The organism is Psychrobacter sp. UBA6739 (assembly GCF_002453835.1).
Lineage (GTDB): Bacteria > Pseudomonadota > Gammaproteobacteria > Pseudomonadales > Moraxellaceae > Psychrobacter > Psychrobacter immobilis_A.
This window is the reverse complement of sequence record NZ_DKHR01000003.1, coordinates 201,074-251,321: the sequence shown is the minus strand read 5'-3', so window position 1 is coordinate 251,321 and position 50,248 is coordinate 201,074. Positions and strand designations below refer to the sequence as shown.

Annotated in this window: 37 protein-coding genes, 1 other RNA gene and 1 pseudogene; 26 read left to right on the top strand and 13 right to left on the bottom strand. The window is 43.1% G+C overall.

Translation table 11 applies throughout. The features are described from left to right. Positions 1-817: hypothetical protein (locus tag B2575_RS01340; protein WP_296239890.1), on the top strand; the 817-nt coding region annotated here is incomplete at its 5' end. Positions 818-894: 77 nt separating this feature from the next. Here the strand turns inward: B2575_RS01340 and ssrA are convergent. Both ssrA and B2575_RS01330 read right to left on the bottom strand, forming a co-directional pair. Continuing rightward, positions 895-1,272, bottom strand: a transfer-messenger RNA (tmRNA) gene (ssrA, locus tag B2575_RS01335). A gap of 85 nt (positions 1,273-1,357) precedes the next feature. Beyond that, positions 1,358-2,029, bottom strand: coding sequence for an alpha/beta hydrolase (locus B2575_RS01330; RefSeq protein ID WP_296239888.1), 672 nt, complete (start codon positions 2,027-2,029; stop codon positions 1,358-1,360). 361 nt (positions 2,030-2,390) lie between these two features. On the opposite strand from B2575_RS01330, the gene B2575_RS01325 reads away from it, so the two are divergent. The 3 genes from B2575_RS01325 to B2575_RS01315 all read left to right on the top strand — a co-directional run bounded on the left by B2575_RS01325 (position 2,391) and on the right by B2575_RS01315 (position 5,362). Then, on the top strand, positions 2,391-3,185 hold the full coding sequence (locus B2575_RS01325; RefSeq protein WP_270894505.1) for a response regulator: 795 nt from the start codon (positions 2,391-2,393) through the stop codon (positions 3,183-3,185). A gap of 69 nt (positions 3,186-3,254) precedes the next feature. Continuing rightward, positions 3,255-5,045: a two-component system sensor histidine kinase CreC gene (gene creC, locus B2575_RS01320; RefSeq protein WP_296239886.1), complete on the top strand. Its 1,791-nt coding sequence runs from the start codon at positions 3,255-3,257 to the stop codon at positions 5,043-5,045. Positions 5,046-5,161: 116 nt separating this feature from the next. Next, positions 5,162-5,362, top strand: a complete 201-nt coding sequence (locus B2575_RS01315) for a hypothetical protein (RefSeq protein ID WP_270894507.1) — start codon at positions 5,162-5,164, stop codon at positions 5,360-5,362. A 138-nt stretch (positions 5,363-5,500) separates the two neighbouring features. Here B2575_RS01315 and aroC read toward each other — a convergent pair whose 3' ends face one another. Then, the gene (gene aroC, locus B2575_RS01310) at positions 5,501-6,604 is read right to left on the bottom strand and encodes a chorismate synthase (protein ID WP_296239882.1); all 1,104 of its coding nucleotides are present in this window, start codon (positions 6,602-6,604) and stop codon (positions 5,501-5,503) included. Positions 6,605-6,708: 104 nt separating this feature from the next. Continuing rightward, complete coding sequence (prmB, locus tag B2575_RS01305) at positions 6,709-7,875, bottom strand: 50S ribosomal protein L3 N(5)-glutamine methyltransferase (RefSeq protein WP_296239880.1); 1,167 nt, start codon at positions 7,873-7,875, stop codon at positions 6,709-6,711. A gap of 290 nt (positions 7,876-8,165) precedes the next feature. Here prmB and B2575_RS01300 point away from each other — a divergent pair, with 290 nt between their 5' ends. Further along, complete coding sequence (locus B2575_RS01300; RefSeq protein ID WP_296239878.1) at positions 8,166-9,605, top strand: L,D-transpeptidase family protein; 1,440 nt, start codon at positions 8,166-8,168, stop codon at positions 9,603-9,605. A gap of 288 nt (positions 9,606-9,893) precedes the next feature. Here B2575_RS01300 and B2575_RS01295 read toward each other — a convergent pair whose 3' ends face one another. Continuing rightward, positions 9,894-10,106 (bottom strand): hypothetical protein, encoded by a 213-nt coding sequence (locus B2575_RS01295; protein WP_087814154.1) that lies wholly within the window; start codon positions 10,104-10,106, stop codon positions 9,894-9,896. 290 nt (positions 10,107-10,396) lie between these two features. Here B2575_RS01295 and B2575_RS01290 point away from each other — a divergent pair, with 290 nt between their 5' ends. The 6 genes and pseudogenes from B2575_RS01290 to B2575_RS01265 all read left to right on the top strand — a co-directional run bounded on the left by B2575_RS01290 (position 10,397) and on the right by B2575_RS01265 (position 19,373). Next, complete coding sequence (locus B2575_RS01290) at positions 10,397-12,157, top strand: DUF389 domain-containing protein (protein WP_296239875.1); 1,761 nt, start codon at positions 10,397-10,399, stop codon at positions 12,155-12,157. 580 nt (positions 12,158-12,737) lie between these two features. Next, the gene (locus B2575_RS01285; protein ID WP_296239873.1) at positions 12,738-13,832 is read left to right on the top strand and encodes a hypothetical protein; all 1,095 of its coding nucleotides are present in this window, start codon (positions 12,738-12,740) and stop codon (positions 13,830-13,832) included. Between the two features lie 221 nt (positions 13,833-14,053). Continuing rightward, the gene (gene alaS / locus B2575_RS01280; RefSeq protein ID WP_296239871.1) at positions 14,054-16,726 is read left to right on the top strand and encodes an alanine--tRNA ligase; all 2,673 of its coding nucleotides are present in this window, start codon (positions 14,054-14,056) and stop codon (positions 16,724-16,726) included. 325 nt (positions 16,727-17,051) lie between these two features. Then, on the top strand, positions 17,052-18,338 hold the full coding sequence (locus B2575_RS01275) for an aspartate kinase (protein WP_055124395.1): 1,287 nt from the start codon (positions 17,052-17,054) through the stop codon (positions 18,336-18,338). Positions 18,339-18,707: 369 nt separating this feature from the next. Beyond that, positions 18,708-18,875 (top strand): annotated as a pseudogene (csrA, locus tag B2575_RS01270) (carbon storage regulator CsrA); the annotation flags it as partial. Between the two features lie 123 nt (positions 18,876-18,998). Further along, positions 18,999-19,373, top strand: a complete 375-nt coding sequence (locus tag B2575_RS01265; protein WP_045445094.1) for a HopJ type III effector protein — start codon at positions 18,999-19,001, stop codon at positions 19,371-19,373. An 86-nt stretch (positions 19,374-19,459) separates the two neighbouring features. Here B2575_RS01265 and B2575_RS01260 read toward each other — a convergent pair whose 3' ends face one another. Beyond that, a complete protein-coding gene (locus tag B2575_RS01260; RefSeq protein WP_045451872.1) occupies positions 19,460-19,771 on the bottom strand; it encodes a YeaC family protein in 312 nt (103 codons plus the stop codon). A 67-nt stretch (positions 19,772-19,838) separates the two neighbouring features. Then, entirely contained in the window at positions 19,839-20,843 is a 1,005-nt protein-coding gene (locus tag B2575_RS01255; protein ID WP_296239868.1) for an NAD(+) kinase, read from the bottom strand. A 299-nt stretch (positions 20,844-21,142) separates the two neighbouring features. Between B2575_RS01255 and B2575_RS01250 the strand changes: the two genes are divergently transcribed. Then, positions 21,143-21,865 (top strand): Bax inhibitor-1/YccA family protein, encoded by a 723-nt coding sequence (locus tag B2575_RS01250; protein WP_045445091.1) that lies wholly within the window; start codon positions 21,143-21,145, stop codon positions 21,863-21,865. Between the two features lie 207 nt (positions 21,866-22,072). Here the strand turns inward: B2575_RS01250 and B2575_RS01245 are convergent, their stop codons facing one another. Continuing rightward, positions 22,073-24,865 carry a heavy metal translocating P-type ATPase gene (locus B2575_RS01245; RefSeq protein WP_296239865.1) on the bottom strand — a complete coding sequence of 931 codons (2,793 nt, stop codon included), beginning with the start codon at positions 24,863-24,865 and terminating at the stop codon, positions 22,073-22,075. A gap of 469 nt (positions 24,866-25,334) precedes the next feature. Here B2575_RS01245 and mrcB point away from each other — a divergent pair, with 469 nt between their 5' ends. From mrcB to purH, 6 genes are all read left to right on the top strand, one after another. Next, the gene (gene mrcB, locus B2575_RS01240) at positions 25,335-27,812 is read left to right on the top strand and encodes a penicillin-binding protein 1B (RefSeq protein WP_109590361.1); all 2,478 of its coding nucleotides are present in this window, start codon (positions 25,335-25,337) and stop codon (positions 27,810-27,812) included. 35 nt (positions 27,813-27,847) lie between these two features. After that, positions 27,848-28,651, top strand: a complete 804-nt coding sequence (locus tag B2575_RS01235; protein ID WP_238048793.1) for a tetratricopeptide repeat protein — start codon at positions 27,848-27,850, stop codon at positions 28,649-28,651. Positions 28,652-28,773: 122 nt separating this feature from the next. Further along, positions 28,774-29,700 carry a 50S ribosomal protein L11 methyltransferase gene (prmA, locus tag B2575_RS01230; protein WP_201501574.1) on the top strand — a complete coding sequence of 309 codons (927 nt, stop codon included), beginning with the start codon at positions 28,774-28,776 and terminating at the stop codon, positions 29,698-29,700. Between the two features lie 127 nt (positions 29,701-29,827). Then, entirely contained in the window at positions 29,828-31,120 is a 1,293-nt protein-coding gene (locus tag B2575_RS01225) for a DUF3426 domain-containing protein (protein ID WP_296239859.1), read from the top strand. Between the two features lie 274 nt (positions 31,121-31,394). Beyond that, complete coding sequence (gene fis / locus B2575_RS01220; protein WP_087816165.1) at positions 31,395-31,754, top strand: DNA-binding transcriptional regulator Fis; 360 nt, start codon at positions 31,395-31,397, stop codon at positions 31,752-31,754. A gap of 152 nt (positions 31,755-31,906) precedes the next feature. Next, complete coding sequence (purH, locus tag B2575_RS01215) at positions 31,907-33,487, top strand: bifunctional phosphoribosylaminoimidazolecarboxamide formyltransferase/IMP cyclohydrolase (RefSeq protein ID WP_201501576.1); 1,581 nt, start codon at positions 31,907-31,909, stop codon at positions 33,485-33,487. 202 nt (positions 33,488-33,689) lie between these two features. Here purH and B2575_RS01210 read toward each other — a convergent pair whose 3' ends face one another. Further along, positions 33,690-35,564, bottom strand: coding sequence for a SurA N-terminal domain-containing protein (locus B2575_RS01210; RefSeq protein WP_296239853.1), 1,875 nt, complete (start codon positions 35,562-35,564; stop codon positions 33,690-33,692). Between the two features lie 383 nt (positions 35,565-35,947). Then, a complete protein-coding gene (locus B2575_RS01205) occupies positions 35,948-36,220 on the bottom strand; it encodes an HU family DNA-binding protein (RefSeq protein WP_045445077.1) in 273 nt (90 codons plus the stop codon). 519 nt (positions 36,221-36,739) lie between these two features. Between B2575_RS01205 and B2575_RS01200 the strand changes: the two genes are divergently transcribed. The 8 genes from B2575_RS01200 (at position 36,740) to fdx (ending at position 44,105) form a co-directional block, all read left to right on the top strand. Further along, a complete protein-coding gene (locus tag B2575_RS01200; RefSeq protein ID WP_045451866.1) occupies positions 36,740-37,384 on the top strand; it encodes a hypothetical protein in 645 nt (214 codons plus the stop codon). Positions 37,385-37,910: 526 nt separating this feature from the next. Next, positions 37,911-38,420: an Rrf2 family transcriptional regulator gene (locus B2575_RS01195; protein ID WP_045451863.1), complete on the top strand. Its 510-nt coding sequence runs from the start codon at positions 37,911-37,913 to the stop codon at positions 38,418-38,420. After that, complete coding sequence (locus B2575_RS01190; protein WP_201501579.1) at positions 38,417-39,643, top strand: IscS subfamily cysteine desulfurase; 1,227 nt, start codon at positions 38,417-38,419, stop codon at positions 39,641-39,643. The genes B2575_RS01195 and B2575_RS01190 overlap by 4 nt, the downstream gene beginning before the upstream one ends. A 198-nt stretch (positions 39,644-39,841) precedes the next feature. After that, a complete protein-coding gene (gene iscU, locus B2575_RS01185) occupies positions 39,842-40,252 on the top strand; it encodes a Fe-S cluster assembly scaffold IscU (RefSeq protein ID WP_296239843.1) in 411 nt (136 codons plus the stop codon). A gap of 247 nt (positions 40,253-40,499) precedes the next feature. After that, on the top strand, positions 40,500-40,820 hold the full coding sequence (iscA, locus tag B2575_RS01180; RefSeq protein ID WP_045445072.1) for an iron-sulfur cluster assembly protein IscA: 321 nt from the start codon (positions 40,500-40,502) through the stop codon (positions 40,818-40,820). Positions 40,821-40,939: 119 nt separating this feature from the next. Then, entirely contained in the window at positions 40,940-41,521 is a 582-nt protein-coding gene (gene hscB / locus B2575_RS01175) for a Fe-S protein assembly co-chaperone HscB (RefSeq protein ID WP_296239840.1), read from the top strand. 273 nt (positions 41,522-41,794) lie between these two features. Next, positions 41,795-43,675 carry a Fe-S protein assembly chaperone HscA gene (hscA, locus tag B2575_RS01170; RefSeq protein WP_296239839.1) on the top strand — a complete coding sequence of 627 codons (1,881 nt, stop codon included), beginning with the start codon at positions 41,795-41,797 and terminating at the stop codon, positions 43,673-43,675. 91 nt (positions 43,676-43,766) lie between these two features. Continuing rightward, positions 43,767-44,105 carry an ISC system 2Fe-2S type ferredoxin gene (fdx, locus tag B2575_RS01165; protein WP_045445066.1) on the top strand — a complete coding sequence of 113 codons (339 nt, stop codon included), beginning with the start codon at positions 43,767-43,769 and terminating at the stop codon, positions 44,103-44,105. Between the two features lie 120 nt (positions 44,106-44,225). On the opposite strand, the gene B2575_RS01160 is transcribed toward fdx, so the two are convergent. The 3 genes from B2575_RS01160 to mfd all read right to left on the bottom strand — a co-directional run. Then, complete coding sequence (locus B2575_RS01160) at positions 44,226-45,503, bottom strand: adenylate/guanylate cyclase domain-containing protein (protein WP_227678077.1); 1,278 nt, start codon at positions 45,501-45,503, stop codon at positions 44,226-44,228. 659 nt (positions 45,504-46,162) lie between these two features. Continuing rightward, positions 46,163-46,594, bottom strand: a complete 432-nt coding sequence (locus B2575_RS01155) for an HIT domain-containing protein (RefSeq protein ID WP_045445060.1) — start codon at positions 46,592-46,594, stop codon at positions 46,163-46,165. 249 nt (positions 46,595-46,843) lie between these two features. Next, positions 46,844-50,248: transcription-repair coupling factor (mfd, locus tag B2575_RS01150; RefSeq protein ID WP_296239834.1), on the bottom strand; the 3,405-nt coding region annotated here is incomplete at its 5' end.

Here is a 50,248-nt window from a genome sequence, read left to right as displayed (position 1 = left end):
CCAATTTTATTATGCCACTACAATAGATAACACTGTATGTACCTACTGGAAAGACTCTGAGAAATTTAAGGAAGAGATAAAAATCCAAGAATATGAAATTTACCCTTCGCTTATAGAAGTCCATGAATTATCTTCAACTGAATATAATTTTTCTACAACTACAAATATGTACTATAAAAACAAGAGTTATAAGGCTAATATTTTTCCAAATTCTAGAGTTCAACTATCAAATGGAAATGAAGTTATCAACTTAATCTGTAATAAAGATAATTGTTCTAAGCCATTTTTATGGGGTTTTGCTACAGAGTCAACTATAAGAGCTAATCCTGAATTAGCTGATGCGATGATGACTAAGATATCATCTATATATAACTATAAAACCTACCTTAATAAAATGAGCAAGCAGTCAATTAAAGATAAACTAGCGGTCAAAGTATACTTTATAAACCCAAATATAGATGACTATGTCTATGTTATTCGACATGTAGATAAAGATTCACAACTAAAGAACACTATTCAAGAATACTTGAACGGTTTAACACCAGAAGAGAAAAAACTAGGGTTTGAGTCTAGTAATTTCGGCAATGAAAATTTTACAGTGAAAATTGAGAACCACATCGCTAAGATTCATTTTACTGCTAATGACTTAACTAAATATTTGAGATCGCCACAGCAAGTGATCGATTTTACAATGGCTATCATTTTAACAGCCGAGCAATTTGATGCTGTTAATGATGCACAGATTTGCGTCAATAATACTTATAATTACGAAATAACTTTTTTTGCTAATGAAGAATCAGTTGATTGTCTCTTTTAACTTTTATTTCAACTATCTACATTTAAAATTAGACCAAAAAAAATCCGACCACATTAAGTGATCGGATTTTTAATATTTGGTGGAGATGGCGGGAGTTGAACCCGCGTCCGCCAGCATTACGCTCATGAATCTACATGTTTAGTTTCTGTCTTTAGTTTTAATCCGCACCGATCCGACAGTCAGGATGGATTGGACGATTCTCTACTTTTGAACCCAAGCGATTGAGACAATCACTTGTGGCGAGCCTACATGCGGACGCTTCAACTTAGTTGACCAACTGTAGGTGATCAGCAACTAAGTAAACAGGTTTAAACCATGTAAACAGGGTTTAAGCTGCTAGAGCGTAATTTTCGTCGTTTGCGACTATAACAATATATGTTTGATTAACGAGAGGACATATACTCTCGACATGCATCATTGAGTTTCATTACCAGCGTCGAAGCCAGAACATCCCCAATAAGGTCATCTATTATATAGGACTTATAGGTCGACTTTCAACATATATAATATCTATATTACATTACGTTACAGCTGCACTCTCTAAGCCAGTACTTTATCGAGCCATTTACCGATATTTTGAATCTGCGGCATGCAAACTTGATGTGCCATCGGATAAGTATGATAAACAACATTATAGCCTTTAGCGGATAATAACTGCTGCGCCTGCTCGCCCAAAATTACAGGAACAACTGGATCATGCGTACCATGCTCAATCAATATTGGCATGTCTTTATTAGCAGCGCTATAGCTAATATTATCATTAGTCGCTAGATAAGTAGAGAGTGTCATCAAGCCAGCTAAACGCTGCGGGTAGCCAAGTGCCACATGATATGCCACTGCCCCACCTTGCGAAAATCCTGCGATTACAATGTGTTCAGGCTTAACACCACGCTCTATCTCACGGCTGATCAAATCACGGATTTGCTGCGCAGACTCTTCAATCTGAGCGACATCGACTTTACGCTCTAGGCTCATCTCTAAAATGTCGTACCATGCTGGCATTACCATACAACCATTCACCGTCACTGGGCGCTTTGGTGCATGCGGGAAAATAAAACGCACTGCCATATTATCCGCTAAACCGAGCTGTGGTACCACTGGCTCAAAATCATGACCACTCGCGCCCAAACCATGTAGCCAAATAACGGCTCTATCTATCTTTTTTTGCGTTGGATTATGCTCAACGATGACCGCATCTAAATAGTCACTCATATTCTTAAACTCCTTTAAATAAAAATGGTAGGTACATCAAACTTATTTTTAGTAAAACTGACATTCGCACTATATTTCAATATTTTTTATAATAATACTGATTATTTTACAGCCTTTCATCAAAACCGCCAGTCAAAAAAGTCTTCGCTAATAATGCCAATTTCCATCAACTTTTCACATCTTTTAAGGCCTGATAGCAAAAGCGAGTGCGACTTTTGTGCTACGATAAATTTATTAACATAGCTACTGACTCTAGCTACTGTATGATGCCCTACACTCATTTTTCAATGTTCGTATCTCATTAGATATTAATAACCCCTTCATCTTAAACAGTTTTTCTTTATATAGCGATATAGAGCTTATGACCCATATTTTACTGGTAGAAGACGATCCTGCTATCGCGATGTCACTGAAAGTCACTTGCAAGCGTGAAGGCTGGCAAATCACTTGGCTTGATAACGCCAGTAACGTGTTGCCTTTTCTGCGCAATTTACATAAAAGCGCTGAAGCGCAAGATCTATCGGCGATTATTTTGGATGTTGGGTTGCCAGATGGCGATGGTCTCAGTCTCTGTCAACAAATACGCCACACCCCTGATATTGCAGGCTTAAAGGACACTCCTATCATCTTCTTGACGGCTCGTAGCGATGAGGTCGATCGTATTTTGGGTTTAGAGATGGGCGGCGATGACTATTGTGCCAAGCCATTTAGCCCGCGCGAGTTGGTTGCCCGTCTAAAAGCCATTTGGCGACGTGAGCAATTATTGTCTCAGCCGTCCACCTCCCATACAACAGCAGCAGATAATACCGTTAATGACAATTCTTCTAGCAATATGTCGGGGCAGGCGTTAACCTTTGAATGTCAGTCTGGCATCTGGCACTACCAACCGCTTAATTATTCGTTAATGTGGCAAGAGCAGAAGCTTGAGCTGAGTAACACCGAACGCAAAATCTTATTGACCCTGTTAAAAGCGCCCAATCAAGTCTTTAGCCGTGAGCAACTGCTGAGCGCGGTGAGCGATTACCCTGATCATCGCTTGGCGAGAACTATAGACAGTCATATCAAGTCCATTCGTAAGCAGCTGGCGACTGTCGATGCCAGCATTGATGTTATCCATACCCATCGCGGCTTGGGTTACGCCTTGTGTCCTGCCTAGCTGCACTGCCTATAGCCCTATTTTGATTAAAATCGACCTTCTATAACGTCAAATAATACACCTAAAAATATGAATCATAAGACCAACGATAGTGCTAACAGCCATCCTAATACTCATATTAATAAGGCTGATAACAGCGCGCATGCCAGCCAAAGCAACTGGTATGCAAAACTGCATCCTATCGGCACCGCGCAGCAAACAACTAAACCAAAACGACTACTGAATTTAAGTATATTTTTTAGGATTTGGCTCGCATTGGCGTTAGTGCTGATTATCTGCGGTGTGGTCGCATTTACTCAGCTGTTTGGTTATGTCAAACCGACGGCGCAGCAAGTCATCGAAGATACGTTGTTAGATACCAGCAAATTGCTGGCAGCAAGTTTGCAGATGCCGTTATCTTCAGGACAGCTATACGATGAGCAGTATCAAACGAAACTCGATGCGGCATTTATCGGTGCGCCCACGATAAGTAAAACAACAGATCCAGAATATAAAAATAAAAGCCCTAGTAGCTTTCGGATATATGTCACCGATGATAAAGGGATTGTCATATACGACTCACTACCCGAACCTGACAATGATGAAGGACAAGATTACAGCCGCTGGAATGATGTCTATCTAACGTTAAATGGTCAGTATGGCGCGAGAAGTACAACGCTAGATCATAATCAGCGAGATGGTACGGTGATGTATGTGGCACAGCCAATAGAGGATGACACTGGCAACTTGATTGGTATCATTAGCGTAGGCAAACCTGTCGCTAGCGTGTTGTCTTATTTAGACGATACGCGCAATCGCATGCTTATCACAGCGCTGCTCATGAGTATTGCTGCCCTTATATTAGCAGGACTGGTCGCCTGGTGGCTCAAGCAAAGCATCAGCCTTGTGACCCAATATACCAGTGCACTGGCAGAAGACACCAAAAAACCCTATTTTTACTTAGGTCATGAACTTAATAGCCTAACGGATACCATTGAGTCTATGAAACATCGATTGGAAAATCGCGCCTATGTCACCGACTACGTTCATACCCTGACCCATGAGCTCAAAAGTCCGTTAACCGCCATTCGTGCCAGTAGTGAGTTGCTAGAAGATGATGGGCTTGATAAAGAAGATCAACAGATGCTCATCCAGTCCATTGGTGAACAAAGTATCAAAATGCAGCAATTGATTGATCGGCTGCTATTACTTGCCAAAGTTGAGCAACCGACTTTTAAGCTGAATCGGCAGCTGACCCCTCTACTACCGTTGTTGCAAACTCTTGCAAAAGACAACAGCGCTAAATTGCAACAGCAGCACCTAGCGCCTATCGACATCTATCTTAATGATAAATGGGTGACTGAAACAGCGACTTTATCACCAAACGCCTTGGCAAATACCAGCGTTTTCGCTGACCAGTTTTGGTTGGTACAAGTGCTGCAAAATGTATTGGACAATGCCATTCATTTTGCTGATAGCACAGTTTCTATTTATCTGCACAGCATCGCGCAACATGGTTCAGCGCAAACTGTGACTATTGATATCTTTAACAATGGTAAATTACTCCCTGAGTATGCCGTTGATAAAGCGTTTGACCGTTATTTTAGCTTATCGCATCAGAGCCAAGCTGCTGAAAAAGCCTCAGAGCATGCACCAGATAAATCTTCCAAGTTAGAAATCAAACAAGCACAGCAACCCAATGTCACAAGTAATACCTTAAAAAAAGGCACTGGCCTTGGTTTAACTCTTGTGAAGCAAGTTATTGAGCATCATGGCGGTCAGGTAACTATTAATAACGTCCTTGATGATAACGATAAAATTGGTACTGATAAGAATCAACGTTCTGGTGTCATGGTTAGCTTAACCCTACCATTGGCTTAAAAATAAGCATCTATGCCAGTTCATGAATTTTCCATCATTCCTACACAGGTTTTCTATCTGCTTGTTTTACGATAGCGTTATTCAAATTCATAACCCATATTAAGGATAGAAAGGCCATGAAAGATGCTATTGAACAAAATCAAATGATAAAAAACTGTTTAGGCGGTAGTCGTCATTTTTGCCTACAAGCGCTGTCAGGTGAAGGGATTGATAGTATCGCTTTTGGGCATTGGTTAGCCATTCCCAGTCAACAACTGCTATTGGTATTTCGCCACCAGCAATGTGTGGCTATTGACCACTATCAAATAGCGGCTTAAAAATTCATTCAATTTAATGATTAAATCTTATCAACTAAGTTGCTGGCTTGTTAATTATTTATAAAAAATCAGTCAAAAAAACCCTCTATCATATCTAGTTAGAAATGATAGAGGGTTTATACTTTTACGGTAAACAATCTAAGTAATAGAATCTACTGGCGGCTTAACATCCGCATTTTGGCCGCGATGGCGCAAATAGTGATCGAGTAAAACAATGGCCAGCATGGCTTCTGCGATAGGTGTGGCACGTACCCCTACACAAGGATCATGACGACCTTTAGTCAACATATCAACCGACTCGCCTTGTGTATTGATACTCTTGCCAGCCGTCGTAATACTAGAGGTTGGCTTAAGCGCGATACTGACACGGATATCTTGCCCTGAAGAGATACCGCCCAAAATACCACCAGCATGATTGGCAGTAAAACCGTCTGGCGTCAGCTCATCACGAGAGCTATGACCGAACTGTCCTGCCACGGCCATGCCGTCGCCGACCTCAACGCCTTTAACAGCATTGATGCTCATCATCGCATGGGCAATATCCGCATCCAAACGATCAAATACTGGCTCGCCAAGTCCGACTGGTACACCGCTAGCGATAATTTCAAGGCGTGCCCCGCAGCTAGTGCCTTCACGGCGCAAACTGTCTATCAAGGTCTCAAAACGACTAACTGCATCGGCATCGGCGCAAAAAAACGGATTGCTATTCACAAAGTCCCAATCAATTTGGCTTGAGTCTAGGACATTACTATACTCATTGCCAATTTGGGTGACGTGACCACGGACTTGCACACCTAAGCGCTCTTGTAGATATTTTTTAGCGATAGCACCTGCCGCCACGCGCATCGCAGTCTCGCGCGCTGAGGAGCGCCCGCCACCACGATAATCACGAAAGCCATATTTCATGCTATAGGTATAGTCGGCATGACCGGGGCGAAACGTGTCTTTAATCTCGCCATAGTCTTTGGATTTTTGATTGGTATTACGAATCAGCAAACCAATAGACGTACCAGTCGTCTTACCCTCAAACACACCAGAAATAATCTCAACTTCATCGGACTCGCGGCGCTGGGTAGAGTATTTAGACGTGCCCGGTTTGCGGCGATCTAAATCGATTTGCAAATCATCTGCAGATAAGGCTAAACCCGGTGGCACGCCATCGACGATTGCCATGAGACCTGCACCATGCGACTCGCCGCACGTGGTGACTGTAAAAACCTGCCCAATGCTATTGCCTGCCATATTTATCCTTAAACAAATGAAGTCGATTTTTAAGTATCGCGTAAATCTCGATGGTTTTATTGCTCAATAGTTCTCTTGCTTGATAGCTTTGTTACTGTATAGCTCTATTGAATGCTATCTAACAGTTGTACGTAAGCATTGAACAGCTCACGATGTGCCATAAGCTCATCATAAGTAATCGCAAAGACACCGTGACCACCGTGGGCAAATTTCAACCAGTCAAACTGGATTTCAGGATAGGCTTGCTTTAATGCCCATTCGCTATCGCCCACTTCGCAGACAAGCAAGCCTTCTGGACTTAGATAATCTGGCGCTTCAAACAAAATACGATGTACCAAATCCAGTCCATCTTGACCCGCAGCCAATGCATGCTCAGGCTCATATAAAAACTCAGGTGGCAGCTCTGCCATAATAGCCGCATCAACATACGGCGGATTGGTGACGATCAGCTCATACTGGTGTTCAGCAGGAATCTTAGCAAACAGATCGGACTCAATCACATTAACCTGATGCCCAAGATCATGATGATCGACGTTAACCATGGCTACTTCAAGCGCGCTTTTATCGATATCAACAGCATCAACCAGCGCATCAACGAAACGCGTCGCAAGCGCAATAGCAATACAACCAGAGCCCGTGCATAAGTCTAAAATACGTTCAGGCTGCGACAGCTGCTTGACCTCTAAACCGTGATCATAAAATGCAGCAGCTTGCTCGTTGATGCTCTTACCAAGTGGCTTGGCAAACTCATTGACATCAAAATATGGATGGAACTGCTGACGAATCAATTCTGCGATAGGCGATCTTGGAATTAGTACCCGCTCATCGACATAAAAAGGCAAATCACAGAAGTATGATAAATTAATCAAATAGCTTAATGGTTTACGCTCAGCGATACGCTCTTCTAACAAACTCAGTACCAACTCCTTCTCTGAGGTGGTCAAGCGACAATCGAGAATCTGCTCATTGGCTGACCAGTCTAAAGCCAGAGAATGCAAAACAATGGCGGATGCTTCAGCAAACTCATCGGTGGTGCCTTGTGCAACGACCACATCATAATTACGGAGCTGGGTGACCGAAAAGCGAATAAAATCACGAATACTGACCAATTGCTCGCGGGCCTCTTCTAATTCTGCAGGCAAATTGGCAAATTTATCGTCTTCACCCAGAATCCCACTCTCTAAATCAAACACCATTTCACTCTCTAGACCATCGTCATTGAAGTATTGATTTTGAAACTCTTCTGCGCTCATTGTTTGGTCTTCTGACATATCGCACCTTGCTGATTACATGTTCACTGACTACATGCGGATGGGTTAAAACGCCTTTTATTAAAAGCCGATCTATTAAATAAAAATTTATTCACCATTATAGACATAAACGCTAAGTTGCGCCAATTTTTGCAGTTTTATATTCATAAAAATGGTTTTAAAAACAACGTGAATAATTAGGATTGTAAGTAAGAATAGCGCATCATCTTATGCATACCCTCGCTCAGTTATTGCCCAACTGTAGTGAATACGTCAACGGTTGACGTTTGGCAAGACTTTAATGAAAAAAGATGTGTCAAAAGTTTGCGAAGCATTCAAATTATGCGCATAATAGCCCCATTAGTTATAACCATAAGTATCCCAATATGATGAAAATGAAGCCTCTTATTACCGCTATATCAATTGCTATCGTTACTGCCAGTGTCAGCGCCGTTGCCGCACCTGCTGATAATACGCGCACCCTGCCAGTACGAACCACTGACTCAATGCCTAGCATTGCCAAAAAAGTTAGCCTTGATGTACAAGAGAACCGCAGTAGCTCAATCGATGGTCGTGCTCCTGTCGTAGCCACGCCTGCCTTAAAGCCTAATACGCCTGACCGTATGACTCAGCTGATTGACGAAAAGCAGGAAGTTGATGTAGAGACAGCGCCACAAGCAGTCAGTGCTGATAACATGACAGTAGAAGAGCTGGCTCGTAAAGATGTGCAGTCTGATAGCACTGACGATATTAGTGAAGGTCAAGCCGTCGCTGCCCCTACCGCAGCCATATCTGATGCTAGCCCAGCAGACACTTCTATCAAAAGCATCGAAGATGTTAATGGTAAAAAACATACTACGCTGAATTTGTCGAATTACGCCAAACAGGTAAACGGTGCCACATGGACACCGAATATGAAAGTTAACTCGGCAATGACAATCAAAATGCAGGCACTGCTTGATTGGAACCATGCTTCTCCTGGTGCAATCGATGGCGGCTGGGGCATGAACAGTAAAAAAGCCCTCATCAACTTCCAAACCATGAAAGGCTTGCCAGCGACGGGGAAAATGGATCAAAAAACGTGGGATGCGTTAAATAAAAATATCCCTGCCAACAAACCTGTGCTCGTGACTTACACCATCACTGAAGATGATATCAAGACCAACTTTGCCAGCACACCTGCAGGTTCAGAAGCCAAGTCAAAAATGAAAGGCTTATACTATCAAGACATTAAAGAGATGTTTGGTGAGCGCTTCCATATGGATGTGCGTTATTTAGATAAGCTGAACAAAAATAAGCAATATAAAGCGGGCGAAACCATCACTGTTTTAAATACCCGTGCACCACTTAAGCAGCGCATTAACCGTGTGGTTGCCAATAAAGCCGATAAGACATTATATGCTTATAACGGCGATAAGCTGGTGGCTACTTACCCAACGACAATCGGTAGCGATGCCACACCATCGCCACAAGGTTCGTTTAAAATAATTAACAAGGTAAAAATGCCTTGGTACAAAGCGACCGTTGGTAAAGGCGCAGACAAACAAATACATATGCTACCACCAGGACCAAATAGCCCTGTTGGCGTCGTATGGATGGGCTTGTCTAAACCTTCATATGGTATTCATGGTTCACCAAAGCCTGAAGGCATCAGTCGCCAAGCCTCTGCAGGTTGTGTGCGTTTGACCAACTGGGATGTGTTAGAGGTTTATGCCAATATCGAAAATGGCGCGACTGTTGAGCTTAAATAAATTGAGCTTAACTAGGGCGTGTCTTCAATTCACTCAATAGTCATCTAAATGGGCTAAAAATGGATAAATATTGCCAAACATCGTCAAATAGCTTGTTAATATCCCGATATTATCTACGCTATTTTTCTTGTTTGACGGCAATTTATCTCATTTTTATCTCCATTTTTGAAATGAAGACACGCCCTAATAAGTCATAAACGATGAATAAAAAAAAGACCTTGCTATCAAGGTCTTTTTTTATGGCTGATAGTCGGACTTATTCATTTAAATCGATCACATTATTCACTGTTATGCTTTATAGCCTTCTTCATTACCAGTGATGCTACCAACTTTTTTGGTAAAAAACATGCCTGCAGGAATAGATACCAAAACGCCTAATGCTACTGCTATTTGGATATGAGGTATTTCATTAAAACCTGTGACTAAAGCGCCAATCATAAAAACGCCAATGGTAACGGTTGCTGCGATTGAATAGATAACAGAGAATAATGGCCAGTTCATAACTTATTCCTCATTTTTATTGTGGATATAGTACCTTTATACACTAAACCCACAAAGAAAGTAAGTATTTCCTATAAACCTGCGAGCCAGCTATAGTAGGTGACTAAGCATAAAAACCCTGTTAGAGTTAAGGTTTTTATTGTTATTAGTTAATGATGCATAATTTTACTATCTTAAGTATTACTACTTAATGACACTGCGCTCCATTTAGTCGTAAAAAACCCATACGTTGTCCTCTTTTTATCATTACAATAATGTCTTTCTTTTACTTTTTAAGAAAGCCCCCTGCCATGACCTCATCTGAAAACAAACCCTCTAATGATTCTTCAGTTATAAAAGATGCCTCAAGCACGGCCAATTATTCAGACAAAAAAGTGGTGCTAACTGACGCAGATGATAGCTCTGTACTAGATAGCACTGTTGAACATACTGAGTCTTCAAAAAGCTCAGAGACTCATGATGACAATGACTGTGGCGAGGATATGGCTTGTGCGCAGCCTCCTGAAACAACGATAGCGATAAAGTCCATTGGTGCTGACGAGGTAGTGGCAACGTTAGAAACCGCCAAGCCCAACAATGAGTCTGAAATAACTGGGCTTGAGACACCACTACCCAATGAATCGTTAAAATCCACAACAGCGCCCAATCATAAAAATCTAGAAAATGCATCAGCAGAACATGCTCAAGCAAAAGAAGATGACGCTTCCGAGCAAACGTCTCAAAAAGATGCTGATGCTGAGGTAACGGTAGAGGCAGAGGGTATTGCCCCCGCTGATACACAGAGCACTTATCCTATCTCTGATAACCCTCAGCAAGAAAGCAAAGCAAATAGTGACAACACAAAACCGTCCTCAATTGATAAACATCCAGACACACCGAAAAACAATGACACTATCGTAAAAAATACTGTGAAAGATAAAGTCGATAATCAGGAAGAGCTAGAAGACGAGATTAAAGAAAAAAAAGAAGCTAAATTGGAGTCTTATAAGCAATTTGTTGCCGAGCAGTTTAGCAATCAAAAGGTAGACTATCCAGAAGTACGCGTTAGGATTGAGGCCAATGCGTTGCCGAGCAAAATGTATTTCATCATGAATATCCTCTCGGCTATTATCGCCAGTTATGGACTGGTGACCAATTCAGCTGCCGTCGTCATTGGCGCCATGTTGGTTGCCATGATGTTAGGTCCCATTACTGGCATAGCGTTAGCGATTATTGATCATCGTATGCCATTACTACGTAAATCACTGATTACGGTTATCATCGGCGTATCATTGGTGGTATTGGTTGGTTTTATTGTCGGCTGGTTACACAAAGATCAGCCACTGACCGCAGAGATATTATCGCGCACTCAGCCAACCTCGATGGATTTAATGATTGCGCTGGCAGGGGGTACTGCTGGTGCTTATGCGATGGTTTCACCGCACCTATCAGTGGCAGTGGTCGGCGTGGCGGTAGCCACTGCATTGGTGCCACCTCTTGCCGCGAGTGGGATATTATTTGCCAATGGCGAGACGCAGCTTGGACTTGGGGCACTGCTACTGGCGCTAACCAATATTATTGCTATCCAGTTTACCAATGCTTTAGTACTTTGGTTATTAGGCTTTCGCCGTTTGGTCGATGATGATTATAAATCAAGCACCTATTTGACCTTTTTACGCCGTAATGCGGTGACGTTATTATTGTTAGGTGGATTGGGGACGTATTTGACCATCAACCTACAGACCAACGCCAAGCAGCAGGTTTTTGAGAGTAGCGTCAAAGAAGCCATCAATAGCTACTTTATCGATAAAGGCAACGTGCTGACCAATACTCAGTTTGATACCTCAGAAGAAAACAAAGTCGTACGTGCGGTCATTCGCGGAGAGACGACGCCTACCTCATACGATGTACGGCAAATCGAAACCGTCATTACTCAGGATATGGCAGAGAATTTTCCTGAGTATCTCCCTATTAAGCTACAGCTACGCTACTTGCCAGTACAAGTCATTGAATCCAATCCATTGATACAAGATAAACTGGACGAGACTGATGCGGCGATTTTGACCAATTAATGCTTAGGGCATGTCATCAATTAGCACATTGATACATTTAGTGGCCTTAAAATGGCTAAATTTTGCTAGACATCGTCATTAATCTTGCCAATATGTTCATATCAGCGGCAATTTCTTCCTTGTTTATCTATAATTTTTCTCATTTTAAGCCTCACAATCTAAATGATGACATGCCCTAAGTGATGACATGCCCTAGTTTATCCTCAATAGCCTACAACCCATCCTCAAAGACGTATCTACAGTCGCCATCCTCAAATATGCTCATAAGTCCATTGGTGTTCTCACTAAAATGGCCAGCTCATCACTGAATCCTTATTATCCATATGATTGTTTACACTTCACAAATTAAATATACAAAAACAGCAAGCTTTTTAACTAAATGTATAGGCTGTACTTGATGGCTGACTTCTATCGAATACCGTGTTAGTATCTAGGATTTTTTTTAAGCCTTACTGCCATAATTTTGTTATCTGACGCTCAATCGTCTGTCAATAGAACATCGGATCCTATATTTCGCGCTACAACAATTAAGGCAAGTTAGCCTAACGAATCTAAACTTCAGGGATAGGAGTACATAATAGTGAACAAACAATCTTGGCAAATAGCCGCAGCCTATATGTCAGTAGTCGTTGGCGGCGGTTTTGCCTCTGGTCAGGAAGTCCTTCAGTTTTTTACCGGCTATGGTATGGCAAGTGTTATTGGCACGCTGGTTAGTGCCGCGCTTTTTGCTTTTTTAGGAATGCAAATTGCGCGCATGAGTTCGAATATGCAGGCCAACTCGCACAAAAAAGTACTGTATACCTTATTTGGTACGCGTGCTGGATTGGTTATGGATGTGGTGTTATCGTTCTTTTTATTTGGTGTCGGCGTGGTCATGCTGGCTGGTAGTGGTTCCATTTTTACTCAGCAATACGGTTGGCCACCGCTGGTGGGCAGTATTTTCATGACGGTACTGATAATCGCCACACTCTGTTTAAAAGTAAAGGGCATTATAAGGCTAATCAGTATTATTATGCCTGTACTGCTGCTATTGATATTGGCTATTACCACGTACTCAATTTTTAACAGCAGCGCCTCAAGTGACACGCTAAATAAGGTAGCACAAGAAATACCTACTATCAGCTCAAACTGGCTGGTCTCAAATTGGTTTTTTGGTGCGGTGCTTTATGCCTCATTTAACATTGCGGTTGGCTTTCCTATGCTGGCAGTCATTGGGGGTATGACTCGCTCAGAGAAAACAGCAGCCAGCGGTGGCGCGATGGGTGGGCTTGGCTTGGGCTTATTAGTATTTTTACTCAACATTGGCCTTTTTGCTAACATCGATAAACTCATAGGCGTTGAAATGCCTACTTTAGGATTGGCCTCAAATATTTCGCCCGTGTTAGCGATAATTATGTCAGTGACGCTCATTTGTATGATATACAGTACCGCAGTGGGTATGTTTTTCGCCTTTAGTACACGCTTTGCGACGCCAGGAACAAATCGCTTCAAATCGCTTAGCGCATTTTTCGCTATCGTTGGTCTGGGCTTAAGCCAGCTTGGTTTCAGTAAACTCATTGGCACTGTATATCCAATGCTAGGCATTATTGGTCTAATAATGATTGTGGCTATTATTTTGGCGTGGGTTCGCAGCCGTAATCAGCCAGCACAAGCACAAGCACAAGCACAAAGTTAACACTGAGCATGCTGAGATTAATATCATCAGTGACTTTTTGGCGACTCATGCCGTCATTCGCGGTGAAACCCATTAACGCTGATTATTTGCAAATTAAGGCACCATTCGCCTTCGCAGAATAACCTAGCCGTTGTAACTCTTGTACCAAGAGCTTGGGCGTTTGTGCTAAAATCGTTTGCAAAATTATTTTACTCAATTCTATTCGCCAGTAAGGAGCCGCTGTGAGCCAGCCATTTCGCTCAGCCGATATTCGTCAAGCTTTTATCGATTTTTTCATAAGCAAGCAGCACACCCCCGTCGCCTCATCGAGTTTGATTCCACACAATGACCCGACATTGCTATTTACCAATGCCGGTATGAATCAATTTAAAGAGACCTTTTTGGGTATGGAGCCACGTGATTATACCCGTGCGGTGACGTCGCAAAAGTGCGTACGTGCTGGCGGCAAGCATAATGATTTGGATAATGTCGGTTATACGGCGCGCCATCATACGTTTTTTGAAATGCTCGGTAACTTCTCGTTTGGCGATTATTTTAAGCAAGCCGGTATTGGCTATATTTGGGAATTTTTGACCTCAGATAAATGGCTAGCAATTGATAAAAACCGCTTGTATGTGACCATTTATGAGACTGATGACGAAGCCTTTGATATTTGGCATAAAGACATCGGTATTCCTAGCGAGCGCATTATCCGTATTGGCGATAATAAAGGCGCACCTTACGCCTCAGACAACTTTTGGACGATGGGCGATACCGGTCCTTGCGGCCCTTGTACCGAAGTATTTTATGACCATGGTGCTGATATCGAAGGCGGTCTACCGGGCACACCTGAAGAAGATGGCGACCGTTATATCGAGATTTGGAACTGCGTCTTTATGCAGTTTAATCGTCAAAAAGATGGCGCTATGCTACCGCTACCAGCGCCAAGCGTAGATACTGGCATGGGACTTGAGCGTATCAGCGCCATCATGCAAGGCGTCCATGGCAACTACGAGATAGATTTATTTGTACATTTGATGGATGCGGCGGCTGAGATTTTAGAGATTGAAAACCAGCAACAATCGTCATTAAAAGTCATCGCTGACCATATTCGCGCCGTTTCATTTTTGATTGCTGATGGCGTTACTCCAAGCAACGAAGGTCGTGGTTATGTACTGCGCCGTATCATTCGTCGTGCGGTACGTCATGGCAATAAACTTGGTGCTGACAGTGAGTTTTTCTATAAAATGGTCGCGCCTTTGGTTGCTGAAATGGGTACGGCGTATCCTGAGCTAAAAGATAAGCAAAGCGTCATTGAAAATGCCATTCAAAAAGAAGAAGCACAGTTTGCCAAAACTTTGGCACAAGGCTTACGTCTACTTGCCAGCGAGCTGGAAGGTCTAAAAGATGGCGACACGTTATCTGGGGAAGCCGCATTTAAACTGTACGATACTTATGGTTTCCCGGTCGATTTGACTGCGGATATCACTCGTGAGCGCGGTATTGTGATTGATGAAGCTGAATTTGATGAGCATATGCAAGCGCAACGTGAGCGTGCTCGTGATGCTGGCAAATTTGACGTTGATTATAGCAGTGTCATTCAAGTAGAAAACCCAACCACCTTTATCGGTTATGAGCAGCTTGCAGAAGAAGGCGTCACGATTGATGCGCTGTATCAAGATGGCAGTCCAGCCGATAGCTTAGCTGAGGGCATAGAAGGCGTCGTGGTACTTGACCGTACACCGTTTTATGCTGAAGGTGGTGGTCAAGTTGGTGAGCTTGGCGAAATCCGCACTGCAACGGGCGTTTTTGAAGTGCAAGATACCAAAAAATCTGGTCAAGCCATCATCCATTATGGTGTCGTGACCATGGGTGACATTAACACCAAACAAACCGCTGATGCGCAAGTCTTGTCCAGCATCCGTGCGGCTAGTGCCAAAAACCACTCTGCCACGCATCTATTGCATGCGGCATTAAGAGAAGTATTGGGCGACGCGGTCACGCAAAAAGGCTCGCTAGTATCAAGCGAAGTCTTACGTTTCGATTTCTCCTATGACAAACCCGTCAGCACTGCCGAAATTACGCGTATCGAACGCTTAGTCAATGAGCAAATTCAAGCCAACACTCCTGCTCGCATCGAGAATATGTCTATCGACGAAGCGATGAAACAAGGTGCGATGGCATTGTTTGGCGAAAAATATGGCAGTGACGTTCGCGTCTTAACCATGGGCACTGACAGTATCGTCGATGGTCAGCGCAAGCCCTTCTCTATTGAGCTTTGTGGTGGTTTGCACGTTAAACGTACTGGTGATATTGGTGTGCTAAAAATTACCAGCGAATCAGGTATTGCTGCTGGCATCCGCCGTATTGAAGCTGTCACTGGCATGAATGCGATTAAAAACATTCAGCAAAGTGAGCAGCAGCTGAGCGAGCTTGCCAGTCAGCTAAAAGTGAAACGTCCTGAAGTGGCACAGCGCGTGCGTACCATGGCGGATAAGCAGCGCGAACTTGAGAAACAACTGGAGCGTTTAGAGCAAAAAATCGCCAGCGCCCAAGCAGCTAATTTGCTTGATGAAGTACAGACCATCGCAGGCACGCCCGTGCTTATCAGTACCTTAAGCGGTATCGACGGCAAATCTATCCGCACCCTGATGGACGATATTAAATCTAAACTTCCTGATAGCGTGATTGTATTGATTGGTGATAAAGACGAACAGTTAGCCCTAGCTGCAAGCGTGGCAAAATCAGTCACCGCTAAAGTAAAAGCTGGTGATATCATTCGTCATTTGGCAAGTGAGCTGGGCGGTAAAGGTGGTGGTAAGCCAGATTACGCACAAGGCGGCGCGCCAAAGTCTGGCAACAGTACCGCGGTTATCAACGCCCTACCTGCTTGGATTGAAACTCAGCTTAGCTAGTCCTGAAAAAGACATGAATACAGTGCATCACTTGGGTCTACTACGCATAAGATACGCGATTGGTTATAACGGTTATAACCAATCGCCATGTATCTAAGCGCTACGGGCACTTAACGTTGTGACGTAGATATGATATAAAGGTCAACGTTTATATGCATCGTGCGTGCATTACCTAGTCAGCACTACTGAATACATAAACAAAAAGCATGGGCGCAATTCTTATAATACGGCTTTATCTATACAAGCATTGATTGAGCATCACATCCGCATATTGGCTCTCATTGATGATAATAAAAGGCCATTAATGAATAATAGGTAGATTTTTATGGCGTTAATAGTACAGAAATACGGCGGCACCTCGATGGGCAGTATCGACCGCATCAAAAACGTCGCCAAACGAGTCAAACGCTGGCATGACAACGGTCATCAAATAGTTGTTGTGGTCTCTGCCATGAGCGGCGAAACCAACCGTTTGATTGATCTAGCACGCCAAATTAGCACTCAGCCTGATCCCCGTGAATACGACCAAATGGTCTCAACCGGTGAGCAAGTATCGATTTCATTGCTTGCGATGGCGATTAAAGAGCTTGGTGTAGGCGCTCGTTCATTTACTGGTCGTCAAGTCGCAATTAAAACCGATAATGCCCACAATAAAGCCCGTATCGAAAGTATCGATGACAAAAATATCCGTGAGCAACTCGATGCAGGCAATGTCGTCATCGTCGCAGGCTTTCAAGGTATTGATGACGAAGGCAACGCGACCACATTAGGGCGCGGCGGCTCTGATACCACAGGTGTCGCTATTGCTGCTGCCTTGGGTGCTGATGAATGTCAGATTTATACCGATGTTGATGGCGTTTATACCACTGACCCTCGTGTAACCTCAAAAGCCAAAAAACTTGAAAAAATTACCTTTGAAGAAATGCTGGAGATGGCAAGTCTTGGCTCTAAAATTTTACAGATTCGTTCGGTAGAATTCGCCGGTAAATATGGTGTACCACTGCGCGTATTATCTAGCTTTGATGAAAACAACGATGGTAGCTTCGACCAAGAATTTCAAGACAATGTCGGCACCCTAATTACGATAGACGAAGGAGACAATATGGAACAGGCAATCATCTCAGGTATCGCTTTTAATCGAGACGAAGCAAAAATAGTCGTGCGCGGTGTACCTGATCATCCTGGTATTGCCTCTGCTATCCTAAGCCCGATTGGTCGTGCCAATATCGAAATTGATATGATAGTGCAAAACCTCTCTACCAACGGCACCACCGACTTTACTTTTACTGTCAACCGTACTGACATGGACAAAACCATGAAAGTACTAGAGAATGAAGTCAAAGATGAGATCGGTGCTAAAGAGATACTGGCTAATGATGAAGTCGTTAAAGTCTCTTTAGTCGGCGTCGGCATGCGCTCTCATGCTGGTGTTGCAAGCCTCATGTTCCAAACGCTTGCTGAAAACAATATCAATATTCAAATGATATCAACCAGCGAAATCAAAGTGTCTGTCCTTATCCAAGAACAGTATTTAGAAAAAGCCGTTAAATCACTACATACCGCATTTGGTCTGGATCGTGAAGATGGCGAAAGTAAAATCGCTGGGCTATAACTTATTTTAAAACGCTTAAAATAATCGATTTAGCATCAACAGTTATGCATTAAGTCAGTATCAATTACTTTCAACAATGTATTAAATTAAATAGGGTCTTTTTAGATCCTATTTTTATTTTTTATTATTGCTAGGGTAACTATTTACCCAATAGTTTTGTGAAAACCCGTGACAGTCTCTGTTATGCCCCCTATAATGGGGCTTTCATTTGGGCTAAATGAATCTACCTATCATTACCGCTATTGGCACAATAGTAAGCATTGTGGTTATCATTGATACATTGTCTTTCTAGGGCTGCGGTAATGTCCTGCAATTGAGAAGTAATCTGATGAGTAATAATTTGTTGATGCGACATAAGGAGTGTGACGCATGTTAATTTTGACACGCCGCGTGGGCGAAACGCTAATGATTGGTGATGAGGTCAGTGTGACTGTCCTAGGTGTCAAAGGCAATCAAGTACGTATCGGTGTAAATGCACCGAAAGATATTGCCGTACACCGCGAAGAGATTTACCAACGTATTCAGCATGAGCGTTCTGTACAGTCGCAAATGCAACATCTTGAGCAAGGCAATTTTGCGCCTTCATTTGATGACGAAGACTATTTCAATCGCTAAGTTACATACTTTCACTTTTTCAATCTGCTCTGAGGTCATTTATTTATGAGTATCCGCCAATCAGATGTATCGGCTCTACTTAATGGTTTGGATAAAAAAGCCATTGGATTCAATGATGTCATCAGTTTTATTGATGATTTTTATCGCTACGCACCTGCCCCGTTTGTGAACGGTATGGTACATAATGCAGCTGGTGAAAATGAAGGTAGTGCAAAAATTTTTGGCTTTGCCAAGCACCATGGTCTGAATCAATTGGACACGTTAAAACTGTTTGGCGAGCATTATGCCAAAGTTCAAGCAACTCCTAACGGTACTGACCATGCCAATATCCGCAATTTTTTACATTGGGGCTGGCAAGGATTTTTGATGCAAAAAAACCCATTAACGGTTCGCCCTAGTGTTGATACGACGGCGCTTTAAAAAGTTATTAAATAAGAAAAGGCCACGCTGATTAGCGTGGCCTTTTTTATGTGCTTCATTTTTTATCATAAAACTTAGCCTTCAGCCTATTTATCACGAAACTTGACGGGTTGGACTGCGCCTTTCGGATTAGGCATGTTTGGATAATGATGCTCATGCTCGACATCACATTCTGCCCCGACGATAGAGCCATCGTCTTTGACTGGCTTATGAATATAGCCTGTGCGCTCAGCAGGTGGTAGATGCTCGTGCTCCCACACCATCACCGCTTGCATACAGGTTTCGCGCTGCTCAGCGGTCAGCTTGCGACCATCAGGCCACTTACCCAACTCAATCGCCATGCGGAACTTATCCACCACTTCTGGCGTTAAACTTGCTAATATCGTTTGCTTGTCCATCCTTCCTATTCTCCACCACTATTTTTTATAACATATTTTTTATAACGTTTTTATATAAAAGAGACACTTATTCGTCGTCCATAATATCATCATCCACGTCAAGACTGAATTCCTCAGCATGGACGTTCCAGTGCAATTTGGTGCGACAAGCTTCATAAAAATCAAACCCTGGCGGGTGCAATAAAGTAAGCTTATCTGGATGCTTACGAATATAGAGCCGTTGCTCTTGCTCAAGTGGCACGCTTGGCTTGCCGTCAGCACTGACCATCGGCTGAGTGCGATTGTCTTCGTGAATGCGAATGCAAACTTCGCTATTACCGCTCACCACAATCGGTCTGCTAGACAGCGTATGGGGATGCATGGGCACCAAACAGATAGCATCCATACTCGGATGGATGATGGGACCGCCGCCAGAGAGTGCATAGGCCGTCGAGCCAGTAGGCGTTGCTGCAATCAAACCATCACTATGCTGACGGTAGACATCTTGACTATCGATTTTCATCTGAAAATCAATCATATGAACCGATTTTCCCGCATGTAATACGATATCATTGAGCGCCATATCTTCATGAATGATAGTGCGCCCTTCTCGTATCTCCATCGTCAATAGAAAACGATGATCCAGCTGATAATCACCCATCAATACTTGGCGCAATTTAAACGCCGCTTCATCAGGTTTTACATCCGCCAAAAAACCAAGCCGACCACGGTTGACGCCAAGTACAGGCACACGGTAGCGTGCCAACGCTTCAGCCGCGTGCAATATCGAGCCATCACCGCCAACAACGATGACCAAATCACAAATCTCACCAATCAAACTACGCTTAACGATTTTGACCTTTTCAATCTCAGTAAGGTTCAAAGTGGGCAAGTTCGCCGTTTGCATATCCATAATCAATGTGAGATTCATCTCATTGATAGTCTGGGCAATTTGTACCAAACTTTGAGTGACACTACGTTTACCAGCGCGGCCCATAAGCCCAATACGCCTAAAAGCAGGGTTTTTGATAGCGTGGAACAGCTCTGATTCATGTAAGTGCGGCAATCTTGCGGATTGCGCTGAGTTTTCCATAAAACGACTCGGCATAACGGTAAATTACTCGCCAATGATAGCGATAAACGAGCGTTTAGACTAGCATGTTTATGAATTATCGTTGTTAACTGTCGTAATCAACCCCATATAAAAGCCATCGCACGTTACTCTTAAACGTGTTTGTTTAGCTAGGCAGTACGCCAAAATACATCAACTAATAATAGCTCTATAAGGTCGTGAAGCCTTGATGGCTGTCACGTAAACACAGTTGACAATAATGGCGGTTTTGCTAAAGTAGCTAGCATCATTATTATTTATATTTTATTAAGGACAACTTTATGGCCAATCCTATTGTCAGTCGCGCAGAACTTGCGATCGGCGGTAAGCCAATGACGGTCAAGGGCGTGATTCAAAAGACCAGTCTATTACTTGGATTATCTGCGATCACTGGTGTGGGCTTTTTCTTTTATGCCCTTATGGCAGGCTTGTCGCAAGGCTTTATTACGATGGCTGCCTTCGGCAGTATGTTTGCCGCTTTTGGTCTCGCGCTTTTTATCACTTTTAAACCACACAAAGCCAAAACCTTTGCGGTGCCTTATGCACTGTTAGAAGGCATATTTTTAGGCGGCATCTCGCTGTTCTTTATGCGGATGTATCCAAGCGTGCCAGTCACAGCTATGTGCGCCACTTTTGTGACGGCAGCCGTTATGCTAGGGCTATATCGCTCAGGTCTGGTCAAGGTGACTGAAAAGTTCCGCTCAATTGTGACTTCAGCATTGATTGCAATTATGCTGGTTTATGTGGCGCAATGGGTACTTTCTTTAGCGTTTGGTTCAAGCTTACCGTTCTTATTTGAAGGTGGTGCTATCGCTATCGGCTTTAGCTTATTTGTGATTATCATCGCTTCTTTCACGCTGTTATTAGACTTCGATAATATCGATCGCGGTGTGGCAATGGGTGTCTCTGAAGACTACGAATGGTTATTTAGTATTGGTATTCTTGCCACGCTCGTATGGATGTACATTGAATTTATGCGTTTGCTTAGCTACTTACAAGACTAATTTAAAAACCAGTTAATCGTTATCTAAATAAAAAACCGCCTTATCTATTCATATAGTTAAAGGCGGTTTTTTTATGGATAAAGTTAAATACTTATAATAGGCATACTGTTTGGAAAAATGTGAGCAGCAAGGAAGATGAGTCTCAGTACTACATTAATTAGTAGGCTAAGTAAGTTTGACGCAGCTAACCGTTTTTTTGAATGGGTATCAAGCGCGTTTTAAGCGCAGCGCATTTAAGACCACAAACAATGAACTTAGTGACATACCAATAGCAGCCAGCCAAGGTGGCACATAGCCTAACGCCGCTGGTATTAGCACACTGCCATTATAAATGAGTGCCCAGCGGAAGTTTTGTTTGATAATACGTTCCGTTTTATCAGAGATACGTTTGGCAGCAGTGATAGCGTCGATTTGACCATTTAAGATAATACTGTCACTCGATACTTGTGCCAAATCTGCCGCCCCCGCAATAGAAGTCGAGACATCTGCTGCGGCTAGCACTGGCGCATCGTTGATACCGTCTCCCACCATCAACACTACGCCACCTTCCGCCTGTAGTTTTTGAATGTGAGTGACCTTGTCTGTTGGCGACAGACCGTTGTAAGCAGAATGCATTCCTAAACTTTCAGCCAATACCAGCGCTTGCGGGCTTGGGTCACCAGTCAACATAACTGTCTCAATACCCAACTCTTTAAGCGTATCGAGCATGGCTTTGGCACTATCACGCACCTTATCATTGAAATAGAAGCATGCCAGCGCTTGCCAAGTGACCGAGTCATTTTGTTGACAAGATAAAACCACTGCTGAGCTGGCGCGCTGTGATACTAAATCAATGACCATATCATTATCAGCATCGTTTAACGCAAAATCCACATGACCAATTCGATATAATACGCCATCAATCATTGCCTCGACACCGCCTGCTGGATAATGCTGTAAGCCCTGCGTCGATGGCAAATGCAACTGATAGGCAGCGGTAAGCAGCGCGTGTGCAATAGGATGACGGCTCCCTACTTCTAGAGCCGCAGCGATGGCTAATAGCGTATCTCTTTGCTCATCTGTAGCCGTTGCAATATCATTATCTTTATCATTATCTTTAAGCAGCTCAATATTTAATAAATTCGGCTTACCATAAGTGAGAGTGCCAGTTTTATCAAAAGCGACATGAGTGATTTCAGCGAGCGTTTGTAGCGTATGTCCACGCGTCGTCAAAAAGCCATAGCTTGCCAATCGATTGGTCGCGACCGTCAGCGCAATCGGTGTCGCTAAAGACAGTGCGCAAGGGCAAGTCGCGACCAATACCGCGACCGTAGCCCAAATCGCTTGACTTGGGTCAACGATATACCAGCCAATGAATACCAAGACAGACAAAACCAAAATACGCGCAACAAACCAACGTGCCAGCTTATCGGCTTGCTGTGCCAGTTTGGGCTTTTCACTCATGGCACGGTTCATCAGCCGATCAATCAAGCCAATTTGGCTGTCTGCTGGCAATGCTGTGACCAGCATCTCAAACGGTTGGCTATCGTTTTGTGCACCGCCAACGATATAGTCACCTTGGCTCTTGATAATCAAGTCGCCCTCACCCGTCAATAGGCTTTGCGACACGGTAGCAGTCTGACTCAGCAAAATACCATCGCTAATGATTTCAGAGCCAGCCTCAATTAAAATGATATCACCTACGTGCAAACTATGGGCGGTGACCATTTGTTTTTCTTTTGCCTCATCTGCTGTTGTTGATATGTATGATTGTTGAGTACGCGTGCGTTGCCAGTCTTGTGCAATTTTTGATGTGAGCTGATGAACATTGGCATCCATGCTTTGCATAAAATTAGGCGTTGGATTGGCTGATGTGCTCGCCTCCCTTGTATCCAAATTACTGACTTGATTACTCACGTCTTCATTTACAGCTGTTTTTTCGAGCTCATTTTTCTTTAACTGCTGTAATATAAGCGCGGCGGCTTCTTTATTTTCCGCAATTTTTTGTACCAGTACTGGCTCAACCACGACCAAGTCATTGGCCATGGTGGCGGCTTTTAGGCGGGCATTATGTTCAATGTAACGCCCTGCCAGTAAAAAGAAAATAAACATACTGACCGAATCGTAATAGGTTTCCCCTTGACCAGTGATGGTCGCATATAGGCTCGCGAAAAAAGTCACAATCAGCGCGATACTGACGGGCACGTCCATATTGACTTGACGGGCACGAATTGCCGACCACGCTGAGGTAAAGAACGGGACACCCGCATAGAAGAAAACGGGCGTACTGACAAATAAAGATACCCAGCGCAAAAAATCACGCTGAAATATTAGCATATCGCTGTATTCACCAAAATAGATGGCAACGGCATACATCATCGCTTGCATCGAGCCCAACGCGGCAATGCCAAGACGTATCAGCATTTGGTTGTTATGACGCGCCAGCATCGCCTCATGCGTATCTTGACGATAAGGCTTGGCTTCATAGCCGATTTCATTAATGGTGGCAAGAATACGGCTGATCGGCAGCTTATCCTCGTTCCAAATCACACGCATACGCTGATTGGTCAAATTCACCTGACATTTACTGATGCCCTCTAACTCATCGAGACGCGACTCAATGAGCCAAGTACATGCCGCGCAGCGTAGGTTATTGACGGACAGTTCTGCAACCGACAGTCCGTCTTGAGCATAGACAAATTGTGATTTGATCTCGTCATGGTCATAGGCCTCAAGGCGAGTCAACTGCGTTGGTAGACTTGCCGTACGATTAATCTCTGAGCGATCCAGATAATACTGTTCAAGTCCTGCCTCTACGATGCTTTGAGAGGCTAACTGACAGCCCATACAACACATCTCACGCGGCTTACCCAATATCTTGGCATGGAACGGCGGCTGCGGTACAGGATCACCGCAATGGAAACAGTGACCTGCGAGTGGCAGTACTAAACCTTCGATGATAGAGTTATCTTCATAATGCTGGCTGGTGGTCGATGCCATTGATGATGGGACATTGGACATAATCGCGCTTACTTCCTTTAGACAGGTTTGCTCGAACCTTATTCGCTTTAAGTAAACTTACTATCATTAACGAGACTCAACGCCTATGCAGAAGACCTATCTAAAACAGCTATTTTAAATAACTCTCAGCACGGCTCACAAAAAATAAAACAATAACCGTAGCGGTTAATTCATAAAAAACACATCGTTGGCGCATCTCTAAACTGCTATCCTGCATGGCTATATGACATGGTGACATGAAGCTAATATGACACTTATATAACAATGATACTGCCAATCTAAAGCTTTTAATGCTTTGTTAGCAATGACCGTGTTTTAACAGAGATTATACTATAAGCAAGTGCTGTGAAGAGCATAACCACGCATAGCTTAAAATCAATGAATGCCTGCGTTGACGATGATAGATTGAAAAATTTGTCAATTTGCGTCATTATGAGGCAGTTTTTTATACCAAAATGGTGCGACATCAGTGCAAACATCCAATTCCAAGTTACCAAATACCAAGTTAACACAGTCCTCTAAATCTGTTAACCACACGCTCCCTTCACAGCAGCGTGGGTTGGTATTTAGTAGTCTTATCTTAATTGTCATTATTGCTGGCATGGTGCTCTTGGCGCTATATTTAATCAAACTTGATCGCACCATTACTCATAAGTTTGAGGGTAAGCGCTGGGATATCCCTGCTAAAGTGTATTCGCAGCCGCTTGAATTGTATCAAGGCGCGAGTGTCGACAAAGATACGATGAAGACATGGCTGGAGTTGCTGAACTATCAAAGCAACAAAGCTTATGATCGCACGGGAACCTATCATAGATCAGGTAATACCTACTTTATTCATACTCGCGGTTTTACTTATAGCGCCAACGATGTGGATAAAGAGCAAGTCATAAAAATGACCATTGCTGGTAATAAGATTGAGTCCGTACAAAGCACTTTGCCTGCCAAAAGCGGCATCATTCGCTTAGAGCCAGTGAGTATCGGTGGTATTTATCCTGACAGTAATGAAGATCGTTTGGTCGTCTCGTTAGATGAAGTGCCACAACCACTCATTGATGCGTTAATAGCCACAGAAGACCGTGCGTTTTATGAGCACAAAGGCGTCTCTATACGAGGCATTGCACGTGCCGTACTGAACAATTTCTCTGGTGGCTCTAGACAAGGCGGCTCGACCATCACTCAGCAGCTGATTAAAAACTTCTATCTCAATTCAGACCGTACGCTGAAGCGCAAAGCCAACGAAGCGTTAATGGCAGTATTGCTCGAGCTACATTATAGCAAAGATGAAATTCTACAAACGTACCTCAACGAGATTTATTTGGGTCAAAACGGTAACCGCTCTATTAATGGTTTTGGCTTGGCATCACAGTTTTACTTTGATAAACCACTGAATGAGCTGCGCTTGGATCAGCAAGCCCTGCTAGTCGGTATGGCAAAAGGCCCGAGTATCTACAACCCACGTCGCCATCCAAACGATTCAAAAGCACGCCGTGACGTCGTGCTGGGCAACATGTTAGCTGTTGGCTCACTCAGTCAAGAAGACTATGAGAAAGCGCTAAAGCAGCCACTTGGTGTCGTGGACAAACCTGTCGAAGGCAAAAGTCAATTCCCTGACTTTTTGGATATCGTCAAGCGCGAGCTGAATACCGTGTACTATTCTGATGATCTCAAGAATGAAGGTCTTATCATTATCAGTACTTTGGACCCTATTGCACAATTAGCCGCAGACAAAGCGGTTGATAGAAAATTGGGTGAGCTGCGTCGTAATAGTAGCAAAACTAAAGACTTGCAAGGTGCCTTAGTGAGTGCCAATCCTGAGACTGGTGAGCTGGTCTCTGTGGTGGGTAGTGGCAGTGAATTTACCGGCTTTAACCGTGCGGTCGATGCCAAGCGCCAAGTGGGTTCGTTATTGAAGCCTATTATTTATATGACAGCACTTGAAAGTGGACGCTATAATCTTGCAAGCTCAGTCGATGACTCACCGATTACCGTCAATCTAAGCGATGGTACTAAATGGAACCCCAAAAACTATGACAATCGTGACCATGGTTATGTGCCATTTACCACCGCTTTATCAAAGTCTTATAACCAAGCAGCGGTACGCTTAGGTATGGAGTTTGGGGTCGATACCTTTGCCAAGCAGTTACAGCGCATGGGTATTAAAGAAAAAATACCACCCTACCCGTCAGCATTGTTAGGTTCTGTTAATCTTAGCCCAATGGACATGCTTGGTGTCTATCAAGTCTTTGCAACTGGCGGCTTCCGTACGCCTATTCATAGTATTCGCACCGTCATTGATGACCGTGGTCGTATTTTACAACGTACTGGACTCAACACTCAGCGTAGTATTCCGCCTGAGACCAACTTCTTAATTAACTATGCTTTACAAGATGTGGTCAAAAATGGTACTGCCAAACGCGTGCAATCACTTGGTAGTAATCTAAATCTTGCTGGCAAAACAGGAACCACAAATGATTACCGCGATGCCTGGTTTGCAGGCTACAGTGGCAACTATGTCAGTGTGGTTTGGGTTGGCCGTGATGATAACAAGCCAATTGGTTTAAGTGGCGGTACTGGCGCATTACCAGTTTGGGTTGACTATATGAATCGCTTGAAGCTGACGCCTGTGGCTCTACCAGAGCCTGAAGGTATTGAGTGGTTGTGGTTAGAGAACAACTCAGGCAAGTTATCTAATGAGCGCTGTGCAGATGCACGCTATCTGCCTGTCCTGTCGGCATATTTACCAGAAGAAGCCAGCAGTTGCGCTGTCGGCTTATATCAACAAGATCGTGCTCGTGAACAAAACCAGCAGCGCCGTAGTGAAGGTTTAGAGATTCCAAATGGCGAAGCTGTTGATAGCGACAACCAAGAAAACAGTGATGGGTCAAATGGTAATGATGCAGAAAGTCGTGCCGATACTTGGTATGATCGTGCCGTTGAATGGTTCTAAAGTTATTTGTGAAACTTAAAAAAGGTCTCAATCTAATGTTATTTCTCAAGCGAACTGTATCAGCTAGGTCAGCCGTCATAACGTGGTCTATCAAAATCAAGCCAGCCAATAAGATGCTGGCAGTCAGTGCTCTAGCTGGCATGTTGAGTTTGAGCGCTTGCCAGACTGCGCCGACTGCATCTACCGCGATCAAAACGGTACCGACTCAAACGCTGCCATCATCGCAAACAGCTAAAGCCCCCATAGCGACTGTGACGCAAGCGCCCATTGTCAGAACAGAGGACGACTACCCCATTGAGCCTTATAACTCCTATGAACCAGCCGAATCAACCAATCCATTGACTCAAGAGACGCCTGTATTTACACCATCTAATCCTGTGTTGACCCAACCTGATCCAGTTATTATTATCCCTTCGCGTGATGACTACATCATCTCTGAGCCGTCAGCACCGTCACACAACGAATTGCTAGAACAGGCAAGAAAAAACTCGCAGCAACGGACACAGCAAGCTACTACCAACAATAGCAACTTGCCAGCATTTCGCAATTTGATGCAAGCAGGTATCAGTCAACTAAAAGCTGGCAAACTGACCAATGCTGAAAACAGCTTTACCCGTGCACAGCGCCTAGCACCTAAATCTTCTGCGGTGTATTTCTATTTGGCGCAAGTGGCATTAAAAAAGAACCAGCCGCGCAAGGCAGAAGCTATGGCACGCCGTGGTCTGAGTGTTTCTCAAGATACCAGTCGTCGCCGCGCGCTGTGGCAAATTATTTTGCAATCAGGACAAGCCCAAGGCAACGCTCGCGTCATCAGTGAAGCGAAGCAAGCCTTACGCTAATATCAAGACATACCGAAGTGAATAGATACCAAGTTTATCACTTGGTCTCTATTCACTTTTTATATTGTGCATACGCATCATTTATCCAAAATAGACATTTATTTTTAATTAAGGTTATCGTTATGGCATGGCAACAACTGCATTTACAATGTGAAAAAGCAAACGTCGATTTGGCTGAGGCACTGCTCCTAGAAGCAGGTGCATTATCCATTGCCTTAGACGACGCAGGTGACCAGCCTTTATTTGAGCCATTACCTGGTGAATCACCGCTATGGGATGAAGTTATCTTGACAGGGCTATTTGATGCGACCACCGATGCTGGCAGTCGTCAGGCAGTCGAGCAGCTCAGTCATGAAATCGCAGCACAAGTGCAAGCCACCCGTATCTGGCTCACGGCTGTCGATGATAAAGATTGGGAGCGCGAATGGATGAGCAATTACCATCCTATCGAATGTGCCAATAATTTATGGATTGTACCCAACTGGCTGACGCCGCCCAATCCTGAGGCGACTAACATTATTATGGATCCTGGTCTAGCCTTTGGTACAGGCTATCATGCCACTACCCGCTTATGTCTTGACTGGTTAACAGAACAAGATCTAAAAGACAAAGTGGTGATTGATTATGGTTGCGGTTCAGGTATTTTAGGCATCGCTGCTTTGTTATTAGGTGCACGCCACGTGTATGCTGTCGATATCGACCCACAAGCAGTGCTGGCAACCAATCAAAATGCCGCACGCAATCACGTTGGGGATCGCCTGCAAGCGTTTTTACCAGAAGACTTCACTGACTACTGTGCACAAAATGATGTGTTACCTGTAGACGTAATCGTTGCAAACATTCTAGCCAAGCCGCTCATTGGCTTAGCGCCTTACTTCGCCACCTTAATCGCACCAAAAGGTCGCATTGTCTTGGCCGGTCTAATAGAGTCACAAACCGAACAAGTAACGGCGGCTTATCAACCTTATTTTGCGCTTGATGCAAAGCATGCTTTTACAGCGCAAGAAGACCAACATTGGCAGCGTTTATCTGGTACATTTACAGGCTAGCAACATTTAATTACATCTGTTACGATAGAGGGCAGTCAAATGTCATGNNGGCAGTATTAGCACTATAGGCAACTATTAGCGAGTGGCTAAGCGGTATTGATAACCATAATTTTTTGGATTCGACCCTATGACCACGCCCATAAAAACTCAGTGCCCTCATTGCCAAGCTTGCTTTAAAATACAGCAAACACAGTTGAATAAAGTAAACGCCACTGTTAGCTGTGATCAATGCCAACAGAGTTTTTTGGTCAATAAACATCTTATCCTCACTGCCGATGCTGTCAGTACTTCCGCGATTCAAGAAAATACAACGACTGACACCAATACGACAGCCGATTCAAATAGACATTCTACACAAACCGCTGACAATCATAATAAAAATCAACATGCAGCAGGCACTGCTAAGTCACCACTCACTCCTCCACATTCAAAAAATGTTTCATCTGATACTTTAATTGAGGATGATTTGATTCATGACGGCTTAATCTATGATGATATGGATAGCGATGAACCAGAAGAAAGTGTTTTAGAGTATGATTCTCTAGATAGTATGGATGCTTGGCTGACTCAAGCCAGCAATATGAACAATAGCAGTTATACTTCTACAGCAGACAACCAACCAACAAGTAACCTCTCTAAAAAAACAGATAAAAACAACGGGTCATCAGTGAAAGTATCATCTGATGCTACAACAGAAAATTCCTCATCAGCACAAATAGCGCTTAGTTCAGCAGCCGCTAATGATATTCATGCCAATGTGGATGATACTGCGGACAATTCTTGGCTCGAAAAACTCCTAAAAGAACAAAATAAAAGCGAAGAGGTTCGACAAGACGATACCGACTTATCACAACTATTGCTCGATATGGGTGTACCATTGAAAGATGAAGCGTTAACCTCCGAAGAGCGTGTGAGAAAAGCACAAGCAAAGTTTACACCTACGCCGCAGAGACGTTCTATCGCATCCTTACTATGGACGCTAGGATGCTTAGTATTAGCACTGCTACTTTTTGCTCAATACGTCATTTTTAATCTAGAAACTTTGATGAAAAACCCAGTGCATGCAGAGCGCTTACAATCAGTATGTGCAGTCGCTGCCTGTAGTTTACCTAGTGCCGATCTAACAGCATTTACGATTACTAACCTTAATCATAAATCGAGTAAGATTAAGATGGATGGAAAGTCGAGCGATGTCAGTGCCACATTAAACAATCAAAGTGCCAAAGCACAGCTGTATCCGAATGTTAAAGTCAGCGTATACGGCGCAAATGATATGATTGGAGAATTCATCGCCACGCCAGCTGATTATCTATTAAGCAAGCAAAGCCAATTAGCGGCGAACAGTAGTCGAAACATATTATTTACCATCCCTGTTGCTAATAGACAAATTCGAGAAGTGACTATAAGTCCTCTGTATTGAGTGGATAATTACTAACAAAATAGCTGTTTCTATAAACAACCTCGTCTCTTAAAACTTCAGCCGTCAGAAAAACATAGGCAAGTCGCAAGTTCAATAGTGATGCAAGTGCGACCCAGCCAGTTATATTTTGTGGCAATGTTATAATAGTAAGCATATACCCTAGTCATACTGCTGCCAATATAAGGTTAATCTGTCAGCGCTAAACGATATTAATTTGATATAATACCCTAATATCTTATGGTTTGACTCTTTCCAATCCCAAGGACATTATCTTATGGCACCTCATGCACAGCATAATGCCAATCATTTTGCCACAAGCTCTGAGCATCCTGCCGATTATAGTACAGCTAACCATCATTCAACTCGTCATGTTGACTCCTCATTAGACAGCGATGCGAGCCAGCGTCATGAACCACTGCGCGTACATGTGGAGCGTGTGGTACGACAGTACTTCGCGATGCTAGGCGATGAGATGCCGACCGACTTGTATGAGCTTATTTTAAAACAAGTTGAAGAGCCACTATTATCGGTTGTCCTTGAAAAAACGCGAGGCAATCAAACCAAGTGTGCACAAATCTTAGGTCTGAATCGTGGCACTTTACGCAAAAAACTCAAAACTTATGACTTAATGTAGCATCTGCTATATGCATTTCTCTGTCTTTATTACCAATCATTATGTATGGCAATTTAACGTTATTGACGCTATCCACCATGATATGTCTGCAAAAATTGTCATTGTTACCTTGCCAGACGTTTACGTCAGGCTTTTTTTATGGAAATTTTCTTATGAGTACAACCCCACTTGCTCTATTGTCAGTCTCTGATAAATCTAATATCGTTGAATTTGCGCAAGGCCTTATTAAGTCAGGCTTTGGCTTACTGTCTACTGGCGGTACTTATCGTTTACTCACAGAAAACAATGTTGCTGTGACCGAAGTATCCGATTACACAGGTTTCCCTGAAATGATGGATGGCCGTGTCAAAACGCTACATCCTAAAATTCATGGTGGCATCTTAGGACGCCGTGGTACAGACGATGCCGTCATGAGTGAGCATGCGATTGAGCGTATTGATTTGGTTGTCGTGAATTTATATCCGTTTGCTGAAACTATTGCTCGTGCGGATGTCACCATGAACGATGCTATCGAAAACATCGACATCGGTGGTCCTACGATGGTGCGTTCTGCGGCGAAAAACCACGCTCATGTGGGTATCGTGACTGATCCAGCAGATTATGAGCGCATACTTGCCGCTTTAGGTGATGGCACCGAGCTGACACCTGCTTTGCGCTATGACTTAGCGGTTAAGGCTTTTGAGCATACTGCACAGTACGACGGAATGATTGCCAATTTCTTAGGTAGCCGTGTCAATGAAAGCCAGCAGCCTGAGAATTTCTCACGTACCTTTAATGTGCAGCTCGAAAAAGCACAGGATCTACGCTACGGCGAAAACCCACATCAAAACGCCGCTTTTTATACAGAAAACCATCCGCTAAAAAGCCAACAAGCTTCTATAGCGACTGCTAAGCAACTGCAAGGCAAGGCGCTGTCTTATAACAATATCGCCGATACTGATGCTGCTCTTGAGTGCGTGAAAGCCTTTAGCGCCCCTGCTTGCGTAATCGTTAAGCATGCCAATCCTTGCGGTGTCGCTGTGGATAACGATCAAGTAACCGCGTATAACACTGCCTTCAGTACTGATCCTGAGTCTTCTTTTGGCGGCATCATTGCTTTTAACCGCCCATTGACGTTAGTAGCTGCTAAAGCCATTATCGACAATCAGTTTGTAGAAGTTATTATTGCACCAAGCATCGAAGATGGTGTGCTTGAAGCGACAGCTGCTAAGAAAAATGTCCGTGTATTGGTGTGCGGCGAACTGCCAGCGCCAGATCAACGCGATAGTCAGCTTGACTACAAGCGCGTCAACGGTGGACTGCTAGTACAAGAGCAAGATCTTGGTTTGATTACAGCCAATGACTTAAAGATTGTCACTGATGTACAACCAACAGAAGCGCAAATCGCCGATCTATTATTCAGCTGGAATGTAGCAAAATACGTCAAATCTAATGCCATTGTTTATGCCAAAGGTCAGCGTACTATCGGTGTTGGTGCTGGTCAGATGAGCCGTGTCAACTCAGCGCGTATCGCTGCTATCAAAGCTGAGCACGCTGGATTGGCTACTGAAGGTGCTGTTATGGCATCAGATGCCTTCTTCCCATTCCGTGATGGCATCGATAACGCTGCCCAAGTCGGTATTGCTGCTATTATCCAGCCAGGTGGGTCTATGCGTGATGACGAAACCATTGCTGCGGCAAATGAGCATGGCATCGCGATGGTATTCACTGGTATGCGTCATTTCCGCCATTAAATTGTTCCGTATCACTTTGAATAGTAGCATTGATAGCAGTATTGAATTTTGTATCGCCATTAATGCTAAATCTTTATGATAAAAGTAATACTCATTAAAAAAGCCACTGTAGACAGTGGCTTTTTTATGCTTAAAACTTGAAAAGGTTATTCAGAAAGAATGACTAAGTAAGTATCTCAAGTTTTCCTTAATAGCTTTATTTCTAACGCCCTTGCGCGTTTGCTATATTGGCGTCATTAACTTCAACTTTATATACCAAGCGGAGATAATCCAAGTAATCTTGTAGCTGATCTTGCCCCAAGTTATCACGAATGATTGCAGCTGTTTGTGCTCTTTGCACATCAGATAATGGCGACTGCTCCTCTGTTTTAATACGATCACCGACCAACAAAGTCGCACCCATCTCAGTCTCACTGGCAATGGCAACGACGCCATTATTAGCTGCTTGCTGACTAAAGGCTAATCCGCGTTCTTTCTCTGTCAATAGAGTGGTTTGGCGATTAACTTCACCTAATGATTGAAAACGTACTGGCTGTTTATTGATATCAGCAGGCGTTTTAATACCAGTGGCTAGTTTCTTCGCCTCTTTTAGCGCCAATGCCGTTGCCTTTTCTTGACGTAATATCTGAGTAATTTTTGGCGTAGCAGCAGCTAAGCTAAGCGTTTTCGTAGGACGATAGTTGCTTGGCTGCACCCATACCGTACCGTTACCGACTTCGATACCTGCGGTTACTGCCTGATCTTGAATGGTAAACTCATCAAAAGCCTGCTTAATCACTGCTGGTTGTGATAGCTCCGACTTGTTGTTTTCTTTACGATAATCCTTGATACGTTTTAGCGTTACGTTCTCTTGCTGAGCGATGTCTTCGATACTAAAGCCATCTGCTGCCAAGTCATTAATCGCTGTCACTTTATCTGCATAGATTTCTTGACGCTTATATTCTTTGGCTTTTGCTGTCAGCTCTGCACGCATGCTTTCTAGGCTTGGGATTTTACTACCGTTATCTTCGGTTACAGTAAATATCTGATAGCCAAAGCTAGTCTTAATAGGTGCTGTTACATCACCCACGCTTAAGCCCTCTAAAGCTTGCTCAACCGCTGCAGCATCATTACCAAATACAGAGGGATTAAAGGTACCAATATCGCCACCTGTTGCTCCTGATGGATCATCTGATTCAGTTTTAGCCAATGCGGCAAAAGACTCACCTTTATCCAAGCGAGCTTTGATTTTGGCCGCTCTGGTCTTCGCATCTTTACCCGTTAATAGGATTTGACTGATTTTACGTTCATCGACAACAGCTAGCCCTTGCTTATAAACTTCATATTGCTGCTGCAAATCTTCTTCCGTAACCTCATTCACTTGAATGGTTTTAGGACTTAATTGCAAATATGCCAAATCTACCATCGCCGCACTTTTTAGCGTGTCTTTATTGGCATCATAATAGGCTTGTATATCGCCTTTGCTTAACTTGACCTGATCTGCATAGTCTTGCCAATTAAATCGATGCAGCCAGATATTGCGCGACTCAAGTTGTAAGTCAATCAATTGACTGACCGCTTGCATGGGATATACTGCCGTGCCAACAATACTGGCATTGAGCTGGTCGAGGCTTAACTGGTTACGAAACTCAGCAAATAGCTGATCTTTGGTCATGCCGCGCTGGCGCAAGAAGTTTGAAAATTGGTCGTTAGAAAAATTGCCTTCTGCGTCCTTAAAAATTTCTTCTTCACGCAATAAACGATTAATCGTGTCATCAGAGACTGTCATACCAAGCTTGCCCGCTTGCTGCTCCAATAGCGTACGATCAATGAGACCTTTGAGCACCTGCTCGTGCAATACATCTTCATTTAATAGACTGGCATCATCAACTTGTTCTAGTATTTCAGTACGACGGTTATTTACGGCAGTCTGATACTCGGACAACCCTACGCTTGCTTCACCCACCTGAGCGACTTGGTTGGGATCGACCCCGCCTCCAAAATAGCTTTCGACACCCAATAGAGCGAGCGGCGATAGGCATAAAATCAATAAAATGCGACCTGGCCAGCTTTTTAAGAAATCGCGCAATTTATCCATAGTTATCTCTGCTTTATAAACCTATATTGATGAAAAACCATTGTAATATTATTATTAATATCAATGCTATCTAAGCAGGCAATGGTAAGAATAAGAACATGTGAATTTGATATAAAACAACAAGACTGAGTAAAACAGCCTTATTTAAACAACGCATCTATCGCGCGCCCTATGATACGTGATTTTTGATGCAGACTCAAAATATTCACGTGGTATGATACAAACTATAGCGATAAAAAAAGCACCTAATATTTAGGTGCTTTCTTATGATTCATATTATGACTTTTCAGCCATGCTATAAACCATATAGTGCTTTACTAAGTAAATGCTGTGTTCGTTCGTATATCACGTCGTTATACAGCATCCGTTTTTAATAAAACGGCTTAGTTTAAACGCTCTTTTAAGTTTTTACCCGCTTTAAAGCTTGGTACTTTACTTGCTGGAATGCTAAGCTCTTCACCCGTCTTAGGGTTACGGCCAGTACGTGCTTTACGGTCTTTTACGCTGAAAGTACCAAAACCAACCAATGAGATGCTATCGCCAGCTTCTAGCGCTTCACCAACACTTTCCATAACAGCATTCAATGCATCGCCAGCTTGGGTTTTGTTTAGGCCACTTTTGTCTGCGATGCTATCAATTAATTCTGACTTATTCATAAAATTTCCTTCAAGTTTAAGGGGGATAATAAACGCTCACGCCAAGCATTGTAACGCTCTCATAGCATTTAAGCAATAAAAACTGCCTGACTGGCGTATTAACAGGTTTCGCTTTGTTATCGTCTTTATATCAAGGCAGCATAAGGAGCGCAAGCGATTTTACATATTTTTGCCTACTGTACTACGTATTTGACACTCAATGTTACGCAAAGCCTCTGCAACTGTTATAACCGCTAGTAACCTTGGCTTTTCCTAACTTCGACTTAGCGAGTCAACCTCTATACTGCCTTATCGTTCAAAGAGATGTCATCTCATACTGAGGCATCGCCAGTCATAAATATCTGTGTCCTTGTTGATTACCAAATTGTAAAGTAATAATTTTCCAACTGACAGAAACTAGCGTTACTTTTTATTATAAAGGCGTTACTATAAGCAAAATATCACTGCACCTTTTGGGTCAATTTTGACTCTTGTTTGTCTTTTGCCTCTAATTTGCCAAATATAAAACGGATTATTTACATGAAGCGTTCTACGTTGTCTCACTCTTTTCTTAATATCATTCTGGTGTTCATCGAGTCGGCGCTGACACTATTGTTACGTTTAGATCCCGAACTACGTAAAGCCGCTTACCCACTTGCCAAGCAAGGTACTGTCGTGGCGCTACGCTTGTATCTACCGCATGTTGAAGTGTTTGCCACTTTTAGCACCAAAGGCGTATTATTAGACGCAGAGTTACCTATTGACCGCAGCGAACCTGACGTCATCATTAATGCTTATAGCATCCAAGTGATCAATGCGATCACCACTCATGACAGCGAAACCACCGAAAAACTACAAATGCGCGGTGAGTCTGTTCAAGTACAGTTGGTCAAGCAGTTTATTATGCAGCTCGGTCTTGGCAGCTTAATTCAAGGTCTTATTAAAAAGATAAAAGGTGGCAAAGGTAAGACCAAGCCTACTGAAGCTGAAATGGCTGACAAAAAGGACAGCTATAAATTACGCATCAAAGAGCAACAAACCCAAATAAACACCTTGACTATTAAAAACCGTGAGCTTGAAATCACGGTTAAAGAGTTACAGAGCAAACAAAAAACCCTGATAATCGTCACCGTGGCTGCTCTCGTTATTATGATCGCAGCCATTATCGCGCTATTAATGAATTAATTTCGCCAACAACGACTTACCAATGTCAGCTTAACAATGAAAGGCTGCTTACTTTAACAAACGCGTTGATGCCGATGAAGGCATATTAAACGCTTAGTATATTAAGTGCTTAGATAGTTAGGGCGTATGGAACATTCAGCACGCCCTAATATAATTGATAGAAGTTAAAAAAACGTAATACTCGAACTTCAAGACTGTATTTTAATATTTCAAAAATGCTAGGAATCAATGTTCTCAATCTTATATCCCCTCCTTTTAATACCATTGTTTTTATCAATCATAGTGATAAGCTCGATTAACCATTCAACCACACTTTAATCTTGACTAAATTACTCAGGATTAAGTATAATTGGCTTAATCGTTGCACACATCGGGTTAATCATCTGCTGTTTAATAACGATAAGACACAACTTAGCGGTTATGTGATTCCATCAGTAGCTTTCATATTGCGCTACAAGCTGCCACCACTATCATTTTGCTAAGGTCGTTGTTAAATAAAAATGACTTAAAAGTTTGGAGATAACACATGCGTTTGACTACTCGAGGCAGATATGCCGTTACTGCGTTACTGGATTTGGCATTACAAACCAGCCAACAAGACACTGCAGTCTCCTTATCTGATATCGCCAAGCGGCAATCAATTTCTATCTCCTACCTTGAACAACTGTTTTCCAAACTTCGTAAGCGTGGTCTAGTCACTAGCATCCGAGGTGCAGCAGGCGGCTATCATCTAGCCAAACCATTGCATGAAATAGACGTCATGAGCATCATATCTGCCGTCGATGAGTCGGTTAATGCGATGCAGTGCGAAGGACGTGGCGACTGTCAAGGTGGTACAATGTGCTTAACCCATGATTTATGGTGTGCACTGTCCAATCATATCGAACAGTACTTGAAAAATATAACATTAGCGCAATTATTAGACATGGAAAATGTGCAGTCAGTGTCAGAGCGTCAGCACAGCTCTACCAAAGAGATTTCCATAAAAGATATCAACACTATTACCCTATCGAACAGCGAGGCAAACCCAGCATGAGCCAACATAACAACCTTATATACTTAGATTATGCCGCCACCACACCAGTTGCAAAATCAGTAGCTGCTAAGATGAGTGAATATCTGACAGTAGATGGCATCTTTGGTAACCCAGCCTCGCGCTCGCATGGCTATGGCTGGCAAGCAGAAGAAGCGGTAGAAACAGCGCGTCAACAAGTGGCTGAAGTCATTAATGCTGATCCACGCGAAATCGTCTTTACCTCTGGTGCAACAGAATCAGACAACCTAGCGATTAAAGGTGCCGCCCACTTTTATCAGTCTCGTGGTAAGCACATCATTACCAGTAAGATCGAACATAAAGCCGTATTAGATACGTGCCGTGAGCTTGAGCAAGAAGGTTTTGAGATTACTTATCTTGAGCCACAACCAAGCACTGGGCTAATCTTACCAGAGCAAGTTAAAGAAGCATTACGTGATGATACTATCTTAGTATCACTCATGATGGTAAATAATGAGCTTGGTACGATTACTGATGTCGCTGCCATTGGTGAAATCACTCGTGAAGCGGGTGTGGTCTTCCACGTCGATGGCGCACAATCTGTTGGTAAAGTACTGATTGACCTTGAAACCACGAAGATCGATTTGATGAGCTTCTCAGGTCACAAAGCCTACGGTCCTAAAGGTATTGGCGCATTATTTGTTCGCCGTAAGCCACGTATCCGCTTGAAAGCAGAGCAGCATGGCGGTGGTCATGAGCGCGGTATGCGTTCAGGTACATTACCGACGCATCAAATCGTTGGTCTTGGGGCAGCATTTGCTTTAGCCAATGAGCGTTATGAAGAAGACCATGCACATGCAGCGAAACTACGCCAAAAACTGTGGGACGGTCTACAAGATATCGAAGAAATTTACCTAAATGGTGATCTTGAGCACAGCGTACCTAACATCGTAAACATCAGCTTCAACTTCGTTGAGGGCGAGTCTCTCATGATGTCACTTAAAGATTTAGCTGTATCATCAGGTTCAGCCTGTACATCAGCGACGCTTGAGCCATCATATGTATTACGCGCTATTGGTCGCCCAGATGAATTAGCACACAGCTCAATTCGTTTCAGCTTCGGTCGTTATACCACCGAAGAAGACATCGATACTGTCATCAAACAAATGCATGAAGCGGTCGATAAATTACGTGCCTTATCACCACTTTGGGATATGTACCAAGAAGGTGTTGATTTAGATTCAGTCGAATGGGCTGAGCACTAAAATTACCGAAAGCAACGACATAGTTATTAAACAGAACCATTAAACGATTGATCAGACACTTATAAATCCAGTTTTTATAAATACCGTTTTTATAAATACCGTTTCTATTAACTAAATGTTTGACCCCAATTATCGATGAGTAGTTAGACATTTAAAGTCAGTAGTTGACTACTCATCATCTAACTAGGAGAAAACCCCATGGCCTATAGTGACCAAGTTATTGATCATTACGAAAATCCACGCAACGTCGGCAATCTTGATAAAAATGCCAAAAACGTTGGTACTGGTATGGTTGGTGCCCCAGCTTGTGGCGATGTAATGCGCCTACAGATTCAAGTTGATGATAACGGCATCATTGAAGATGCACGCTTTAAAACTTATGGCTGTGGTTCAGCAATCGCTTCAAGCTCGCTCGTGACTGAGTGGCTAAAAGGCAAAAGCTTGGATCAAGCGGGCGAAATCAAAAACAACGATATCGCGAAAGAGTTGGCCTTACCACCAGTAAAAGTGCATTGCTCTGTACTTGCTGAAGACGCCATTAAAGCCGCTATTAGCGACTATAAAGGTAAGCATAGCGCAGCAGTAGAGGCAGAAGAAGCAGATAGCTAAACCTATTAGTGTAAGTATTGTACTTCTAAGTACACGGTCTTAATGACCGTACTTTAGTAGTCGATGTATTGAACAGCTACTAACGCTAAAGAGGTGACAATAACGCAAATGTAATTGTCACCTTTTATTTTCTAGTGATTCTTAACTGGTCGTTATTAAGATTTTTTGGCAAGTTCGCTATTTTCATTGCCAGTTTATACAGATTTTTTTGATTGATATTTATCATTGATAGTCAATGGGAGTTGGCATGATTGAAATGACAGAACGCGCCGCTCAGCATGTTCGAGACTTTTTGGACAATCGCGGCAAAGGCGAAGGTATTCGAGTGGGTATCCGTACTGCGGGTTGCTCAGGCTTAGCTTACGTTTTAGAGTTTGTAGATACCCCTGATGAAAATGACACGCGTTACGAAAGCCGCGGCGTTAACATCTTTATTGATCCTAAAAGTTTGGTGTATTTAGATGGTTTGTTAATGGACTACGAAAAAGAAGGTCTTAACGAAGGCTTTAAGTTCACCAATCCCAATCAAAAAGGCGAATGTGGTTGCGGCGAGTCTTTTACCGTTTAATGGTTCAAAGGTTAAAAAACCCTTGAGTTTAGAGTTTCCTGACTCTATATTCAAGCCATAGTAGATATGTTCTCTGCTAAAGGAAACTTTCAAAATAAATAACAAGCAAGGCGTATGATATGACAGACATTACTGCAGAAGCCCAGTTTGATAACTTCTTTGCCCTATTTGAGCAGCCTGTACAGTTTGAAGTCAATCAAGAGATTCTCGATCAGCATCTACGTCTGCTACAAAAACGTTATCATCCTGATAATGTCACCAAGAATCTAGCCAATACTACGCAAGCGCAACAGCAGTCTGAGCAGGCCTCAGCGTTAATCAACCAAGCCTACCAAGCGTTAAGTGCGCCTGATAGTCGTGCTAGCTATCTACTAGACATGGCAGATCAAGCACAGAATCTAGAGCATTCAATTGCTGACTTGGACTTTTTAGAAGATGCGATGCAGATGCGCATGGATTTAGATGACGCTATTGAAGGTAAGGATCGTGCGACATTGCAACAACTACACCCTCAAATCACCGAACGACTGGCAAAACAGTCTAAGCGTTTTAACGATGCTTACCAAAACCAAGATTGGCAAACGGCGATTGATGCGACACAAAAACTGAAATTCTTAGTCAAATTAAATGCTGACGTGACTACTGGTATCGATGAGTTAGCGACTGCTGAGCATTTAGATGATGATGATTTATACGTCTAACTAACTGAGTATAAGTTTGTTAATTTATTCTATATGCCAAATTTATTCATAAATACTATTCGCTTATAACGCTTATTTGAAAACTATATTATAAGCGATGGTTAAAATAGTCATAGCGATGCCGTATAATCCCTTATTTTAAGCACTTTTAATCGCTAAGTATCTTCATTTTCACGTGCATACAAAGCAGTTAAACTACAATAGTGCGCTTATCATATTTGTTCCATTTCACTTACTAATTTTATCTCTTTCATTTTATCTTTGAGTTATCTTATGTCTTTATTGCAAATTGCCGAACCCAATCAAAATGCCCAACCCCATCAGCATCGTTTTGGCCTAGGAATTGATCTTGGTACTACGCGCTCATTGGTCGCGGTAGTACGCTCAGGCAAGGCGCAAGTCTTAGAGGCAAGCGCAGCTACCGATACATTATTACCTTCTGTGGTCTATTATCCAAGCATAGGTAAGCCCTTGGTTGGCTCTGATGCATTAGCTCACTTAGCGGATGATCCAAAAAATACGATTGTCTCGGCTAAGCGTTTTATGGGTCGTAGTCAAGCTGATATCAAATTCTCTCATCCTTATGAGTTAAGCGGCAGCAAAGATGACATGCCAGCATTTGTGACGGCTCAGGGTAAAGTATCGCCTGTTGAAGTATCAGCACGTATTTTAGCAGCGCTTGAGCAACGGGCAGCGAGCGCATTGCCTGCAGACAGTATCGAGGGTGCGGTCATTACTGTCCCTGCTTATTTTGATGAAGCACAGCGGCAAGCGACCAAAGATGCAGCCCAAGCGGCTGGTATCAAAGTGCTACGCCTGCTAAATGAGCCTACTGCTGCTGCCGTCGCCTATGGTCTCGACCAGTCAACGCAAAACGGCGATAAAGAAAGTTATTATTTAATTTACGATCTGGGTGGCGGTACTTTTGACGTTTCTATCTTAAAGCTGACTGATGGCGTATTTGAAGTATTGGCAACTGGCGGTAATAGTGCATTAGGCGGTGATGACATCGATCGTCTAATGACCAATTGGCTTATCAAACAATTAAATATCGATCCTAAAGATGTGAGTCGTCATGACAAGTCAATACTGGCGCAACAAGCCAAAGCTTATAAACAAGCCCTGACGGATGCTGAACAAGTCAATATTGACATCACTGTGAATGAGCAATCTTATCAAGGTGTGCTTCGCCGTACAGATTTACTGGCTATTGCAGAGCCAGTTAGCCGCCGTACATTGAGCGTATGCGAACAAGTACTGCGTGATGCCAAGCTTTCGAGTGCTGATCTAGACGAAGTGATTTTGGTCGGTGGCTCTACTCGTATGCCTGCTATACAACAAGTCGTGACAGAGTTTTTTGCCAAGCAACCACTTTGTCGTCTAAATCCCGATGAAGTCGTGGCTTTGGGTGCTGCCCAAACGGCGCATCAATTGGTCAATGGCGATAGTAATAACAACCTACTATTGTTAGACGTAACGCCGCTATCGCTTGGTCTTGAGACCATGGGCGGCTTAGTTGAAGTACTGATTCCACGTAATACGCCTATCCCTGTCAAAAAACGCCAAGTGTTTACCACCTATCAAGATGGTCAAACAGGCATGGTGATTCATGTGGTACAGGGCGAACGCGAGACAGTAGACAACTGCCGTTCATTGGGTCGTTTTGAGCTATATGGTATCCCGCCGATGAAAGCTGGATTTGCTCGTATTGAGGTCACCTTTAGTATTGATGCGAATGGACAGCTAACCGTCAGCGCACAGGAAACCACAACCAAGACAGAAAGTAAGATTGAGATTGTGCCTTCTTATGGGTTATCAGATGAGCAAAAAGAGCAGTTGCTCGTCGCAGGATTCAAGCATGCAGAAGAAGATAAAAATACACGTTCTTTAATCGAAACCAAAGTAGAAGCGGAGCGTGAAGTATTAGCGCTACAATCTGCCCTTAAAGAATTTGCAGCTTTATTGTCGTCTGAGGAGCAGCACTCATTGGCTGAGCAAATACAAGTGTTGCAAACAACGCTCAGTACTGATGATTTGGCACTTATCGAGGCACAGCAAGCAAAGCTTAAGCCTCACAGTGATGCCTTTGCTGCCCGTATTATGAATCAAAGCGTTAAAGCCAGCATGGCAGGAACGAATGCCCAAGATTGGTAGCAGATACATTTAAAATGTGGCTTAGTCACCATACTAAGCTCATTTCTTATATTTTTATTCTTTTAATTGATTAGCACTGGAAAGACGATTTATGCCAAAAATTACCGTACTACCGCATCATGAAATTTGCCCTGAAGGCGCCGAAGTCGAGCTAGAAGCTGGCAGCAACTTATGTAAAGCGCTATTGGAAAAAGGCATTAAAATTGAACATGCATGTGAGATGTCAAAAGCCTGTACCACGTGCCATGTGGTCGTCCGTAAAGGTTTTAATAGTTTAGATGAAATGGATGATATTGAAGCCGATTTATTAGATCGTGCTTGGGGATTAGAGCCTGACTCACGCCTATCTTGTCAGGTCATGCTCGATGATGAAGATTTAACCATCGAGATTCCTAAATATACACTCAACCATGCAAAAGAAAACCACTAAACGCTAACCGTAAAATTCATCTGACTGTTATATTGCAAAAGCCAGCTATCATAATAATAGCTGGCTTTTTTGTGCTTGATTTTATAAACATTATTTTTGGATGATTATTTATGACGATTGTCATTGATTGTCATTACGTTTGCTTGCTGCCGCTATGTCAGTTGCCACTTTTTCTTGCTCCTGCTCGACACGTTCAAGCGCAAAATTTAAGCGTGCTCTGATATCTTGATAATCATTATCCTTCATATCTTTAAAATTTAGATGCAAATTGAAACCTGGTAGTGTGTGATCAACCCACTTTGATAAATGACCTTTATACGTATCTGGATCCAGCACTTGCCATGCATTTACCTTGCTATCAAAACCTTTTAACTTGAACGCACCTGCATGCTGACAGTCATAATTATGACAAATATAATCGTAGGTACTCTCACTGACCAGTATCTCATCTTTACCAGCGCTCGATTCAAGTCTTGCCGCTAGATTGGCCTCTTTACCAATAAGAGTATAGCTTAGACGATTATTACTACCAAAATTACCAACATGGCAATAACCTGTGCTAATACCGATACGAATGTACAACCCCTCAAAGCCCATCAAGCGCCATTTTTGCCTCAAAGTTCGCATCTCGCGACGCATATCTATTGCCATTGCAATACAGTCTAAAGCATCTTGGCGCGCACCGCGACTATTTGGCTCACCGAAAAAACACACCATGCCATCACCAATAAATTTATCAAGTACGGCGCCATGCTTGTTTGCTATCAATGTCATACAATGCATATAAGTATTTAAGATATCAGCCAAATTGTCAGCGCTCAAACTATCTGACAATTCCGTAAAGCCAACGATATCTGAGAACATAATCGTCAGCTTAGCGCGCTTATTAGCAACGGTAACTGGGCTGTCAGATTTTACGATAGGCTCCCAAACTTGTGGAGGTATGAAGCGCGTTAACTTATTAATGACGGAGACCATCGTGCTTAATCGCCCAACGGCCTGATGAGCACGAGTTTCATAACCAATATACTCTTGGTACACATGCCAAAACTGATACAGTATGACGATCATACTGGCTAATAATATTATTGGTGTGGTCCAGCCTTCATGGCAATCTATATCAGCACTGCTTAGGGTAACGCTAACATAATAGAAGACAATGACGGTTATTACGGAAACGGTAATCAGTTTTAAATGATTTTCAGGGCTACTAATAATAATTCTGAGTGCTATAAGCGCGGCTAAGCTAAGCGAAATAACCGTGCAAAACTGTATCGACCCAATAACCACCGATAGTAAAATGATAACAATGTTAGACGTCCAAAAGCTTTTTTGGCGGCGATAGTTATAAATCAAAATCATTAAACTTGGCAGACAAACAATAACGAGCAGTGCCATTGAAGTAGGTCTAAAATTAAAATGTACAGCGAGGAGTATTACGGTAAGCATTAAAACGAAGACTTCTGGATAGTCAAATCGATAAATCCCTTCATTTTTTGAAGAGTGATTTGGTCTCAGCGTGTCTAAAAAAGGCATATGAAGTATTCACTTACGTAAAACAGGCTATGTAAAAAACTAAAAGGCTTGAGGATAGCACACGCGTACTACCTACCTCTATGCCAAGTTATGTATAAAATTAATCAATGATTACATTATACTTTTTAAATGCAACAAAACCCATGTCACTGATAGCCAAAAGCCTACCACTCATCACTCATCTTGTCTTAATATGCTACTAAATCGGGATTATAAGACATATCGTTTGAGCCAAACACAAAAAATCCAGATAATATTTATCTGGATTTCAAATACGTAAAACCTATTAATATATAAAAATTAGGGGCTGTAATAACTGAGCATAACGTTGGTACATAACCATAAAACGACTAAGACACCAAAACAAAGCTTAACTTTAAACGTTTAGTCATTTTTCTAGTTATTTTGATGGGTCAATCGATGCCCAGTTAATTGATACCTAGTTAATCGAGGCCTAGCCAATAGAGTATCATTATCGATTTGCCAATCAACTTACCGACCTATTACTACTCAGGTATTTATTACATTTGCCAATCAAATGGCATTTGATGATGACCACGTAGCGCCATCATTAACGTCTGCTGCATCTGCGCCAACACTTCTTTAGTATAAGGAATAGCAGGAACGCCCCATACTGGATTTGGCCATTGCATGTCGTTTTGATAGCGAACGATATGATGAAAATGAAGTTGCGGTACTTGATTACCGAGTGCAGCTACATTCATTTTATCGGCTTGAAAGGTCTTGGCTAGCTGACTCGACAACCAGCTCGATTCACGTAAAAACTGTGTTTGATCGGCTTCAGATAACTCATATAACTCTTTGATACCTGATACGCGCGGCACTAATATTAACCAAGGAAACTGGCAATCATTGATTAAACGACAAGTCGATAATGGGAAGTCACCCACTAAAAAGCTATCGGCAGCAAGTTTATGATGAAGTTGGAACATAATGACGGTTCTCTTGTTATGACACTCAGATAAAAGGAATATGAATCTAGAAAAGCAGAATTTAATTTACTAAAAAACAATAGGCTAAATATAGGATGTCGCTATTTTATCAGTTATCCGACCGATAAAATAGCGCTATGACTCATTGTCTTGACGTCCTACTTGAGCACTGGCTAGCTGACTTATTGAGCTGATTTAATCTACCGAAAATCATTGCTGAGCTCTCAAAATGCCGAAATACCAAAACAACTACGCTGACTCTGCCACCATATGCTCGCTAAAATAGCGTAATAATTCTTGAATCGCGGTGACGCGCTGTTGCGGCGTTGCCAGTTTATCAGCATCCTGATAACGAATACCAGAGGCACCGTTCATACGATAGCGCTGCCCATTGCTCTGAATCAACTTAATAATCGCTAAGGCATCGACTGGGGTATCAGGCGCAAACTCTAATGTCATGCTATTACTATTGGCATCAATCTTATTAATCTTTAGCGGCTCAGCTTGTATACGCAGTCCGTGGATGGCGAACAACTGCTTAGTTTGCTCTGGTAATGTACCAAAACGGTCAATCATTTCGGTACGAATATCAATCAATGCCTCTTTATCATCGGCATTACTGATGCGCTTATAAAACAATAAACGCTGATGGACATCATGCAGATATTCTTCTGGTATCAATGCTGAGCTATGCAGATTAATCTCACTTGTCAGCGACAACGGTGTGCTTAAATCGGGCTCTTTACCCGCTTTAATGGCTTTTGTTGCACGCTCCAGCATGTCCATATATAAACTGAAGCCAATCGCCTGCATATTGCCACTTTGCTGCTTACCGAGTATTTCACCAGCACCGCGAATTTCTAAGTCTTCGCTAGCCAGCATAAAACCTGCACCCAGCGTATTGGCGCGTTCAATCGCATGCAATCGGCGTTTAGCATCGCCTTTTAGACCTTTGATAGAAGGCACAAGTAGATAACAATACGCTTGATGATGACTACGACCGACACGACCACGTAACTGATGTAATTGCGCCAAACCAAACTTGTCAGCGCGCTCAATGATAATGGTATTGGCATTCGGCACATCAATACCCGTTTCAATAATGGTTGAGCATATCAGCACATTGAACTTTTTATGATAAAACTGCTGCATGACTTGTTCAAGTTGGCGCTCTTGCATTTGTCCATGAGCAACCCCTACTCTCGCCTCAGGCACCAATTCACGTATGGTTTCTGCCATACGCTCAATGCTCGCCACATCATTATGTAATAAATAAACCTGCCCACCGCGCAATAGCTCACGCAAGATGGCCTCTTTCATTAAAGCATCAGTTTTTTGCATGACAAAGGTTTTAATCGCCAAACGTCGTGCTGGAGGTGTCGCAATAATTGACATATCACGCATACCTGAGAGCGCCATATTGAGCGTTCTAGGGATCGGTGTCGCTGTCATCGACATACTATCTACATCAGTCTGAATCGCCTTGATACGCTCTTTATGGCGCACACCAAAGCGATGTTCTTCATCGACAATCATCAAACCTAGATTTGAAAACTTCACATCAGGTTGTAGCAGTTTATGGGTGCCGATGACAATATCGACTTTACCTGCTGCTAAATCTGTCAACACCGTTTCTTGATGCTTTTTGCCGCCAAAGCGCGATAGCGTCTCGATACGTACTGGCCAATCAGCAAAACGATCACGGAAATTGTCTTCATGCTGACCGGCCAGCAAGGTCGTCGGCACTAGCACCGCCACCTGATAACCTGCGCTGACGGCAATGAAAGCTGCCCGCATAGCCACTTCTGTTTTACCAAAACCCACATCACCGCAGATGAGCCGATCCATTGGCTGGTTTTGTCGCATGTCTTCCATCACCGCATGAATGGCATTGGCTTGATCGGGCGTTTCTTCAAAAGCAAATTGACTGGCAAACAGCTCGTACTGTGATGGATCTATTTTAAAATGAATACCGACTTTGGCTTCACGACGCGCTTGCATATTAAGCAGCTCGGCCGCTACATCATGGATTTGCTCAAGCGCTTTTTGCTTGGCTTTATCCCATTTGCCGCTACCGATTTTGTGCAATGGCGCAAGCGCTGGATCACCGCCACTATAACGGTTAATCATTTGCAAATTAGCAACGGGCACATAAATACTGGCATCATAGGCATATTTTAAGTGAATAAACTCTTGCTCGCCATCACCCACATCTAACGTAATCAGCCCATTGTAACGCCCAATACCATGCTCGATATGCACCACTGGGCTGCCTTCAGTTATTTCAGTAACACTCTTAACCAAAAACTCTTCCGACACCCCGCTTTGGCGGCGACGGCGTGTTTGCAGCACTTGCCGACCAAATAACTGCGTCTCACTAATCAGCACCAAACGCTCGGGCACATAGACGCCGCGCTCAATGGGCGCAACGGTTAAACCAACCTGTGGCAGCTTATTACCTTTAACGCTGTTGGTTTTATCCGCTGCTAGAAACGCTGCAAAGCTGTCATAAGCTTTGATATCGATTTTGCCTTTAAACAACTCGATGAGAATTTCGCGGCGACCCGCTGTTTCAGCAACGATCAATACTGGCGTCGCTGTTTGTGCTTGTAACGCTAAAAATTCTAATAGCTGGGTAAGAGGCTCAGCCTTTTGGTGATTAACAGCCAATTGTGGCGGCTCTTGCGCACTGAGCGTCACCAAGCCTTGCTGCTTATTTGCCGTCAGCGGCAATTGTGGCTGTAAATCTGATTGGTGTTCAACTTGTAACAATGAACTGTCTTCTAACAATGAGTCATCGCTGTCAATCGCAGCAACATCCGTCATGCTAGCCAGCTCATTGCGCGCACTGAGAATCACCCGTGGATAATGATTAAGATGTTCATTTAAAGTATTCGATAGCAAATATAACCATTCAGGCGCGACAATAGGTTTATCGATATCATGACGGCGCTCTTCATAGCGGCGCTGAATTTGTGACCAGTAATCTACCTGTTTTTCATTAATCAATTCATCAGTGATAAACAGCGCATCGCTTGGTAAGTAAGCAAACAAGCTACTCTCTGCTGTCCACGCTTTTAAATCAAAAAATAGCGGCTGATAATATTCAAGTCCGCTACTAGCGATACCTGCCATGACGTCTTTATGTAGCTCAAACTTACGGCTGCTCGCATTAGGGAACATCGTGGCGAAGTTGGTACGGAATGTCTCACGCCCTTCATCAAGCGGAAACTCTTTTGCTGGTAATATCTGGAATTGCTCAATAGGCTTTGAGATATCTGGCAGTTTATGCAGTAGTGACAGCGACTCTTTGCCCATACTGCTATCGTTGCCGCTCATCATCGTTTTGAGGTCATCAACGGTCAATGTGCGCTGGGTCTGCGGATTAAAGAAGCGAATGGTTTCAATTTCATCGTCAAACAAATCTAGACGTAGCGGAAACGGCTGACCCATGGCAAAGATATCAATGATGCTACCGCGTACGGCAAATTCGCCCGGCTCAAAGACGTTCTCAACCGCACGGTAACCGGCCTTTGCCAATAAGCCACGTTGGGTATTGATATCAAATCTATCACCGACACTCAAATCAAAATGCTGCCCTATCAGCCAGCTTGGCGGTGCGACCCGATGCATCAATGCCTGTACCGAGATGAG

Excerpts from the sequence above, each read along its gene's own strand:
- B2575_RS01330 (WP_296239888.1), bottom strand. The coding sequence starts at position 2,029 with ATGAGTGACTATTTAGATGCGGTCATCGTTGAGCATAATCCAACGCAA.
- B2575_RS01325 (WP_270894505.1), top strand. The coding sequence starts at position 2,391 with ATGACCCATATTTTACTGGTAGAAGACGATCCTGCTATCGCGATGTCA.
- creC (WP_296239886.1), top strand. The coding sequence starts at position 3,255 with ATGAATCATAAGACCAACGATAGTGCTAACAGCCATCCTAATACTCAT.
- B2575_RS01315 (WP_270894507.1), top strand. The coding sequence starts at position 5,162 with ATGAAAGATGCTATTGAACAAAATCAAATGATAAAAAACTGTTTAGGC.
- aroC (WP_296239882.1), bottom strand. The coding sequence starts at position 6,604 with ATGGCAGGCAATAGCATTGGGCAGGTTTTTACAGTCACCACGTGCGGC.
- prmB (WP_296239880.1), bottom strand. The coding sequence starts at position 7,875 with ATGTCAGAAGACCAAACAATGAGCGCAGAAGAGTTTCAAAATCAATAC.
- B2575_RS01300 (WP_296239878.1), top strand. The coding sequence starts at position 8,166 with ATGTGTCAAAAGTTTGCGAAGCATTCAAATTATGCGCATAATAGCCCC.
- B2575_RS01295 (WP_087814154.1), bottom strand. The coding sequence starts at position 10,106 with ATGAACTGGCCATTATTCTCTGTTATCTATTCAATCGCAGCAACCGTT.
- B2575_RS01290 (WP_296239875.1), top strand. The coding sequence starts at position 10,397 with ATGACCTCATCTGAAAACAAACCCTCTAATGATTCTTCAGTTATAAAA.
- B2575_RS01275 (WP_055124395.1), top strand. The coding sequence starts at position 17,052 with ATGGCGTTAATAGTACAGAAATACGGCGGCACCTCGATGGGCAGTATC.
- B2575_RS01265 (WP_045445094.1), top strand. The coding sequence starts at position 18,999 with ATGAGTATCCGCCAATCAGATGTATCGGCTCTACTTAATGGTTTGGAT.
- B2575_RS01260 (WP_045451872.1), bottom strand. The coding sequence starts at position 19,771 with ATGGACAAGCAAACGATATTAGCAAGTTTAACGCCAGAAGTGGTGGAT.
- B2575_RS01255 (WP_296239868.1), bottom strand. The coding sequence starts at position 20,843 with ATGGAAAACTCAGCGCAATCCGCAAGATTGCCGCACTTACATGAATCA.
- B2575_RS01250 (WP_045445091.1), top strand. The coding sequence starts at position 21,143 with ATGGCCAATCCTATTGTCAGTCGCGCAGAACTTGCGATCGGCGGTAAG.
- B2575_RS01245 (WP_296239865.1), bottom strand. The coding sequence starts at position 24,865 with ATGTCCAATGTCCCATCATCAATGGCATCGACCACCAGCCAGCATTAT.
- B2575_RS01235 (WP_238048793.1), top strand. The coding sequence starts at position 27,848 with ATGTTATTTCTCAAGCGAACTGTATCAGCTAGGTCAGCCGTCATAACG.
- prmA (WP_201501574.1), top strand. The coding sequence starts at position 28,774 with ATGGCATGGCAACAACTGCATTTACAATGTGAAAAAGCAAACGTCGAT.
- B2575_RS01225 (WP_296239859.1), top strand. The coding sequence starts at position 29,828 with ATGACCACGCCCATAAAAACTCAGTGCCCTCATTGCCAAGCTTGCTTT.
- fis (WP_087816165.1), top strand. The coding sequence starts at position 31,395 with ATGGCACCTCATGCACAGCATAATGCCAATCATTTTGCCACAAGCTCT.
- purH (WP_201501576.1), top strand. The coding sequence starts at position 31,907 with ATGAGTACAACCCCACTTGCTCTATTGTCAGTCTCTGATAAATCTAAT.
- B2575_RS01210 (WP_296239853.1), bottom strand. The coding sequence starts at position 35,564 with ATGGATAAATTGCGCGATTTCTTAAAAAGCTGGCCAGGTCGCATTTTA.
- B2575_RS01205 (WP_045445077.1), bottom strand. The coding sequence starts at position 36,220 with ATGAATAAGTCAGAATTAATTGATAGCATCGCAGACAAAAGTGGCCTA.
- B2575_RS01200 (WP_045451866.1), top strand. The coding sequence starts at position 36,740 with ATGAAGCGTTCTACGTTGTCTCACTCTTTTCTTAATATCATTCTGGTG.
- B2575_RS01195 (WP_045451863.1), top strand. The coding sequence starts at position 37,911 with ATGCGTTTGACTACTCGAGGCAGATATGCCGTTACTGCGTTACTGGAT.
- B2575_RS01190 (WP_201501579.1), top strand. The coding sequence starts at position 38,417 with ATGAGCCAACATAACAACCTTATATACTTAGATTATGCCGCCACCACA.
- iscU (WP_296239843.1), top strand. The coding sequence starts at position 39,842 with ATGGCCTATAGTGACCAAGTTATTGATCATTACGAAAATCCACGCAAC.
- iscA (WP_045445072.1), top strand. The coding sequence starts at position 40,500 with ATGATTGAAATGACAGAACGCGCCGCTCAGCATGTTCGAGACTTTTTG.
- hscB (WP_296239840.1), top strand. The coding sequence starts at position 40,940 with ATGACAGACATTACTGCAGAAGCCCAGTTTGATAACTTCTTTGCCCTA.
- hscA (WP_296239839.1), top strand. The coding sequence starts at position 41,795 with ATGTCTTTATTGCAAATTGCCGAACCCAATCAAAATGCCCAACCCCAT.
- fdx (WP_045445066.1), top strand. The coding sequence starts at position 43,767 with ATGCCAAAAATTACCGTACTACCGCATCATGAAATTTGCCCTGAAGGC.
- B2575_RS01160 (WP_227678077.1), bottom strand. The coding sequence starts at position 45,503 with ATGGCACTGCTCGTTATTGTTTGTCTGCCAAGTTTAATGATTTTGATT.
- B2575_RS01155 (WP_045445060.1), bottom strand. The coding sequence starts at position 46,594 with ATGTTCCAACTTCATCATAAACTTGCTGCCGATAGCTTTTTAGTGGGT.